The following is a 57671-nucleotide window of genomic DNA, read 5'->3' as shown; positions in this document are numbered from 1 at the left end:
AAAGATTTCCGATGCAGAAGCACTCAATCTATCCACCATTACCCCAAACGGACCATCCCAGGCCACAGCCGGATTGGTCGATTCGTTGACATCAACTTTACCCCTTAAGTCTTTAACCTGCACTACAGGCCCCTTTCCAATGAACAAGCCAGTCAGGTCAATGGCCTCCAGTAAGGAACCACCACCATTTGCTCTCAGGTCCATTACAATCGCATCAACCTTGTCTTTATTTTTTAAAGTATCAATCAGCAACTTCACGTCACGTGTCGTACTCTTATAATTCGGGTCTCCGGCGTTCGCGGCTTTAAAGTCAGCATAAAATGCCGGTACTTTGATAATTCCAATTTTATAAGTCTTACCATTGGATTCAATGGTTTTAACCTGTTTTTTAGCAGACTGGTCTTCCAGAATAATTTTCTCTCTAACCAGTTCAATGATCACAGGTTTAGAAGACAACTCATGTCCGGAAGGAATGATTTTTAGTCTTACCTTGGTCCCTTTAGGTCCCTTTATTTTAGAAACCGAGTTCTCAATTCTCCATCCGATGATGTCTTCAAACTCACCACCCGCCTGAGCCACACCAATGATTTTATCTCCCGCACTGAGCAATTTGCTTTTAAAAGCAGGTCCACCGGGAATAATCTCATCAATTTTAAGCACCTCATTTTCCAGCTTCAGCCGCGCTCCGATACCTTCAAACGAGCGTGCCATTTCTTCATTAAAGGCTTGTGCATTAGAAGGATTAAAATAATTAGTATGTGGATCAATAGTCTCCGTAAAAGCATCCATGATGGTTTGGAACACATCCTGGTTGTTAATTTTTGAGATCTGGGATTTTAAATTCTGATATCTTTTGGTTAGGGTCTCTGCATTTTTTGCCTCAGTTGTACCGGCAATCTGCAAATTCACCAATTCATATTTAACTCTCTTTTTCCAGATATCATTCAGCACGGTTGCAGACGCAGGCCAAGGCATTTTCTCCCGGTCATATACATAAGTATCGTTCTCGTTAAAATCATACTTCCCTTTTACCTGGGCAAGTGAATAGTTGATCCACTCGTTATACCGTTTCAGGTATACATTAAAGATATAAAAAGGAGCACTCAGGTCCCCGTTTCTGAAATCATCATCCAGCGTATTTCTGTACTGCTCAAAGTTTTTAATATCTGAAGCCAGAAAATAGTTCCTCGAGCCATCCAAAGCCTTTATGTATTTATCCAGGATGAGAGATGAAATAGAATCGTTCAGCTTAATTTTTTTGTAGTTATAGTTTTCAATCAGCGCCACCACTTCCTTGCAAACCAGCCCCTGCTGTTCAGCTGGCGTGATGTTAGGCGTTCCATCCACCCGCGGCTGTTGTCTCGGTGCCGCCTGACAGGCCAGCACAGCAGCAGTGAAGGTCACCATTAATATTCTTTTCAACATCTCTTTAAATAATTTAAAATCCATTTTGTAAATCAACAACCAATATGATACCAATTTCTGAAATAAACAAAAAAGAGACAGTAATAATACTGTCTCTTTTTTGTAAACTTAAAAAAACTTATTTAATTCTCCTTATTTCCTTAGAATTAACCTTTTCAGAGATTAAATTCTTGGTGCTTTTAATTTGTGCATTAAACTGGTTAACCTTTACAGAACGTGCAAATAATTCTGCCTTGACTATATCCTTCGATGCGAGTTTATATTCCTTCTTTTTAACCTTTACAAGGGCAATTCCAAGCATTGAATCGATATAAGAAGGATTATTGTTCAGCTGTCTTGCCAGCATCCCCTGCTGGGTATAGAACCATAAAGATTGTGTCAGTTTATTCGCAGCGAAGTAGATTTTTCCAAGCTGATTATAAGAATCCATTTGCCCTTTTCTATTTCCAATCCTACTGTAATTTTTTAGTGCAACATTAAGAACAACCTGTTCTGCTTCCGTATAATGTTCCATGATGAGGTGGATATTACTCAATCTCAGCAAAGCTGATCCATAAGCTACAAATTCCCGGGCATTGTTGTATTCAAAAGCGGCTTTACCAAATAAAGTCATGGCTTCATTAAACTCGCCTTTTTTCTCGTTTTTCTCCGCCTCGGCAAAATAATTATCTCCATCTTCCTCATCTGATTTGGAAACCGCGATATTAATTGCACCTCCGCCCGGAACCTGATCTGGTGCCAGCAGCGTACTGGTTTGTGCTATCGCACCGGAAGCTGTAAGCAAAAAGAATAAGGACAGGACATATCTATACATTTTGCAAAGATATCATTTTTTAGTTAAACACCTGTAAATTAACATCAAAAGACGCCCAAACCATATAAGAATGAGAATCCTGATGATAAACCTCTCCTGTAGAAGTAATACCAATAATTCCAGCAAAACCATCAAACTCTTTCAGTTCTGAAAAAGACTTTTCCGCAGCCGATTGTAAAGAAAATCCATCGGTTACCCGGGTTACAATTTTACACGCTAATGCCGTACTTACTATATCCTCGCCTACTCCGGTACACGAGATTCCGGCATGCGGATTGGCAAAATTGCCCGCAACCGTTGCCGAATCACTAACCCGGCATGGAATTTCAAAACCTTTTCCGCCTGTAGAGGTTGCCGCTGCCAGGTTTCCATGTCGATCCAACGCGACACAGCCAACCGTTCCTTTTCTACCCTGTTCACTTCGCTTTGCTTCATATTCAGCTCTGCGTTGTTCTGTAACCGGATCAAAATAGCCGAACCCATTTTTCCTGGCAAAATCAAGAGCTCCCTCACCACTCAATACCCGATCATCCTCATTCAATAATTTTGCGGAGACCCGAACCGGATGCTCCACGTCTTCTATATTAATCACACCACTAAAACGTTGTGTCCTTCCGTCCATAACAGAAGCGCTCAATCTGACTTTGCCATCACTTTGGATCTGAGACCCAAGACCTGCGTTAAAAAGAGGATCACTTTCCAACAGACTCACCGCAAAGACCACCGTTTCCAGCGCCGTGTGTTCCTGCAAAAAGGTATAAGATTTTGTCACAATTGCAGACAATGCCTCCTGCTTGGCCTTTTTCGTCTCCTGGTTTGTAGCCGATTCACTAAAAAATCCGCCATGTATAATAATCTTCATTACTGAGTTGCAACAGTTTTAGGATGATGGATCGTCAGTGCATGAGTGGTCAGGTCATAAACGTCCCCATCACACATCACATGTACCACCATATTATTAATAGACACAGGTTGTCCCATTTCCACATCTGTCAGATTGGTGTCGGTCATATGTCTTCCATCAACCAGGATCACCATACCCGAACCAATGGCTTCCATGGTATGCCCTTCAGAGATGTAAAGTCCGGTATCTTCGCCGAGACCAATACCAAGAATACCCGGGTTACTGGCTGCAGCATACAACAGCCTGCCAATCCTCCCTCTTTGTACAAAATGCGTATCTACAATGACCCCATCAATAAATCCAAGACCTCCGGTGATCTTCACTTCTCCCTTTAAAAGAGCGTCTTTACTGCTGCCCTGATAAATCATATTCTTTGAACTTGCAGCCGCTCCGGCAGATGTTCCCGAAATGACCACTGCTTCGTTCTGGTATTTATCCAGCAAAATATCATGAAAACTTGTTCCTCCAAAAATAGAAGACAAACGCAACTGATCCCCGCCTGTAAAAATCACTGCGTCAGCAGCCTTAATCCGCGCGCAGTTTCCTGCGTCATTGGCCTGTTCCCGGTTACTGATGTTGAGTACCCCAACATTGTGAACATCCAATTGGGCGAAGGCTTTTATATATTCCTCTCCAACTTTCTCGGGGATCAAAGACGCCGTAGTTATGATTTCAAATCTCGATTCTGTGTTTTTTAAAGACTCTATCGTAATTCGCTTTAATATACCCCGCTCAAAAAAATTCATATTCTGAGGCAGGCCAAATTCTGTTTCTGTAAAACTGCCCGTATTTATTGCGCCACCAATAATTATTAATTTCCCTTTTGGAGCCATTTTTTCCTTTTAAGTCCCTATTGTTCCAAATATATACCCATTCGGGAAATAATTAAGTTTTTTTTATCAAAAAGCTTCCATTATTTCCTTTTCAACAGCTAAAAGAAATTCGAATATTTTATTAATTTTATAGACGATAACGGTTGCTCGTTTTAAAGCCTTATCCATCCCGCACACATAAGATGTAGAACAGATATATCCTTTAATCAAATCTACTGAATAGAAAAATTAAACTTACGTACAGATGAAACCTCATCAGCAAAACATTCAAAACAAGAATTAATTGCTCCTGACAGCCTCATCACAGTTAAACAGAAAATTATAAAATAGATGAAACCGTCAGGGGCAAACACTCAAAAAAACGCAATTACTCCTGACAGCTTCATCACCATTAAACAGAAAACTACAAATAGATGAAACCGTCAGGAGCAAACACTCAAAAAACAAAACGCAATTACTCCTGACAGCTTCATCACCATTAAACAGAAAACTACAAATAGATGAAAATACTAGGCATTCAAGTGCTGAGAGGACCAAATATCTGGTCAATTAACAGAAAGAAACTCATTCAAATGCGCCTGGACCTGGAAGATCTGGAACAAAGGCCAACAAATCTTATCGAGGGATTCGAAGAGCGCATTGTAAAACTCATCCCCAGCATGTTCAGCCATCGCTGCTCTAAAGGACGTGAGGGTGGCTTTTTCGAGCGCGTTAAAGAAGGAACCTGGATGGGCCACGTGATAGAACATATCGCATTAGAAATCCAGACACTCGCCGGGATGGATACCGGTTATGGCAGAACCAGACAAACCAAAATAGAAGGCATTTATAATGTCGTTTTCAGTTACCTGGAAGAAAAAGCAGGTATTTATGCTGCTGAAGCTTCCGTACAGATTGCCGAAGCCCTGATCAACAACCATGAATGCGATCTGGAAGCTCATATCCAAAAATTAAGGGAGCTTAGAGAGCTGGAAAGACTAGGACCCAGTACAGGTTCTATAGTCGATGAAGCCATTTCCAGAGATATCCCCTGGATCAGACTGAATAAAAGCTCTCTGGTACAACTGGGCTATGGAAAGAACCAGGTCCGCTTCCGGGCAACCATGACAGAGAAAACCAATAGTATCGCGGTAGATATTGCCTGTAATAAGGATGAAACCAAAAGACTTTTACAGGATTCTGCCATTCCTGTTGCCAAAGGTGTGACCATTTCTAATCCGGAGGACCTGGAGGATGCCATTAAGAAAGTAGGCTTCCCCCTTGTTTTTAAACCTCTGGATGGTAACCATGGCAAGGGTGCGACCATCAATGTAAAGACAGAAGCCGCTGCAAAAGAGGCCTTCGAATACGCCAAAAACTATTCCCGTAAGGTCATTATTGAGCGCTTTATTACAGGCTATGACTTCAGGATCCTGGTTATTGATCACCAAATGGTTGCCGCAGCCCTCCGTGTACCCGCCCATGTAACCGGTAACGGACAATTAACCGTGCAGCAACTGATCGATAAGGAAAATGAAGATCCAAGAAGAGGTTATGGCCATGAAAATGTGCTCACCGAAATCATTGTAGACCGGGATACCCTGGATCTGCTTGCCAAAAAAGAATATACCCTGGAAACTATCGTTCCGAATGGAGAAATCGTTTACCTGAAATCTACCGCTAACTTAAGTACAGGTGGAACATCCATCGACGTTACCGACCTGGTCCACCCGCAGAATATATTTATCAGTGAACGCATTTCACGGATCATCGGATTAGACATTTGCGGTATAGATGTGATGGCCCAAAACCTCACACAGCCCCTAACAGAAAACGGAGGAGTGATCCTGGAAGTCAATGCTGCACCCGGTTTCAGAATGCACCTTGCTCCAAGCGAAGGTCTTCCAAGAAATGTTGCCGCCCCAGTTATTGACATGCTTTACCCACCTGGTAAATCTGCAAGAATCCCAATTATTGCCGTAACAGGTACGAATGGAAAAACCACCACCACCCGGTTAATTGCCCACATGGTCAAAAGCAATGGCACGAGGGTAGGTTATACAACTTCCGACGGGATCTACGTTCAAAACACCATGTTAATGAAAGGAGATACCACAGGACCTATCAGTTCTGAATTTATTCTTCGCGATCCAACCGTAGAGTTTGCCGTACTGGAAACAGCCAGAGGAGGTATACTCCGTGCAGGACTGGGTTTCAATAAGTGCGACATCGGAGTAGTAACCAATATCCAGGAGGACCATTTAGGCATTTCCGACATCCATAACCTCGATGACCTGACCCGTGTGAAAGCCGTAGTGATCGGTGCCGTGAAAAGAGATGGCTGGGCAGTGTTAAACGCCGATAATAAATATTGTATTAAAATAGCCAACGATGCAGATTGTAAAATCGCTTACTTTAGTATGGACGAAAAAAATCCGGCCATCGTTGAGCATTGCAAAAAAGGCGGAACAGCTGCAATTTATGAAAACGGTTATATCACCATTAAAAAAGGAGACTGGAAAATACGTGTAGACAAGGTAACACACGTTCCCATCACCTTTGGAGGAAGTGTTGATTTCATGATCCAGAATGTTCTGGCCGCTACACTGGCTGCTTTTCTTTGCGGTTATAAAATAGAAGACATCCGAATGTCTCTGGAAACATTCATTCCTTCTGCCGCTCAAACGCCAGGCCGCATGAACATCTTTAAATTCAAAGAGTTCCAGATCCTGGTTGATTTCGCCCACAATCCAGATGGGTTTAACGGCATCAAGGATTATTTAAAAACGATTGAAGCAACGGAACATGTAGGTGTCATTTCAGGTACCGGAGACCGCAGAGATGAAGACATCAAAGAAACGGCCCGAATCGCAGCTCAGATGTTCGACAAAATTATCATCTGCCAGGAAAAATACCTGAGAGGCAGAAATCAACAGGAACTGATCGACTTACTGCTGGCCGGCATACATGAGATCAAACCAGACATGGAAGTAACCATCAACAACAACGGAGAAGATTGTCTCAGATACATTATCGCTACAGCCAAATCCGGATCGTTTATCACCATTCTGAGTGACACGATTGACAATGCCATACATAAGGTAACAGAATACCTGGATAAAGAATTCGGGGTTTAAAACATAAAGGCACAGCGGTAATCGCTGTGCCTTTATAAATTTATAATGATCTTATTTAAGCTTTGATCTTTCCAAGGGGAAAATACCCCAAATGAATCTCATCAGCAGGAAGTTCGGGAGCCTTTGTTATCCGGAGACGATAGACCTCTTTAATGTCTTTCGGCAAAATATCCATAATCTCAAAGATATCATCTACATCTACTCCATACTTGTCATCGATATGGGAGGTCGCACCGGAAAACCCGGTATGGCGATAAAAAGCACTCTCCTTTGCCTGCCGCGTGGCATCAGCCAGATTTGGAGCGACAACAACCATCTTGTAATGAGGCTCGTCAAATTCTCCTTGTTTATACCCGCCTAAATTGATAAAGAACAATTTTTGCAACTGTTCTTCAGCACGACTCTTTTCAACAATTTCTATCCGGTAACCATTCACCTCAGTCACTTCACGCCAGGCATCTATGTGAATCTTTTCTTTTGCCTCAGGCCAGAAATCCAGAATGCCAGGAACGGTCTCCTTAAGGTTTTTGCTTACTGTAAAGAAAATATCATGCTGTTCGGTATGTCTCCCCGCAGGCTTGCAACCCAACATGATCATAAATAATTTATAAGGTTCCATCATTGGAATTTTAAGATTTCGCATAGATATCATTGATGATTTTTGCCAGACGTACCCCGCCTTTCAACAATTGCTCATTAATGGTATCGACATAATCAAAATTATAACGGTAGCTCAATTTATCCTCTGGCTTAATATGATCATAAATCTTATTGCAGATCATATAAGACTCAAAAACGCAATCCTGTAAAGAAGTTGCAGACCAGGTTTTGAACTGCTCTGGTGTTGGATGGTTGATGGCAGCTGCATATTCTGTATAGCTCAATTGCTGATAGTCAACCAATCCTTCGTCCCAAACTTTATGCAGATTAGATTTCTGCCCAAACCAGGTTACACTAATTTTATTGCCACCAAGGTCTTCTTTTCTTGCGGTATGCATAGGCTGATGAAGGTCACCAACCAGGTGGATTAGAATTCTCATGGCCATTCTTTTCTGATCTGCGTTGCTCTGCGGATTTTTTAAAATGGATACCATTTCCGGAATCTTATTAAACACATTGGGCCCTTTCTCCGTATTCAGGAATTGATAGACACCTTGCTGGTCCAGACCACCAGGTAAGTTCACATAGTGCCATGCATTCAGGTAGTTAAAGGTCGTGTCAGATTTTATAAAATCAGGCCAGTTGGCTGCCATAGCCATAGACTCTGAACCCAGCACTTTTTGCACGCCTTTCCGTGCCTTAGCGGTCAGGTAATAATCTGCGACTTGTCCAACTACACGGTGCCCCGTCATTCCCCAGGCAGAAGCCTTTACCGGAAAGTACGCCATGGCTGCAATCATCAAACCCGCTTTTATTTTGTTCTTTATTGAATATATCTTCATCTCTATAATTCTTTTTGCTCGCAAATAATGCGTTCTTTAAGGTTCAGGTCCAGGTCTCTCTGATCACTGATGCTTTCCAGCTGTATACTTTCAGGCTTTGCAGATTTAATCAGAAAACTCTTGGAAAACCTTCCTGTCTGATAACAACCGGAAACCTTTTGTTTATAATTGGCCTTGGTAAAGGTCCCTTCCAGAAACAGACTATCTGCCCGTACTGCATAAACTCCTTTGGCATATTCTTTCCAAACCCCACCATTAAAACAGGAATCTGAATAATAATTCACTTTGGAGTGCGTCACCATATCTACATAGAAAGAATCGCATGTAAATTTAAATTTGTGCTGCGTATAGTTGAGCAGATGGGCCGAATTGGCAATACTGTCCTGGTTCCATACCCCCTGAAGGAAGGCCTCTCCTTTACCCTGTACATTAGGCAATCTTCTACAGGAAACCATCACGCCAGTCAATAAAAGGAAAAAGAAGAGGTTTCTCATCATCAAACTTCCCAATTATTTTAAACTACCCACCATGTCTTCCGGTCTTACCCACTCATCAAACTGTTCACTGGTCAATAAGCCCAGTTCTACAGCCGCCTCACGGAGTGTTTTATTCTCTTTATGCGCTTTTTTGGCAATCTTTGCCGCATTTTCATAGCCAATATGAGGGTTTAATGCCGTAACCAGCATCAGGGAATTTTCAAGGTGTTTCTTAATTTCCGGAAGGTTTGGTAAAATACCAGCAGCACAATGATCATTGAAAGAGACACAAGCGTCACCGATTAAACGGCCCGACTGTAGCACATTAGCTGCAATAACCGGTTTGAATACATTCAGTTCAAAATGACCTGTACTTCCACCCACACTTACAGCCACATCATTTCCGATCACCTGCGCACAAACCATGGTCAAAGCCTCCGGTTGTGTTGGATTCACTTTACCTGGCATAATGGATGATCCTGGCTCATTATCAGGGATAATAATTTCTCCAATACCAGAACGCGGACCAGAACTTAACATCCTTACATCATTGGCTATTTTCATTAAAGAAACTGCCACTCTTTTATAAGCGCCAGAAAGCTCCACCATTGCATCATGTGCAGCAAGTGCCTCAAATTTATTTGGAGCTGTTACAAAAGGTAAGCCGGTCAGTTCAGCAATTTTTTTCGCTACTAAAACATCATACCCTTTTGGTGTATTTAAACCTGTACCTACAGCAGTACCGCCAAGAGCAAGTTCGCTGATCATGACAAGGGCATTTTTAATCGCTCTTATGCCATTCGTAATCTGCTGGGCATAACCAGAAAATTCCTGGCCCAAAGTTAAAGGTGTTGCATCCATAAAATGCGTACGCCCTGTTTTCACAATCGATGCAAATTCAACAGCCTTGGCACTTAAAGTTGCCTGCAGTTTTTCCAAGCCCGGAAGCGTAACTTCTGAGGCTTGTTTATAGGCGGCAATATGCATTGCCGTAGGGTAAGTATCATTAGAAGATTGTGATTTATTCACATCATCATTCGGGTGAAGGACTTTCTTTGCATCGCCCAGTTCACCCCCATTGATCACGTGTCCGCGGTAAGCAATCACCTCATTGGCATTCATATTACTTTGGGTACCTGAACCGGTCTGCCAGATCACCAGGGGAAACTGATCATCCAGTTTACCTGCAATAACTTCATCACAAGCTTTAACAATCAGGTCTTTTTTATCAGCCGCCAGAACACCCAGTTCCTGGTTTGCTAATGCTGCAGCCTTTTTTAAATAACCAAAAGCATGTATTATTTCCTTAGGCATAGATGCTTCCGGACCAATTTTAAAATTATTACGTGACCGTTCAGTTTGCGCTCCCCAATATTTATCGGAAGGCACCTGCACTTCACCCATGGTATCATGTTCCGTTCTAAAATTCATAATTTTATAAGTTTTGCTGCAAATTTAAGGTTTATCTTCATATGGAAATGTAATGAAGATGATAATGTTTAAAACTCTTTTACGTTAAAAGGAGTATTATTTCTTATTTTTCCAGCTTTTAAAAAGAACTTATCAATTCATGACCTACCGTAATATTCTGGCCGTGGCTGTTATGGCCACTTTTCTATTTACAAATTGCTCTTCTTCCAATAAAAAAGCCGCTGCTGATCCTCACGTAAGAACTAAAAATGACGATAAAGCCGACAGTCTTTTACTCGTTTACAATCCTGCAAAGGGGAATAAATTCATAGCAGATTTCGTACAGAATTTACATAAGAAATATGGATTTAACGGCAATATGCTGGTGGCCAAAGACGGCAAGATCATTTATGAAAAGGCAATAGGATGGGCAGACTATCTGCACAGGGACAGCCTGAAAATCAATTCAGAATTTGAACTGGCTTCCGTAACCAAAACTTTTACCAGCGTAGCCATTATGCAGCTCATTGAAAAAGGAAAACTTTCTTTAAAAGATGACGTGAAGAAGTTCTTCCCAAATTTCCCCTATGACGGGATCAATATTAAACTGCTCCTTTCTCACCGCAGCGGAATGATGAATTATGTCTATTTCACAGACGGGATCTGGAAAGATAAGAAAAAGCCGATGAGCAATATGGATGTTATGAACCTGATTGCCGAATATAAGCCTGCACGTTATGCTGCTCCCGATACCCGCTTCCATTACAACAATTCCAATTTCATGGTCCTTGGTGCGATTATAGAAAAAGTAACCGGAAAGAAATATGCCGATTATATGATGGAAAATGTATTTAAACCAGCAGGCATGAAGCATACCCATGTTTACTCTACCACGGTATATCCTAAAATCCCTGTTGATGTTGTTGGCCATGACCGCACCTGGAGATACTCTGTTGTTCAGAATTTCCTGGACGGGCCAGTAGGTGACAAAGGAATTTACAGTACAGTACACGACCTTGTTTTATATGACAATGCCTTACGCACAGGCAGATTGTTGACCAAGCCGAGCCTGGACTCTGCTTATACCGGCCACAATAAAGCCATCAACGGACATTTTAACTACGGCTACGGCTGGAGAATGTTTGACGGCGAAAACGGCAGAAAAGTTGTTTACCACACCGGCTGGTGGCATGGATTCAGACATATTTATGTTCGTGACCTCGACAAGAACATCGTAGTGATCTTCCTGGGCAACCTGACCAACGGAAGTTTACTGCACTTAGATGACCTGTATAAATACCTGAAAATGCCTGTGATCCGCAAAGGTGCTTATTCCGGAAATGGGTCACTGCCTGGCAGTGATGAAGACTAATCAGGAGATCTTATCGAAAGATATCCCCTGGTTCTTTTTCTCCAGGTAAGAACGTAACAGATGATTTTGAGGAAGTGAAAGTGTTGGATCTTCCTCAAACACTTCAATAATTGTATTCCTGGCCTCCTGAAGGATCACCTGATCTTTAGCCAGATCTGCAAGCTTGAGATCCAGTACACCACTTTGCTGGGTACCAGATAAATCTCCCGGCCCTCTCAATTGTAAATCGGTTTCCGAAATCTCAAACCCGTTATTCGTCCGGACCATCGTTTCCAGCCGAAGTTTCCCCTCCTTGGTCAGCTTATTTCCAGACATCAGGATGCAAAAAGATTGTTCAGCCCCTCTTCCAACGCGCCCTCTAAGCTGGTGCAGTTGTGACAAACCAAAACGCTCGGCATGCTCAATCACCATGACCGACGCATTAGGAACATTTACTCCAACTTCAATTACAGTCGTAGCCACCATGATCTGCGTTTTACCTTCTACGAAAAGCTGCATTTCAAACTGCTTATCGGCATTGGACATCTTACCGTGAACAATACTGATTTGAAAATCGGGCAAGGGGAACTGATAGCGCATTTGCTCTATACCTGCTTCCAGATACAACAAATCCAGCTTTTCACTTTCTTTAATCAGCGGATATACCACATAAACCTGGCGCCCCTTTCTGATTTCTTCTTTCATAAAGCCAAACATCCGTAAACGCTGCCCTTCAAAAAGATGCCTGGTCTCTATAGGCTTTCTGCCGGCAGGAAGCTCATCAATAATTGAAACATCCAGATCGCCATATAAAGTCATCGCCAGTGTTCTCGGAATAGGTGTAGCCGTCATCACCAGGATATGTGGAGGCACACTATTCTTTCTCCAGAGTTTAGCCCTCTGTTCTACACCAAAGCGATGCTGTTCATCAATCACCACTAAACCCAGGTTTTTAAATTGAACCTTATCCTCAATCAATGCATGAGTACCTACAAGAATATCTATCTCTCCGTTTTCCAGCTGCTGATGCAGCAGATTGCGCTGCTTCTTGGTGGTGCTCCCGGTTAACACAGCCACCTTTACAAAATCCTCTTTAACCAGAGAAACCAATGATTGGTAATGCTGACGGGCAAGGATCTCTGTAGGCGCCATCATACAGGCCTGATAACCGTTATCGTTGGCCAGCAGCATACTCATTAAAGCCACAATTGTTTTTCCGCTTCCTACATCCCCCTGCACAAGCCTGTTCATTTGTGCCCCTCTTTGTGTGTCCAGGCGAATCTCTTTGATCACCCTTTTTTGGGCATTGGTCAATTCAAAAGGAAGGATTTCTTTGTAAAAAGTATTGATCTTATCGCCCACTTTATCAAAGACTGCACCTTTAAATTTCAGGGTCCGCTGTTGTTTACTGTTCAGCAACTGAAGCTGTATGAAAAAAAGCTCCTCAAACTTAAGCCGTCGTTCCGCATCCTGCAATGACTGGGCATTTGCAGGAAAGTGGATGTTTTGTAAAGCCTCTCTCTTACGAACGAGTTTATACTTATCTGTAATATAGCCCGGCAAAGTCTCCTTAACCTCACGGATGTGCTGCTCAATCAATAAACTTTGAAGTTTCTGAATCCCCTTACTATCCAGAAAATGTTTCTTTAATTTTTCGGTCGAATTATAAATAGGCTGCAGCGTCAGGTTTCCTGTGATGCCTGCAGGCCTGGGATAATTTTCAAGTTCCGGATGTGATATACTGAAAGTCCCGTTAAACATATTCGGTTTGCCGAAAACGATGTATACCTTACCCCGCATCACATTTTCCTCGACCCATTTCAGGCTCTGGAACCAGACCAGCTCCATACTTCCTGTTTCATCTGTAAGCCTGGCAACAATTCTTCTTTTGTGCTTATCGCCAATGATCTGCCGGTCTGTAATCCTTCCTATGATCTGAACCAGCGGCTGATCTGGCTGAAGTTCATTAATCTTATAAAAGCGGGTACGATCTATGTAACGAAACGGGTAATAATTTAACAGCTGGACATAAGAAAAAATGCCCAACTCTTTTTTCAAGAGTTCGGCACGTTTAGGTCCAACACCTTTCAGGTATTCAATAGGCGACTCTAATACTTCTGTCAGCAAAACAACTCCGGTTTCAAAGTGTTAAGCTATGCTTTAAAAGCAACTACAGAGATCTCGACATTGACACCTTTAGGCAAACCCTTTACAGCAACCGTTTCCCTTGCAGGAAAGTCTTTTAGAAAATAAGAGCCGTAGATCTCATTCACTTCATTAAACAGGCTCATGTCTGAAAGGAAGATGGTTGTTTTAAGAATGTGCTCAAATCCAAATCCAGCCTCCAACAGTACTGCGTGAAGGTTGCGCATCACTTGCTGTGTTTCTTCTGCCAGAGAACTCTGGTTCAATTCACCGGTAGCCGGATTAATGGCAATCTGTCCTGAAACATAAAGAAAACCATTGGCTAAAACCGCCTGGCTATAAGGCCCGATTGGAGCCGGTGCATCGTTTGTTTGTATAATCTGTTTCATCTGCTTATTTATATTTTTTATATCAGAAGGAATTTATCGGCGAATAAAAACCATCCCCGTTTCAATTACAACAAAGATTGGATCAATTTCCATATGATACCTGCAAGAAAGATAAGTATAGCCAGTGCATTGATAAAATGCATGATCTTAATATTAATATTAGTTGGCCGGCTATCGTCTTTCTTTCTGAAGAAGTACATACACAAATGTATAAATAAAAAAAGAGGGCTCCGAAATCGAAGCCCTCTTTTTTTTGTATGTTCTTAAGAAAGATTAGTTTCTTGAAGATTCAACACGACGGTTTTGGATACGACCTTCTTCAGTATCGTTAGAAGCAACTGGGTTAGCTTCACCATAACCTTTAGTTACTACAGCGCTAGAATTAACACCAGAGTTTACTAAGTAAGTTTTAACAGAGTTAGCTCTGTCTTTAGATAATTTCAAGTTATATGCAGCAGTACCTTCGCTTGAAGCATAACCTTTTAAAGTTACTTTACCACCGTTTTCACGTAATCCTGAAGATAATTTATCTAAGGTTGGATAAGACTCAGTTTTTAAAACTGAACTGTTGAATTCAAATTGGATTGGCTCGAAACCAGTTACATTGCTAGAAACAGGCGCTACAACTTCTGCTTTTGGAAGTGGACATCCAGATCCGTCAACAGCAGTACCAGCTGGAGTTCCAGGGCATTTGTCAAACTGATCAGCTACACCGTCACCATCTGAATCTTTTTTCAAATCTTCAACTGATTTTTCTACGTTAGAAACACGAGTTTTAAGTGCTTCAACTTCTTGACGCAATGAAGGATCTTTCAATTCATCATACATCAAAGCCAATGGATTCACCCATTCCAAATCTGGTTTAGATTTAGAACCCAGAGAGAACTCAAGACCAGCATATCCGTAAGAGAATTTGTCTTTAGTAGTTCCTTTTGCATAAACTCCGTCTAAGTTATCACCGTCAACAAAGTGCATAGTATAACCTAAGTTGAAAGCAACACGGTCAGAAACTTTAAATTTCACACCAGCACCAACTGGGATGTAAGATTCTTTAACGTAAGTTTTGTCGTGGTTATCACCAGCTTTATCTTTCCAGTCAGTAACTGTTCCGTTTGCAGCAGTAACTTTAGGAGCATAAGCAGCTAAACCGTAACCAAGAGATACGAAGAAGTTAACTGAATTTTCGCGACGTAAAAAGTCAACAGTTGCAACGTTAACAACACCTCTTAAGTCAGCAGCATAAGCCAAATCAGTTTCAAATGATTTTACACCATTTGCAACACCACCTGGCATGTCTTTGTTAGTACCAGAGATTTTTCCGCGGAAAATGTTACCTTCCAGACCAAATGCATGACCTAATTGTTTTTTCAAAGACAATCCGTAACCTAAGTTAACTTCAGCATTTTTGAAATCGTTAGAACCACCGATAGCAACGAACGGAGATAAAACTCCCGCGTTTACACCGATTGACCAGGTTCTGTACTGGCCCCTTCCACCAAATACCTTGGCCGAAGACGGGGAAGCAGCAGGAGCATCCTGTGCGTTAACAAGAGTCGTAGCTCCCATTAAAGCGACAAAAGAAACTGCCAGACCCTTTTTTAAAGTAGAATAATTCATGATTTTCTTTTTTTTAAGGTTAAACAAATTTTAATTGTATAATTTTTTTGTGTAGCAAAATTAAACAAATTTTTAAATTCTCAAACACTTATACAAACACTGTTCCAAACTTGAAAACAAAGACAAAATAGGCTTATAAAAACCATAATTCATTCATAACCAGTGTAACATATACACATACATTAAATAAATAAACTTCACATAGTGACCATAAACTACTACAGAACAACCATTTAGACCACAACTGACATGAGTAAAAAAAAAGCTGAACTGATTTTGTCATAAAAAATTCATTTCCGGCGATTGTTATTCCTGAATAAATTATTGAGGGTGATCCTTGAATTAAACACCCTTATACTATACAAGAGTCCACTTTTTTATACAGACTTATGATCCCACTGGTCTACAAACCTATAAATATTAAACCCCGGCTCTAACATGGCCGTTCGCAGGTCTTTCCTCAATTTTACCCGGTCGATATCAGACATTCTATAATGCTGCAAAATCTTAAAAGCTTTTTCAGCCATCAGATAAGGCTTTCTGTCGTTACCGAATTTTAAGGGTTTCATCAACCAGGAACAAAATTCTGCAACACCTTCATTTTTATCCGCAACCGTCTTAAAAACAGGTACAATGGGCTCCTGCTGACGCAGCATTTTTCTGAGGTTATTCGCAAATGTATCCGCACCTTCCCGATCTGCTTTGTTGACCACAAAGGCCTGCGCAATTTCCATCAATCCCGACTTGATGTTCTGGATCTCATCTCCCGATTCGGGAACCAGCACCACAACTGTACGATCTGCCAGACCAGCAATTTCCAGCTCTGATTGCCCCACACCAACCGTCTCCACTAAAATCAGGTCAAAATCCGCAGCCCTCATCACATCCACCATCTCAATAGTCTTCGCTGAAATCCCCCCCAAAGCGCCCCTTGTAGCCACAGACCGGATATAAACGTTTGGATTATTGAATTGCTGTGCCATCCGTATCCGGTCACCAAGCAAAGAACCGAAATTGAATGGAGAAGTAGGATCAACCGCCAAAATGGCAATTCTTTTGTTTTTCAGTACCAAATGAGAAGTAATCGCATTGACCAGTGTACTCTTTCCTGCTCCCGGGGGGCCGGTAATTCCAATAACCGGCACATTGTCCCTGGCAGGGAGCTGCCGGAGCAACTGTCCGGCAGGAGCAATATCATTCTCCACCAGGGTTAAGGCCCTGGCCAGTGCAATAAAGTTTCCTTGTTTTATTCCCTCCAGGAGGGCATCACTGGTATTCATTTTAAAATCCTCTATGCAAAGAAATGGAATTTCCTGATTATTTGCAGAGTTTATAATGAAGTGGTAGCTTAGCACATTATTTCGACCATGTCCATACCAAAAATCATACATCAAACTTTTAAGTCAGAAAAATTGCCCTTCCTTACCCGATGGCATATTTCAAGATTTAGAAAAAAGAACCCTGACTACGGTTATGAGTTCTACGATGATGCAAGGATAGAGCGGTTTCTTGAACAGGAATATAATGTGGAGACCCTTGAACTCTACCGGAGATTAAACATCGGCGCAGCCAAAGCTGATTTTTTCAGGTATGCTGTCTTATTAAAAAAAGGCGGAGTCTATCTGGATATTGACAGCAGTATAAAAGGAAGCCTTAATAATTTTATAAGACCAGACGATACCGCCATCATTTCCGAAGAAGGAAACCCGGGCCTTTATGTACAATGGGCTTTGGTCTATGCGGCCAACCACCCCTTTCTGCAATACACCATGGAGCTGGTTTGTGACAACATCAAACACAACAGATACCCGCATGACGTCCATAAAATGACAGGCCCGACCGCTTATACCAATGCAATTAATCAATGTCTGGCAGAACATCCCGATACCCCTTACCGTTTATTGGGCGTAGACTACAATGGGCACCTTAAATTTAAGTACCCCCTAAGCAAACTCTCCCTCTATAAAAAAGGAGAGCACTGGAAAAAATTACAGCAAACACAACCTGTTCTTCGCACGAAATAGGTTTCTTATCATCATCGTCCAGGCCAAAAATTATAAAAAGGCAATGAACCAAATAAAAACGCAACTCTTTTTAGAAAAGTTATTCAACAACAGGAAATTCATTTTTTCTGTATGGGTTATATTGGCCATCGTGGCTACCTTAAAGCAATTAAGATCAGGAGCTGAGCACAACAACTACCTTATTTTTACCCATACATTTTACCATGCGCTAGACCGCCTCAACCTGTACCTGAGGTATCCTGCAGAATATGGCGACATGAACCATTACGGCCCATTGTTCGCCTTAATCATTGCCCCTTTTACCCTGCTCCCTAAATTTGTCGGAATGTTCCTCTGGCAAATTGTAAACATCTCTGCCTTATTCTATGCAGTGTCTACGCTTCCCTTAAAAAACCCAAAAGTGACCGCGGTTTACTGGATCATCAGTAATGAATTGCTTTCTTCCTTGTTCTCCTTTCAAATCAATCCCTCTATCACGGCCATCATTATACTTTCGTATACCATGATCAATAAGAAGAACAATTTTTTCGCAGCATTTCTGATCTTCTTAGGAACATATATAAAGCTATATGGCATCGTCGGGCTGGCTTTCTTTTTCTTTGTCAAAGAGAAACCGAAATTTATTGCCTATTGTATTTTTTGGGCTGTGGTTTTCCTGATCCTCCCTATGTTTTTCTTTACTCCGGAATACATTCTTCAGTGTTATAAAGACTGGTCCGTTTCTCTGGCGGCAAAACAACTGGAAAATGCAACCCTTGTTTCCTGGCAGGATGTATCTATCATGGGCATTTTTAGGCGAACGCTGCATGACCCATCTATTCCGAACTGGCCTTTTTTACTTGGAGGGGCAATTTTATTCTGCCTCCCTTATTTAAGAATCAAGCAATATAAATCAGAGTCTTTCCGACTTATGTACCTGGCTTCAACCTTGATTTTCACTGTTGTTTTCAGCAATTCCTCCGAATCCCAGACTTATATCATTGCCTTCACTGGAGTAGCCATCTGGTTTATGATCCAGGACAGACCGGTCAAACCTGAGGTAATTGCCTTGTTTATTTTCTCGATTATCTTCACCACACTGGCACTCACAGACTTTATTCCAAGATATATCCGCGACAACTATATTATGCGCTATTCGCTTAAAGCTCTTCCCTGTGCGCTCATCTGGTTCTATCTCAGTTATCAGCTTCTTTGCAAAAATTTCCTGAACAGCGACGAGCCTGCACAAACGGAAACCCTATCTTTGTAAATTAACAGAAAAACAGCAGCAATGAAAGTTACCGGCTTCACCTTTATCAGAAATGCAATTGTAAATGACTATCCTGTAAGTGAAGCGATCCGTTCTGTGCTGCCCCTATGTGACGAATTTGTTGTTGCCTTGGGCAACTCTTCAGATGAAACCGCAGCACTGGTCAAAAGTATTGCCCCCGATAAAATACGAATTATTGATACCGTCTGGGACGACAGCCTCAGAGAAGGCGGACAAGTATTTGCCTTAGAAACAGACAAAGCAATAGCGGCTATTTCTCCCGACACGGACTGGATGATTTATATCCAGGGAGATGAGTGTATTCACGAAAAATACCTTCCCCTGATCCGCAGAGAGATGGAAGAAAATCTGAACGACAAAAACGTCGAAGCACTGCTTTTAAAATACCGTCATTTCTATGCCTCCTACGACTATCTTGCCGAATCCAGACGCTGGTACCGGCGAGAGGTACGCATACTCAAAAATATACCCGGCATCCATTCCTACAGAGATGCACAGGGATTTCGCATCAATGACAGGAAGCTCCATGTTAAACTGATCGACGCCTATGTTTACCACTATGGCTGGGTTAAAACCCCAAAAGCACTGCAGGGAAAAGTAAGAAATTTCAATCAGTTCTACCAGACAGAGTCCTGGATAGAAGAAAATCTTCCCGTTCAAAACACCTTTGATATGCGCAATGCAGATCGATTGGTTAAATTTAAAGAAACACACCCCGCAGTTATTCAGGACAGGATTAAGGCAACGAACTGGTCCTTCGACCAGGACATTACCAAAATGACCCCTAAAATGAACTTTCGGAGAAGGACCCTCCAGAAAATAGAAGATCTGACAGGCATTCGGTTATTCGAATACCGAAACTATAAAATCGTTAAATAATGAAGAAAAGCCTATCCATCGTTATTCCAAATTATAATGGTAAACATCTAATGGAAGCCTACCTGCCCTCTGTGATTACAGCAGCAAAACAAGCAGATGTGCCTTACGAAATTATTGTTATAGACGATGGATCAAAAGACGACAGCATATCTTTCCTAAAAAACACTTACCCCGGAATTAAACTTCTCATTAACGATCAAAACAGAGGCTTCTCCTATACTTGCAATCAAGGCATAAAAGCCGCAGTCCATGAACTCACCTTCCTGTTAAATTCCGATGTCAGGCTAAGTGCAGATTATTTCGAAAAGCAATGGTCCTATTTTCAGCAAGAGGATACTTTTGGGGTAATGGGCTGTATTATGAAAGCAGATGGCAGCAAGATTGAAGATGCAGCACGTATATTGTTCCGCAAAGGTTGCAGGCTTAAAGCAAACCGCTTTTATTACAGCAAGGATCCGCAAGATCAACAAGTATTTACCGCTTATCTGTCTGGAGCCAATGCCCTTGTAGACACCAGGAAACTCAAAGCATTAAATGGTTTCGATGAAATTTATTCCCCCTTTTCTTCTGAAGACTCAGATCTTTCTTTAAGGGCATGGCTATTGGGCTGGAAATGTTATTATGAACACCGGTCGGTGTGTTTTCACCAGGTGAGCGGCAGCACCAGCACCCAACTCAAGTCCACGTTCATGAAGAAAATCTATTTCCGGAACAGATTTATTTTTCACAGCATCCATCTTGAAGGGTTCAGAGCGCTGATCTGGCCAACTTACTTAGTCCTATTGGAAGTTTTACCAAAACTCATTCTTGGCAAAAGCTGGATGTACGCAAGCTATAAAGAATATCTTCAGCACCTTCCTCAAATACGGGCATCCAAAAAAAGATTGGTTGCTTTAAAAGAACAATACCAATCCTCCCTTGAAGTTCAGGATGTTATTAACTTCATTAACAAATCTGTAGCAGAGAAGTCTGTTCAATACCTCTAAGCAGCATTTGTCTTTATTAAAAATAGAAAACGTAACTTTGCTCCCTAATTTTTTTTGATGAAAACATATTTTCGTTTATTATCCTTTGCAAAACCCATAGAGAAATTTGCGATACCCTACATCATTGCAACCCTGCTCTCGGTTATATTTGGCGTATTAAACCTGACCCTTCTTTCACCGCTTTTCCAGACCCTCATTTCGGTTGATTCAAAAACGGTACATAAAGTTAGCAAAACCTCCACCTCTGCATTCGATATTACAGGCAAGTTCGGAGACTTTGTAAACAATTCCATTAATACGCACGGCCCCATACCCACCCTGACTTATGTCTGCGTCATTATTGTTGTCTCCGTCTTATTGTCTAATATTTTCAGGTATTTTTCCCAGCGGATTATGGAAGATCTCCGGGTCCATACGCTATTGAACCTCCGTAAAACCGTGTTCAATAATGTAATGAACATGCATGTTGGTTTTTTCAACAACGAACGCAAAGGAGACATTATTTCAAAAGTCGCTTCCGATGTTCAAGTGGTGCAATTTACAGTAACCAATACTTTGCAGGTGGTTTTCAAAGAACCACTTACACTTATTTTTTACATTATTGTGCTGTTGTCCATTTCGGTAAAACTTACTTTATTCTCTTTGATGGTTATCCCGATCTCCGGATTTATCATTAGTAAAATTGTCAAAAGGATAAAACAGCAAGCTAAAGCCGCGCACGAATCTTTTGCAAAAATGATCGGGTTCCTGGATGAAGCACTGGGTGGCATAAAAATCATCAAAGCTTTCAATGCAAGCGAAAGGATAAAAGACAAGTTTCATGCAGAAAACGTGTTCTATTCTAATTTGAACAGAAAGATGATCAGAAGGCAGCAGCTAGGCTCTCCAGTCTCTGAGTTTTTAGGCGTGGTTATGGTTTCTTTCATTGTTTGGTATGGAGGTACATTGATCATGAGCCACGAACCGGGAGCACTTTCCACCAACCAGTTTATTGCCTATATCGCCATCTTCTCCCAGGTCATGAGACCCGCTAAAGCACTGACCGATTCATTTGCAGGAATACATTCCGGGATTGCGGCGGGAGAAAGGGTTTTAGAACTTATAGATACAAAACCAGAATTAGTTAATAAACCCAAAGCATCCAAACTGGAAGGTTTTCACCACGCATTAAGCCTGGAACACGTTTCCTTTAACTATGGAACAAAAGAAGTGTTAAAAGACATTAACCTCATCATACCTAAAGGTAATACCGTAGCGCTAATAGGTCCATCTGGTGGAGGAAAGAGTACACTCATGGATCTCATTCCACGCTTTCATGACCCTAAATCGGGCGTGATTAAAATTGACGGAAGAGCCTATGAAGACCTTACCGTAGAAAGTATCCGGGAGCAAATGGGTATTGTGAACCAGGAATCCTTCCTGTTTAACGACACCATCTTCAACAACATCGCATTCGCCAAACCAGAGGCCACAGAGGAAGAAGTTATAGCAGCAGCCAAAATTGCCAATGCCCATGAATTTATTCTGCATACCGAACAGGGCTATCAAACTTTTGTTGGAGACCGTGGAAACCGCTTATCCGGCGGACAAAGACAGCGTGTCTGTATTGCAAGAGCTGTACTGGCCAATCCACCGATCATGCTTTTAGATGAAGCCACCTCAGCTTTGGATACGGAATCAGAAAAACTGGTACAAGATGCTTTAAATAACCTCATGAAAAACCGCACATCCATTGTAATTGCTCACCGACTGAGTACCATACAGCATGCAGACACCATTGTGGTTATTGACAAAGGAGTAATCGTAGAGACCGGAAACCACTCAGAACTCATGGCTGCAAACGGACTTTACAGACGGCTGATAGATATGCAAACATTTACAGACTAGACATGACTTCTCTGCCCTCACTTCCCAAAGTCAGTATTGTAATCGTTGTCAGAAATGCAGTAAATACAATCGAAAAAGCAATTAAAAGTGTCCTGGAACAAGAATACAGTAACTTTGAGTTGATTATTTTGGATGGGCTTTCCACAGATGGCACCACCGGGATCATTGAAAAATATATGCCTGAAATTGCCTTTTTCTCCTCAGAAAAAGACAATGGGATTTACGACGCGATGAATAAATCCATAAAAAACTGTTCCGGTGAGTGGATTTATTTTCTGGGTGCGGATGACGAGCTCATGGATCATCATGTCTTATCGAAGGTTTTTAGCCATAGGCCGAAGGAAAATGAGATCCTGTATGGCGATGCCTATTATCTTCACAAAAAAACCGTCCGGTTTGGTAAAATGAACAGATACAGCTTAAGTAAACATAATTTCAATCATCAAACCGTTTTCTATCCATCCAGCGTATTTGAAAAATATACGTATCAGACCAAATATAAAATATGGGCAGATTATTTTGTAAATATCCAGTTGTACTTTAAAAGTAATTATAATTTCACCTATATCGACCTGGTTGTCTCAAAGTTTAATGACTTAGGCACCTCAGGAGCAAGCCCTGTAGATACAGCCTTCGAAGAAGACCGGGTACAGATTACCAAAGAGATTTTCCCACCAGATGTTTATATATTCTATACGGCAAGAAATATCTTTCGCAGTATACAAAAAATGTTCAGATAAGAATCCTCACCATAACGATCAATCCCATGAAAGCAGCCTTTACGATTTGTACAAACAACTATCTTGCACAAGCCCGGATTCTCTTCTCCTCTATACAGAAATTTGCAAAAGACTATAAATGCTATTTGTTCCTGGTAGATGAACTGCATCCGGAAATCGACTATAAAGATTTTCCTGGCATTGAATTTATTCTGGCCAAAACACTCCCTATAGAATTCTCCGGCCTGATCAAAAAATACGATATTGTTGAGCTGAATACTTGCGTCAAAGCCTCCGCCTTTAAGCACCTGTTTAATGAAAAAGGAGCAGAAATCGTACACTATTTTGATCCGGACATTGAATTGTTTGACGAAATCACCAACCTTGATGTTCATTTTGAACAAGCCTCTATTCTCTTAACTCCTCATATCATAACGCCTATCCCATGGCAGGAAGGCTCACCAAACGAGAATTTATTTTTGAACCACGGTTTGTACAACCTGGGTTATCTTGGACTTACAAATAAAGGTGACTACATGAAGCTTCTGGACTGGTGGGAAAACAGAACCTTGAATATGGGGTACAACAGAACCCGGCACGGGCTCTTTGTTGACCAGTTATGGATCAATTATGTCCCGTTATTTTTCCCCGGATCGACTAAAATCCTGTTTGATCAAGGTTGCAACATGGGCCCGTGGAACTTACATGAACGCTCCTTAAGTCATAAAGACAATAAATTCTTTGTAAACGACAGTGTATCCTTAAAATTCTACCACTTTAGCTCTTATAAATACAACCAACATGAAATTTCCGGAAACTACCGGTATACATTTACAAGCAATCCCGACGTAAAGCCGCTTTACGACTTATACCAGGAAAAAATGATTGCATCCGGAGTGAAGCTGTATTCAGGAACAAAATGGGCCTATGAGCAGAAGAAGCCATTTCTCTCTAAATTTCTAAAGAAGAAAAAATAAAATAACCGGCTTATGAGTTTAAAAAAGATCGGCAGATGGATGGACATGCAAAACAGGAGCACAGGATTTGAGATCGTCCAAAAATATTATTCAAAAAAAGAGGAAGGCCAGTCTGTACATCTATTTTCACCTGATTTGCTTTCGCTCTACCTGAAGCGGTTTTTCTTGATTTTTCTCCGTCTATTCAGATGGAATAAAACAACTTTCAGGAACCTGACCTCTCCTTCCATAAAAGCGCTTTTACTTAGATTATTGGGTTTTGATGCTTTGGGCGATGCCCGTTCTGACTTACAAAAGGAGTATAGGCCTCTGACATTTCCGAATTTTTCAAATCCCCTGGTTTCCATCATTATTTCATCATCCAATGATTTTATATATACCTATAATATTCTTCGTACCATCCTGAAAAACACGACAGGTATTTCCTATGAAATTATCCTTCTTTCTGATGATTCCACCAAGCAAAATGACGACTTTTTTACCTCAACACCTATAGTTCATCTTCAAGACAAGGAGAAAAAAGGATTTACATGTTTAAAAAATCATGCTGCAGGAATGGCAAGGGGAGCGTTTCTGTGTTTTCTTGACAACAACATTTTAGTTGGAGAAAAGTGGCTGGAAAACCTCTTAAATGTATTCAAGTATGATCCAAAAGCTGGTGTAGCAGGTCCAAAACTAGTCTATCCCTATGGTTTACTTAAAGCAGCCGGCAGCTTTATAGACCCGGCAGGTGAACGCATTTACCTTGGCCAATACAAAGATGCCGAAGAGTTTAAATACAATTACCTTAGTGAAACGGGCTACTGTTCTTCTGCCTGCCTGCTTGTTAGAAAAGATGTATTTGAAGAAGCGGGAAAATTCGATACCCTTTTTAGCACCCGGGACTATACAGATGCCAGCTTTTGCTTTTCTGTTAAGACAAAAGCAAATAGAAGTATATACTATCAGCCTCTTAGTAAGATCATCCATTTTGAAGGATTTAGTTCTGGAGCAATCGAACAAAAGCCCTCGGATAACAAATCTGAACAGCAACTATTTACAACAAAATGGAGCAACGAGCTCAAGCAATTTCTTGAATCCACAACCACCACTAAAAGACCGGCCTCAATTCTAGTTATTGATGCGACCTTATTGAAACCAGATCAGGATTCGGGTTCAAAAAGATTGTTCGAAATCCTTAAGATATTCAAGGCTTTACGTCTGGATGTTTACTTCATGGCACATCAGGAAACCAGGGTCGATCCCTATTACAGTACCCTGGTCAATATGGGAATCAAGGTAATCTGTCCGCGGTATCCTAAGGAAAAGTTAACAAAAATACTCCCCGATCTATTAAGTTCAATTGACATGACCTGGATATCTAGACCGGATATTAATAAAATCTATGGTCCAACCATACATGCCCTAAAGCCTATGCCATGGCTTTACGATACTGTAGATCTACACTTTATCCGTTTACAAAGAGCCTTTGAACTTTCCAGGACAGATCCGGTTAAGATCGAAGAAAAAATAAAACCCATCAGAGAACTGGAGCTAAACCTGGCAAAACAAGCCAGCTGTACCATCACCGTTACTGAAGTGGAAAAACAAATCCTGCTTGCCAACGGTATAAAAAATGTAGCGGTTATACCTAACGTACACGAAATACATATAAATCATCCTAATAATCCAGGTTTTAACGAGCGAAAAGACCTGATTTTTATCGGGAGTTATGCACACGAGCCTAATATTGACGCCGCATTATGGCTGGCAAATGAAATTATGCCCCTGGTATGGAATACCAATCCTGATATCAAGCTCATTTTACTTGGCAGTAAACCCAGCCCCGAAGTTCTTGCCTTAAAATGCGACCGGATTGACGTTCCGGGTTTTATCCATGATGTAGAACCCTATTTCACCAATTCCAGGGTATTTGTTGCCCCATTGAGATACGGCGCAGGAATGAAAGGAAAAATAGGTCAAAGTCTTGAATATGGCCTTCCTATTGTTTCAACACATATTGGCATTGAAGGTATGGGGCTCACTGACAGAAAAGATGTGCTGGTTGGAGAAACAACTGCTGAGTTTGCCTCAAAAATCATTGAACTCTACGAATCCCCGGAATTGTGGCATAGCATACAGCAGAATTCCATCCATGCGCTGGAAGAATATACACCAGAAAATGTGACAAAGAAACTGAATACTCTTTTAAATAATCTAGCTTTGAATAAGCAAATTTTAGATTAATTTACCTTAAACAGCCCTTTCATTTATAATGAATAAAAAATTATCAATTATTACTGTTAATTATAATAATCAAACGGGTTTAGAACAAACAATCAATAGTGTTCTAAGCCAAAACAGCCTTAATGACTTTGAATTTATAATTATTGATGGCGGTAGTACAGACGGCAGCAAGGAACTGATAGAAACCCATGGCGATCGGTTGACGTATTGGGTTAGCGAACCTGACAAAGGTATTTACAATGCGATGAATAAGGCTATACGGGTTGCCAAAGGAGATTATTTATATTTTTTAAACAGCGGAGACCTGCTATACGATCAAACCATCATCCAAAAAATAGAACCCTATTTAGATCAAACCTGTGGTATTTATTATGGAGATTTGATCTATCAGGAAAAAGACATCCAAGTTCCCTGGATATTTCCAGAGCAGCTCTCCTTCTCTTTTTTTCTAACAGAAAACATAAATCACCAGGCATGTTTCATAAAGAGGAGCCTCTTTGACGAACTCTTCTTTTACAATGAAGAGTATAAAATTGTTTCTGACTGGGAATTCTTAATTTATGCCATTTGCAAGAGAAACATCCCTTATAAACACATCGATATGCTGATTGCTATATATGATACAACGGGAATTTCTTCCAATGCGAATAACCGGGAAGCAATGAACCAGGATAAAAATAAAACACTTCAAAAATATTTCCCCCTGTTTGTACAAGATTATCGCAATATTGACGCTATAAAACTTAAACGAGTTCAGCAATTCCTTTTTATTAAAAAGTTCAAGCCTGCATGGCTGGCCCTGAAAGGATTTATGAACATTGTTCTTTTATTCTTACCAAAATTTAAGAAAGAGAATGCTTAACATACTATACGATCATCAGATTTTCACTATGCAGCATTATGGCGGTATCTCAAGATACTTCGCCAGTATTCAATCCGGACTGGAAAAACAGCCAGATATTCATTTTAACAATGGTGTTCTTTACAGCAAGAATTACTACATTAAGGACAACACCTACCTTCCGTCCTACCTTTCCAAAGTTTTTTTAAAGAAAGACAGATCCATACAAAAATGGAACAGGAAATATTCGGAATACCTCATCAAAAAGGATAACTATGATGTTTTTCATCCCACATACTATAATCCCTATTTCCTTAAAAGTATAAAAAAACCCTTTGTGATTACCGTTCATGATATGATTCATGAATTATTCCCGGAGATGTTTGAGCCGGGAGATGTTTTTGTAAATTACAAAAGGCGCTGCATAGAAAACGCTGCGCACATTATTGCCATATCGCAGTCGACCAAAAATGATATCATCAACATCCTGGGTGTAGATGAAAATCGTATTTCCGTAGTACATCATGGTTTTAGACCGCAGATGTCTGTCACTTCTGATCTTACAGATTCAGAAAAAAAGCAGGATTATTTATTGTTTGTTGGAGACAGAAAGGGTTATAAGAACTTTCCCAGACTAGCAACAGCCTTAACCCCTTTCCTGAAAAGAAACCCGGAGATCAAGCTTGTTTGCGCAGGGGGTGGTGCGTTTCAAAGCGCAGAGCTTGAATTGTTTATTCGTCTGGGTATCTCAGACCGTGTTCAGCAGATCAGTGCTTCTGATGAAACATTAAGCCGCTTGTATAAAAACGCAATGGCTTTTTTGTTTCCTTCCTTATATGAAGGCTTTGGTTTACCGATCCTGGAAGCTTTTCAAAATGATTGTCCGATCATTGCAAGTCAAACAGATTGCTTTAAAGAAATTGGTGAAGATGCGATTCAATATTTTAATCCTTATGAGGAGAGTTCCATTCTAAATGCACTTGAAGAAGTGGTTGAAAACAAGCAAAAAGCATTAACACTTGTGAACCGCGGAAGGCAGCAGCTTCAAAAATTCCCTATGGAGTCCTGCATAGACAAGACACTCAACATTTACAGAACCTTTGGTCAAAAAAAATAAGCTATGTCTACTTACCAAGTAAAATCGCCGGTACTCTTTCTGGTATTCAACAGACCAGACACAACCCTAAGGGTCTTTAATGAAATCAGTAAGGCTAAACCTCCAAAACTATATATCGCTGCTGATGGCCCAAGATCAGGTCGTATTGATGACGAGCGCCTTTGCAAAGAAACCATAGAAATTATAAGCAAGATCAACTGGGAATGTGAAGTAAAGACCTTATTCAGGAAAGAAAATCTTGGTTGCAAAGAAGCTATATCCTCGGGTATTCAATGGTTTTTCGATCAGGAAGAAGAGGGAATTATTCTAGAAGATGACTGTTTGCCTGCCAATAGTTTCTTTCATTACTGTGACACCCTCCTCGAAAAATATCGCTTCGATACACGCATAAGACATATTGCCGGCAGCAACCTCCAGCTCGGCAAAAAATGGGGCGAGGCTTCCGTTTACTATGCCAACCAAACCCATATTTGGGGTTGGGCAAGCTGGAGAAGAGTCTGGAAAGATTATGATAAAGATCTTAAAAAGTATGAAGAAAACGAGGTTCCCCTGCAATTAGCCAAAATCTTCTCTGATCCGTTTGTGGTAGACAGCTGGACACACATCTTTAAAGACGTTAAAGCAGGTAAAATTGACACCTGGGATTATCAGCTGGCCTTTACCAACTACTTTAACAACAGCCTTTCCGTAAACCCTAATGTAAACATGATCAGCAATATAGGTTTCCGGGAAGATGCAACCCACACGATAAATTCAGATAATCCTTATGCGAATATTCCATTAGAAGAAATTTCAGAAATTACTTATCCGAAGTATGTTCTTCCCGAAAAAATGGCTGATTACGCCATGTTTAATCGCGACTTTAACCTTGAAGAACGCTGGAAAAGACACAATTTACTAAGAAGACAATTTAAACGCTGGTTAAAGAAAAAGTTTAAAACCTCACATTAGGCTAACTTCAATTTTTTGATCAACCAGTTAATTCTTTTTGGAACAGGCCGCTTTAAAGCATCATAAATTCCACAATGGTTGCCCAAATAACTTACAAAATCAAAAGTTTTATAGATATCGCCTTTAAAAAATAGCTTAAAATATTTTTTAAAGGCCCTTCTCTCCAGCTTAGATGCACTTAGAAAGGACCTTTCCAGAACTTCCCTATGTTCAGGGAACACCTCCAGAATACTCTTACTTCCACAAACATAAGCACCATACAGCAGTCTGTTGATGTAATCAACATTCGCTCTTTTTGCTGGAATAATATGTTTAAGTTTCAATTCCGGCGCCACACCCGCAGAGCCGCCTTCTCTAAGACAATACAAAACAATTTGCACATCTTCACCACAGCTTAACAGATTGCCTCTACGCCCCGGCAATGTAAAAAAACCTTCTTCCTGCAGCTTAACATAAGCTTTCAAAAAAGAAGCTTGTACAGCCATCCCGGTTCCAAATGGATAACAGGACTGCCAGGTTCTGATATTGGAATAAGCCATATACGGTTCATGCCGTTCTTGAAATACCGATCGCCCATATTCTTCCAGAGCAGGATCAATTCCGTCAATAAAATCAACCCAGATATTTCCAGGACCCCATGCGGTCACATGACTATATTTTTTACAAAGCTTGTCCAGCTCTATTAAATAATCAACATCCGGCTCATTATCGTCATCAAAAAAAACTATATGTTTACCTTGAGCTTCATTTACCCCTCCAATACGAGCAAAGGTATGGCCCTGCTCTTTAACCAGGATTATTTTCATCCCATCTATCTTATTCAGGTAATCCTGAATATAGGGAACCGTGTTCAAAGGGACAGGACTATTATTATCCACAAGGATCATCTCTACCTTAAGACCAACCGTATTTATATTGTAAATGGCATCAAGGCATCTGCCCAGGAGGCGGGGATCAGAATTATACGCACAAATAACAATAGAATAATCAAAGCTGCTTTCCGACATTACCGTTTATTTAATTCAACAAATATACATTCCCAAAATTGATATCTTGATCAACTCAATGACATAAAGGGGTTCCTTATGCTCCAATCGGTGTAACAAAGGTATATCTATTTTAATTGTTACTTTAAATATGAAGTAACCCAGGTTTGGATAATTAAATTTGGCTTTTTCATTTTCGAACTGACCCAAAGCTTAATGAGTGCCGGAAGCCCCAATAAACCAACAACTAATAATTATAAATTCATTGACTCCATACGTTTTATTTCCATGATGTGTATTGTAATGGAACATAGTTCTCCATTACTAGGGCTTCGCTTCCCAAATTTCAAAGACCAAATGGTTCAAACGCTGGCTTTACAATTTGAGAAGTCAGGAACAATCATATTTTTTATTCTTGCAGGCTTCCTGATTGGCGATAAGTTTATGGTTTACAGCACCAAAACCTATCTTTCCAGAAGATTAAAAACCACATTCAAGCCATGGTTGTTCTGGCTCATCATATTTCTCTCTCTGCTTTGCATTGATCAATTTGTTCGCTTCTTCAAATTCGGCAATCGGGAGATGATCGATCATCCTGTACTATTTTTATTGGAGAAACTTGATTTCATCGTTACTCAGACAAGTTTTTGGTTTATCATAAACTTCATGTTCTGCATCACTTTCCTATTGCTATTCAGAAAGTATCTGTATACCATTACTTACGGTATTATCCTCGCTTTGCTCTCCTTGTTTTATTCTGTAAATCTTTATTTTGAATGGATTCCAACCACGCACACCATAGCCCTTTTTGGATTTATTTTTTATCTGTGGCTCGGTGTAATGCTGCATAAATATTTCCAATCATTTTGCAGTTGGGCAGAAAAACAATCTTTTGGACTTTCAGCTGCGGCGGTTTTAATAACCTTTGCCCTTGCCTGCATGGAAAGCTTACATCTCATCAAATTAGGCTCTATGGATGCCTTCAATACACTCCGATTAACGAATATTATCTTTTCTTTGGCCTGTTTTGTTTTCTTATTCAAATTCTGCAATTTCGACTGGATTGAAGACCTGAACCCCAGGGCAACGACCTTTGGAATTCATCTTATCCATCACATCCTGATTATTGTGGGTATACCCTTAATTTACAAACCGCTTCACATTGGATTTACAGACAAACCAGTATTATATCTGGCTGCATTCCAGTTTATCACTTTTATCATTATTTATCCAACCAGCTATCTAACAGCTTACCTGATCGGAAAGTCAAAAAACTGGAAATGGACAGTAGGACAATAATTGGAGGGTTTGGATTATAAACCGTATTTTTGCTTTAAAGCAGGAATTAAACCCAATATTCATTGAATAACCTTAATCAAAAAATAAATGTACTGGTCATAGGTGATATGATGATTGATCATTATATCTATGGCAATTGCAACAGGATCTCCCCAGAGGCACCCGTGCAAGTTGTCGAAGTACAAAAAGAAGAATACACACTGGGCGGTGCCGGAAATGTACTGAAAAACCTAATTGCTTTCGATTGTAAAGTCTCTGTGATCTCGATAACCGGAACAGATGAGCACGGACAAATGGTACTGGAACAACTGAACAGTTGCGGTGTTTCTACGACTGGAATCCTGCAAGATCCCAGCCGCTGTACCACAGTTAAATCGAGGGTTTTGGCTTCCAATCACCACCTGATCAGACTAGACAGAGAAAACCTGTCAAACATCACCGCTGACCTGGAAAAAGAACTCCTTAAGACCCTTCAGGATGAAATCGACCAATTTGATATTGTTCTGGTTTCTGACTATAACAAAGGTTTATTAACATCCGCTTTTCTAAAAGAAATCTTCCGTATCTGCAGGGAAAAAGGAATAAAGACCCTCGTAGATCCAAAAGGCACAGATTTCAGCAAATACAAAGGTGTCAATGTCATCAAACCGAATAAAAAAGAAGCAGCATTAGCCACCGGAGTTGCCATCAAAGACCAGGAAAGCCTGCAGGAGGCCTGTGCCATTTTAAAAGAATTGACGGGCTGCGATCAGGTCATCATCACCCTTTCGGAAGAAGGCATTGCTTATTATACTGAAAACAAACTCAGTTTAATCCCAACAAAAGCGCTTGGGGTGATCGATGTAACCGGAGCAGGAGATACTGTACTTGCTGCATTAGGGGTCTCCCTGGCTTCAAAGAAGTCCTTGCAGGAAGCCTGTGAATTTGCCAATCATGCCGCTGCTATCGTCGTAAGTAAAGTAGGCAGCGCCGTAGCCAGTTTTGAAGAGATAGATCAAAGGTTTCCCAAAATCTAATTTAGAGTCCATTGTATGAAAGACCATATCAAAGACCTTTTTGCCGAACATATAGAAGTAGCCAATCAATCGGCTGCGGCCAACAGCGCCTCTATTGTGAGGGCCTGCAGCATCATTACAGAATGTCTTGCACAGGGCAATAAAGTCCTGCTTTTTGGCAACGGGGGGAGCGCTTCAGATGCGCAGCACATTGCAGCAGAATTTACAGGCCGGTTTGTTAAAGAGCGCAGGTCACTACCCGCAATTGCCCTGACTACAGATACCTCTGCACTAACCGCCATTGGCAACGATTATGGTTTTGAGCGCATTTTTGAAAGACAAGTAGAAGGACTCTCCAACCCGGGAGATGTACTCATTGGAATCTCCACCAGTGGAAATAGCGCCAATGTAATCAAGGCATTGGAAAGAGGAAACCAAACGGGTTGCAAAACCATTGGCCTGACAGGACGTGACGGAGGAAAAATGAACGATTGCTGTGACCTGAATATTGTTGTTCCTTCTGATGTAACAGCAAGGATCCAGGAAATGCACATCCTGATCGGCCATATTATATGTACCGCAGTTGATGCTGCTCATTAAGTCGATATGATCAACAATCTAGAACAACTCGCCGAAGAAAAAATCTTCAGCCGGCAGAACATCCGGCAGCAAATTGAAAAGTGGAAAGCCGAAGGGCAAAAGATTGTGTTTACAAACGGAGTTTTTGATCTATTACACATTGGCCATATCAGCTACCTTCTAAAGGCCGCATCTTTTGGAAATAAGCTGATCATCGGGTTGAACGCAGATAGCTCTGTAAAACGGCTTAAAGGTGATCAGCGGCCCATCAATACAGAAAACAGCAGAGCGATCCTTCTCGCTTCGATGTTCTTTACAGATGCGATCGTTGTTTTTGACGAAGACACTCCTTTAAACCTGATTAAAGACGTTCTTCCGGATGTATTGGTCAAAGGTGCTGACTATAAGATCGAAGACATCGTGGGAGGCAAAGAAGTCCAGGAGAACGGCGGAGAAGTCATGGTGGTTGACTTTGTGGATGGGCATTCTTCTACCAGCCTGATCAATAAGATCTCGAAAAAGTAAAGATTCTTTTAACTGGTTGTAATGATATTTCGTGAACTGATTCAAATTAAAAAGAGCAGGCGACCTATATTTGGCTCCCTGCTCTTTTAATTTAAAGATTTTTAGTACTTCAATTTCCTTAGTTTGGAGAATTAAAAGCATAAAACTTAATACCATTCTCAACCCACCCATTAGCAAGAGGGTTATAAGTGATATCATAGAACAACCCATGTGAATAATATGAAGGGTTATAAAACTGATGAATAGGGACAGTTCCGGTAAATTGAGTTTTATATGCATAAAAATCTGGCTGACCCGTTGTCGCCCATATATCCAAGTTTACAGTATTATCTGTAGTTAAACAATATATAGCCCTTACACGATCTTGCATAATATATACGGGAACAGATCCTGCAACTTGTGAGCCATAAACATATATTGGATCATTAACTATACGAATCCAACCCGCATGTTCATTTGCATAGTTACTGTTTATAGTATATCTATGACCGAATTGCTTAGAATAAAAGTCATACAGTAATCTTTTAGCTCCCGAACAGTCTCTGGTATAATAATCTCCATTAATTAAAGTATTATAAATCCCATGATTCTTAGCATTACGCAACCTATATGCAATTATTGCTCCCCTAGAATCTGGCGTCAGGTTTCCACTTTTTGTTACATAATCATGAAAAGACTCTAACCCATTAATCGTTTCAGCTGCCAAGGAAGAAGATCCACCAATAGCAGTTCCGCTAATCGTCATTTCATCTGTCACATCTTTCGTTTCCTGGGAAATACCCCCGCCGCCTTTAACTTTCCAGAAATCAAATGTCACCGTCAATGCCTTTCTAACACGTGTAGAGTCGTACGAGCTTTCTATTAAAAGATAGGCACTTCTACCATAGTCAATACTTGATACATAAACCGGAGCAACGTCACTACTGTAGTCTATTGGTTTATTAAATAGGTTTCCATCCTGAGGAATATCTATATCAGCTGTAAAGAACTTTTGATAAATCTTAAGCAAGTAATAATTTTTATTATTGATGTTATTTTCATCATAATTCACTGTTGAACTGAAAAATTTACCTATTCCCATATTTGCACTGGCTATCATGGTAATTTCTTTTCTTGATCGAACTTTACGCACTTCAAATGTAAATGCTGCTGGCTGTTGACCAACTACAGGACCATTTATAATCTCCTGCATTGCATTTCTGTATGAGCTAAGTTCAGGAATTATAGTTTTAGAAATTGGCCCCGATGATCCATCGATGGATACAGAAAATGTAATTGGCTTACGTACATAATCACTTGAAAGTATTAACGGACTATAGGCGCCTGTCTGGATACTGTTGCCATCCAACAAAGATCCGACATACAAAATATCAGATGTTGGATCGATCACATTCAATTTATCAAAATTTTGAGATTGGGTGTGTAATACCGAGACACAGCCGGAATTGTCAGATGCTGCAGCTTTGACAGCAGCTAATTTCTTTGACCCGGATGTAGTAAGCGAAAAATTAGCCGATCCTGGTACCTTAAGATCCTTAAACTGATTACCTTCATTGGTTATCGATAAACCAAGCTCTTTAGCCTGTTGTATGTCTTGCTTCTTACATGAGAAGACAAAAACTCCAAAAATAAAAGAAAACGTTAATAATTTTTTCATAAAATATATTTTTTTTTGCAAAACTACATTTTAAATGAACTAAAAAAGCATGGGATACCAAGTTTCATATAACCCAGAGTTGTATCGAAGACTAATAATTTATTAATAAACACATTAAAATTTCATGAATAATCCTGAAAACAAAATAACAACAAAAGTTATAAAATCAACAAAATGGGCTATTGTACAAGATAATTGAGATGCTAAATACAGAGATTCTTTCAACAGCCTTCACTCACTTTCTTTAATTTATTTTTTATATTTGAAAACACACAAATAAAACAAATTAAGGCTCTATGAAAAAGTATCTGCCCCTACTGGCTGCATTCCTGCTGTGCCAATCCTGTAAAAAATCAAATGAAGATCCTCCTATTGTCAAAACACCGGAAACCATTTCCACGGAACATGAGATTTTAGTGTCGGGTCCAAATCTCCTATCAAATCACACTGGCATTCAAGGTGACGTAAACTATAATCTGCTTGGTTATGGCTATGATGTAACAGGAAAATATGCCGATACCAGCGCTGTGCGAAATTCAGTGATTGATATTGCTACTTTTGCAGTAGATAACCCCCAAAGAATAATGTCTTTTCAAGCCGTTCAATCCAGCTTTGATGTTATTAGTGCAAATAATGCAGTGGAATTGTCGCATCAATTATCTTCAAGTCTGGAAGCCACAAGCGGTTTCAATTTCTTTAAGGCAACCATTACCTCTGCCTTTCCAGATCAGGATGCCCTCTCAAAAAAATATGTATATACGTATTATTCCATAATTGCAAGGCAGAAAATGATAAGAACATTTGAGGGAGCTGATAGGCTAGGTCAGTACTCAACTCCAGCATTTAAACAGGATATTCAAGTACTAAGTGCTTCAGATTTAGTTAAAAAATATGGAACACATATACTCTCTGGGATCTATACCGGTAATAGATTCAATATTCTTTATCAGGGAGAGATGAAAAATGATAACAATCGTACTAAAGCCGCGCAAACAGGCTTTATTTTTACCCTTACAAAGGTATTTCATCTATTTTCCGGTAGCCTGGACCCTATCAATCTATCAAATCTGGAAAATCTCAAAGCGTCCAAAGTTTTCTGTGAAGTCAGGGGTGGTGATCCCAAAAGGATAAAAATAGACAAAACGACCAAAATCCCAACAATTGACATTCAGGACTGGGCTTCAAACTTCACAGAAAAACAAACCATGTTCGTTGAAATCGATCAAAAAAATGGTCTAATTCCTCTATACGAGTTCATTTCCGATCCAAGTAAACAAGCGGAAGTAAAAGATTACATCACATCTTATCTATCCAACAACCAGGTAAAACTGACCAATTAAAAGATAATTAGACAAGCCGTTTGATAGTAGAGTGGTCAAGTTTACACAAATGACCAATACGAACTTTCAGATGAAGCAAGATGGATTTAATTATCTGCTATTTTTGAATCAAGTTAACAGCAATGTGCTTTAAGTAGCACATTGCTCCTCAATAAAAAACTATTAAACTATCTATACCGAATTATATGGATCAGAAATTAACAGATCGTCTTACCATTTTTTTACTTGATTCTTCTTTAAATAGTTTTTGAAATTTGTCTTTTGACATTTCACAATAGTGTTGAGCCAATTCTCCCATTATTTCTTCAGGGATAAGTCCAACACTAGCTATGGCTCTAAGATGTACTTCGTTTTTCGCTATTATCCTTTTTTTTATTTTTTTGAATGTCCGCAGTTTCATGTTTTTAATCTTTAATTTACCGGCAAATATACCAACAAATTAAACCCAGAAAAAGTTAATCATTTCTAATAGTTAGAAAAATAATCTCAATAATTAATTATATTGTATATTATTCCACAATAATGAAATCCCCCGCAAATATTTGAGAATTTCCGGCTTTCAGTTAAACACCATCTTAGTCGTCTTTAGGAAAAGTATTAAACAATCCCTTAAGGGGTAAGATTATAAATGGGATTTTTGACTTGGTTTGCAAATTTGCTATAAAAAAAGCCGCTTAATCTCTTAAGCGGCTTTTCCATATATCAAAAGTCTATTACAACTTCCTTTTCACTTCAACCTGTTCGTAGGCTTCTACAATATCCCCAACCTCAATGTTATTGAAGTTGTGAATATTCAGACCGCACTCGTAACCTCTGCTCACCTCTTTCACATCATCTTTATAACGTTTCAGTGAAGCCAGCTCACCTGTGTAAATCACGACACCATCCCTAACAATACGGATCTTGCTGTTCCTGGTAATTGTACCATCCAACACCATACATCCTGCAATGGTACCCACTTTCGTAATTTTGAAAGTCTCTCTGATCTCCACGTTCGCAGTGATCTTCTCTTCGAATTCCGGAGCAAGCATACCTTCCATCGCCGCTTTGATCTCATTGATCGCATCGTAGATGATAGAATACAAGCGAATATCGATTTGCTCGGCCTCAGCCAACTTACGTGCACCAGATGAAGGACGTACCTGGAAACCGATAATGATCGCATCAGAAGCAGAAGCCAGTAATACATCAGACTCAGAAATCTGACCTACCGCTTTACTAATGATGTTCACCTGGATCTCCTCAGTAGACAGTTTCAATAATGAATCTGACAAGGCCTCTATAGAACCATCCACGTCACCTTTAATGATCAGGTTCAGCTCTTTAAAGTTACCAATTGCCAAACGACGGCCAATCTCATCCAGGGTAATGTGTTTCTGCGTACGCAAGCCCTGCTCACGCATCAATTGTAAACGTTTGTTTGCAATCTCTCTTGCTTCCACTTCACTCTCCAGTGCATTGAACCTGTCACCGGCAGTAGGCGCACCCTGCATACCCAATACCTGTACCGGTACTGAAGGACCTGCATTGTCCACTTTCTGTCCACGCTCGTTAAACAAAGCTTTAACACGTCCGCTATAACTACCCGCTAAAATCGGATCTCCAATTTTTAAAGTACCCGCCTGTACCAGAACTGTTGTTACGATACCACGGCCTTTATCTAAAGTAGCCTCAATTACGCTACCAGTAGCACGTTTATTAGGATTTGCTTTCAGCTCTAATAACTCGGCTTCAAGCAATACTTTTTCCAATAACAGATCAACGTTCAATCCGCTCTTACCAGAAATCTCCTGCGACTGGAATTTACCACCCCAATCCTCTACCAGGATATTCATTATAGACAATTGTTCGCGGATCTTATCCGAGTTTGCACCCGGTTTATCAATCTTTGTAAAGGCAAATACCAATGGAACACCTGCAGCCTGCGCATGATTGATCGCCTCTTTTGTTTGAGGCATCACCGCATCGTCAGCAGCAACTACAATGATCGCAATATCCGCAACCTTCGCACCACGTGCACGCATCGCCGTAAAGGCTTCGTGACCCGGTGTATCCAGGAACGTTACTTTCTTGCCAGTTGGTGTAGTTACCATATAGGCACCAATGTGCTGGGTAATACCCCCTGCCTCACCGGCAACCACATTTGCTTTACGGATATAATCCAGTAAGGAAGTCTTACCATGATCCACGTGACCCATAATGGTCACTACCGGAGCTCTTGGTTCCAAATCTTCTTCTGAATCCTCTTCTTCAATTAAAATATCACCTTCATCATCCGGTTTAACGAATTGTATCTCGTAACCAAATTCATCAGCAACAATCGTCAAAGTTTCTGCATCCAAGCGCTGGTTGATCGATACGAACATTCCAAGGCTCATACAAGTACCGATAATCTTAGTTACCGGCACATCCATCATATTGGCCAGTTCATTTGCCGTAACAAATTCTGTAACCTTTAATACTTTGGATTGCAATTCCTGCTCTAAAGCCGCCTCATCTGCAGACATGGCCACATCATCCCTTTTCTGGCGACGAAGTTTTGCACGCTGCGCAAATTTACCAGACTTACCTGCTCCGCTTAAACGGGCAAGTGTTGCCTTGATCTGATCTTGTATCTCTTTTTCCGTAGGCTCTTCTTTAGATCCGCCAGGATGTGCTCCCGGTTTGTTGTTCCTAAAATTAGGCCTGCTGGCTGCATTATTTGTGTTATTTCTAAAATCGGGTCTGTTGGTAAACGTAGGTGCACCTGCAGGCCTTGGTGGGTTCTGCTGGCCGGCCGGCGGATTGTTTCCCTGGCCTTGCGCCCCCTGGTGTTGTCCCTGGTTCGGATTTTGTCCTTGCCCCTGACCCGGATGTCCTCCCGGAGTTTTTTTACGTTTACGCTTTCTCTTCGCACTCTCACTGTCGTTAGACGACGCAATTGGCTGAGACTTACGATCTGGTGTTGTTGGCAACACAATCTTGCCAATAATATTTGGCCCGGAAAGTTTTACTGACCTGGCTTTAATAACCTCTACCTCTTCAGGCTTTTCAATTTTTGGTTCCACTGCTTCTTTTACCGGTTCCGGTTTAATTGCAGCAGGCTGCTCGGCAGGTTTTGGCTGCTCCTCTGCCTTCACTTGGGCAATGGGCTGAACCGGTTCTGCTTTAACCTCTGCAGGTTTTTCTTCTTTTATAACTTCTGCAACCTTTGGCTCTTCTTTCGGTGCTTCAGGTGCAGGTGTTTCCTTTTTTACCTCAGCAACAGGTGCCGGAGCAGGAGTTACCGGCGCAGGGCTAACAGGAGTTTCCTCTCTCTTAACCGGACGCGTTTTTGAATTCAAATCATCCAGGTTAATTTTCCCGATGATCTTAACCCCAGGCAAAGAGCTCTCTTCTGTCTTCTCAGCAGCTTTTTCTTCTACCGCTTTTACAGGAGTTTCTTCTTTAGCCACCGGGCGTTCTTCTTTCGGTTTCTCAACCGGAGGGGTATACGAATGAAGGTTCTTGATCAGAACACCTTCATTTTCGAATTCAACATTTTTCTGCGGGGCTTCTGCAGCTCTCTCCACAACTTCAGGTTCATCCCGACGAATTTTACCAATAACAATCTGATTGGCTTCTTCTTTTACGATCTTATCTCCCTGAAATTCTTTCAATAATGCATCATACATATCCCTTGAAAGTTTTGTTGTGGGTTTATTCTCGACAGAAAAGCCTTTTTTCTCCAGGAACTCAACGGCCGTAGCTATCCCTACGTTAAGTTCCTTAACTGCCTTAAATAAAATTATTGGTTTGTCGTCTGACATTGATCTCCTCTTTTTTCTTAATTCTTATACAAAAGTAACGTTTATTCTTGTTTTATTTCATGTGTATGTGATTTGTTTTTAATTTCCCACATGAACCTCAGTGCTCCTTAAGCGCACTGCAAGTTACGTTTATTCAAATTCTGATTTTAAAATACTAACAACTTCTTTAATTGTTTCTTCTTCTAAATCAGTACGTTTTACTAATTCATCTATCGAAAGTGACAATACACTCTTCGCCGTGTCACAACCGATGGCTTTTAATTCATCGATGATCCAGCTATCGATCTCATCTGAGAATTCTTCGATATCCACATCTTCATCTTCTTCACCAGCCTCACGGTAAACATCAATTTCATAACCTGTCAGTTTACCTGCAAGTTTAATGTTGTGTCCACCACGTCCGATAGCCAGGGAAACCTGATCTGGTTTCAAGTACACCGAAGCATGTTTGGTCACATCATCCAATTTAATGGAAGTGATTTTTGCCGGGCTTAATGCTCTGGTAATGTATAATGAAATATTATTGGTGAAGTTGATCACGTCAATATTTTCATTTTTCAGTTCTCTCACGATACCGTGAATACGTGAACCTTTCATACCCACACAAGCACCAACCGGATCAATTCTGTCATCATAAGATTCAACCGCTACCTTGGCACGCTCTCCCGGTTCACGAACAATTTTCTTAATGGTGATCAAACCATCAAAGATCTCAGGAACCTCAATTTCAAACAAACGTTGTAAAAATTCAGGAGCGATCCTGGAAATGATGATCTTTGGTGTACTGTTGATCATATCCACTTTAGAGATCACCGCACGAACAGTATCTCCTTTTTTGAAATAATCCGCAGGGATTTGCTCTGTTTTAGGCATCAATAATTCATTGCCTTCATCATCAAGCACCAAAGTTTCCTTTTTCCAAACCTGGTAAACCTCTCCGGTTACGATTTCACCAACGCGGTCTTTATATTTTTTAAATATTTCGTCTTTCTCCAGTTCCAGAACTTTAGAAACCAGGGTTTGACGTGCAGCTAAAATGGCTCTTCTTCCAAAGCTTTCTAAAGTGATCTGCTCAATGTAGTCGTCTCCAACTTCCATATCCGGATCGATTTGTTTAACCTCTGCCAGTTCAATTTCCAGATCGTCGTCCTCAGAAAAGCCATCTTCCATGACCTTTCTGGTGCGCCAGATCTCTAAATCCCCGTTATCAGGGTTAACAATCACATCACAATTCTCATCCGTACCATATTTTTTCCGCAACATACTACGAAACACCTCTTCCAGCACACTAATCACTGTTGGGCGGTCGATGTTCTTGAAGTCTTTAAACTCCTGGAATGAATCGATTAAATTAATATTGCTCATTTTTATTTAAATGAAATTAAAACCTTTACTTCTGTTATATTCTCCAGTCCTATAGTGTTTTCCACCAGTTGAACTTTTTTTCCTTTTTCTTTTACCTTTTCTTCAATCGTAAGACTGTTCTCTCCAACCGAAAGCAATTTACCTTCTTTCTTATCTCCTCCTGCCAGTTTTACACTCAAGTCACGGCCAATATTTTTATGATACTGCCTTGCCAGTTTCAATGCTTCGCCAACGCCGGGAGAAGATACCTCCAGGTTATATGCCTGTTCAATCGCATTTTCTTCTTCCAGATGAAAACCAACATGTCTGCTGATTGCAGCGCAATCCTGGATACTAATGCCTTCATCACCGTCAACATGAATAATAAGCTTATTGTTTGGAAGCATTTTCACCTCCACCAAAAACAATTCCGGCCTGTCCGCAATCTTTTCTTCAACCAGTTCTTTTACTCTCTTTTCAACCTGCATAACCAATTTGCTAAAATAGAAAAGAGGGGACTCCTGCCCCCTCTTACCCTTTATATCAGCGCAAAGATAAGAATATTTTTTTTATCATTATACAATAATTGATCTTATATTGAATTTTTATTGGTATTAATGCCCCCGAAAGCCTGAATTATTTTTTGCCACCACACCGCTCTACTTCCAAATGCCTGTTCATTTACACCTAAACAGTCACACTTCAGCAATCAAGCTTGTACTTTGTTTTGAATGACTGCGCCTTGAGTGCGCAATGAGTGCGCCATGAGTGCGCCTTTTTTCCGTAAAAAGGCGCACTCATGGCGCACGTACAATACAGTCACAGCGTATTTACCGGCAACGAAGACCAATCCATTACCTAGCGGCTCAGCACTTTTTGCACTGGCTTTAACTTATAAGTCATCTGGCCCTTGAGCATGGCTCCAGTATTGGCAAACTGGCTGTTTAAATAAGTAAGCACTAAATAGTCTCTTCCTTTAACAAAAGATCTTTCCGGTTTAAAAACGACTACACTGTCCTGAACAAAAATCAAGCCTTTTACAGGCTGCTCTACAACACTGGTGTCTTGCTCAGAAGGCGTTTGCAAAACAGAAAGCAGGCTATATACAAGAGAATCCTGGGCCGGACTGTTTTTTAATTGCGCTAAGCCTGCGGCACTTATCCCTGAAATCACCACCGCATTACTGTCTGAGGAAAAAGAGATCAAAACTGGCTTATTATTTGCAGTCGAACATCCAATAAACAAACAAAAAAAGCAGACCATTCCTGCTAATTGGATTATACGTATAAACATATTACTAAATTAAACATTATGAGGCTTATTATCGAAATCTTATTGATGGGGCTCGCTGTACTCATCGGGGCTTACATTGTACCGGGAGTCCATGTAGACGGCTTCGGAAGCGCTATTATTGCGGCTGTTCTGATCGCACTGGCCAATGCAACGGTTGGGCTTATTTTAAGGGTGATGACATTCCCCCTGAATTTCCTTACCCTTGGCCTGGTTTCTTTCATCATCAGCGTATTGATGATCATGCTGGTTTCTCACTTTATGAGCAGCTTCCACACCTCAGGCTTTTTTGCATCGGCAATCCTGGCCATCGTACTAGCCATTATCAAAGGAATTTTCGGCAGTTTTTCCGAGGATTAAAACAAAAAAACGCAGCGATTATGGTCGCTGCGTTTTTTGTTTTATTGATAAAGATCTATTTAAGTATATCTCTGGAAATAACTACTTTCTGGATCTCAGAAGTTCCCTCATAGATCTGGGTAATCTTTGCATCTCTCATCAGTCTTTCCACATGGTATTCTTTTACAAAACCATATCCTCCATGAATCTGCACCGCTTCTACGGTCACATCCATCGCCACTTTTGATGCATAGAGTTTAGCCATAGAACCAGCCAGTGTATAAGATTGCCCCTGGTCTTTTAACCAGGCCGCTTTATACACCAATAACCTTGCAGCCTCAATTTGTGTAGCCATATCTGCCAGTTTAAAGGCAATCGCCTGATGATCTGCAATTGGTTTTCCAAAAGCTTTACGTTCTTTTGAATAAGCCAGGGCAAGCTCATAAGCACCCGCGGCTATACCCAGTGCCTGGGCAGCAATACCGATACGGCCGCCTTCCAGGGTTTTCATTGCAAATTTAAACCCAAAGCCATCTTCACCAATCCTGTTTTCCTTAGGTACTTTTACATCATTGAACATCAATGAATGCGTATCGGACCCACGGATACCCAGTTTATTTTCCTTTGGACCAACCGTAAAGCCTTCCATTCCTTTTTCAACAATGAAAGCATTGATCCCTTTATGTTTTAATTCACGATGTGTTTGTGCAATCACCAAATAAGTAGAGGCCGTGCCACCATTGGTGATCCAGTTCTTTGTGCCGTTCAGCAAATAATGATCTCCTTTGTCCTCAGCAGTTGTTTGCTGCGATGTTGCATCAGAACCCGCTTCCGGTTCCGATAAACAGAAAGCACCGATCTCTCTTCCTGATGCCAATGGCTTTAAATATTTTTCCTTCTGATATTCCGAACCATAGGATTCCAGCCCGTAACACACCAAAGAGTTGTTTACAGAAACCACCACCGATGCAGAAGCATCAATTTTGGAAAGTTCCTCCATTACAAGAACATAAGACAAGGCATCCAATCCACTTCCTTCATATTTTTCGGACACCATCATACCCAAAAATCCCAGCTCACCTAGCTTTTTGACCTGTTCTGCCGGAAACTTCTGATGTTCGTCACGCTCAATAACCCCAGGCCTTAATTCAGTCTGCGCAAAGTCGCGCGCGGCCTGCTGGATCATTAATTGTTCTTCACTTAATTGAAATAGCATAATTTTTATATTTAGAAAAACACATTTTGCCAAATTTAGTTATTTCCAAACCAATATACTATGGCAGCATAGCATTTTATTAAATTCACAAAAATCCTGCTGTTTACTTAAGAAGATGGTTGTTGTCGTCAGGGAATACGAGTATAGGATGATATTTTTTCGCCTCTTCTACAGGAAGTGAACCATAGGACATAATGATCAGGATATCGCCAACCTGAACCTTTCTTGCCGTTGCACCGTTCAGGCAAACCGTTCCGGTACCCCGCTCTCCTTTGATCACATAGGTTTCAAAGCGCTCGCCATTGTTGTTGTTCACAATCTGAACTTTCTCATTGGCAATAATTTGTGCCGCATCCATCAGATCTTCATCAATGGTGATGCTGCCAACATAATTCAATTCTGCCTGTGTTACTTTAACACGGTGTATTTTCGATTTTAAGATCTCGATAATCATGGTACAAAGTTAGTTAAACTTAAAGGGAATTCTACAACTTGTTTTGTTAGCTGAGTAACACATTATCAATCAAACGTGTCTCACCAACCTTGGCAGCCACAAGTGCAACCAGGTTTTTTACCTGCTTATCTGACTCAGGAAGAAGGGTTTCGCCATTTGCAATGGTAAAATAGTCCAGCACGACGCCGGGTGTACTGTCGATCATCTTCTTTGCAACAGCCAGCAATTCCGCCACAGGTTCCGCGGCAAAATGTTCCTTAACATAATAAAGTGCTTTGCTTAAAACCAACGCATGCTGCCTGTCTTCTGCCGAAAGATGGATGTTCCTGGAGCTCATGGCCAGTCCGTCCCCTTCCCTGATGATCGGACAAGTGATGATCTGTACCGGAAGCTTAAAATAACGCACCATGTTTTCGATCATCAGCACCTGCTGAAAATCTTTCTGTCCAAAAAAAGCGAGATCAGGGTTTACCGCGTCAAACAACTTCTTTACAATTTGGGTAACCCCCTGGTAATGCCCCTTTCTGAATTCTCCCTCCAGCAGAAATTCTGCATTTCCAAGATCAATATGCCAGTTTTCCTTAACGGGATACATTTCCTTAACGGAGGGCATGAAGACAATATTACATCCTGCATCTTCCAGCATCTTGATGTCATGCTCCAGTGGTCGTGGATATTTTTCCAGATCTTTCGGATCGGTAAACTGTGTCGGGTTTACAAAAATGCTGCAAACCACAATGTCGGCCTGCTGCTTAGCCAGATCAATAAGGGAAACATGCCCCTTATGAAGGGCGCCCATGGTCGGAACCAGGGCTATTCTTTTCTGAGCAGTCTTTAGCGGCTCGAGCAGCGTTTTTAACGCCGCAATGGTATTTATGAGTTTCAAACCTATCTTTAGAGTTTCAGGCGCCAAAGTTGGTTATTTATCTATTCTTAACAAAACATCTTGCGTAACAACTTGATAAATATTATTATTTTGATTACCTTTGCCCCTTGATTATCTTTTCTTTAACATAAATTTCATTCACGAATATGGAGATGGCAAAAACGAAGCTACTGATTGTTACACACGAGATGTCGCCTTTCCTCGAACTCACTAAAATTTCAGAAATCACCCGTCAATTACCTCAGGCAATGCAGGAAAAAGGATTTGAGATCCGGATTCTGATGCCAAGGTTTGGGAACATTAATGAAAGAAGAAACAGATTACATGAGGTGATTCGTTTATCAGGTATGAACATCATTATTGACGATAATGACAATCCACTGATTATTAAGGTTGCCTCTATCCCTGCTGCGCGCATGCAGGTGTATTTCCTTGATAATGAAGATTATTTTCAGCGAAAATATGTTTTCAGGGACAAAGAGAACAAATTCTATGCAGACAATGATGAAAGAACAATCTTCTTTTGCAAAGGCGCACTGGAAACCGTAAAGAAATTAGGCTGGGCACCGGATATTGTACACTGCCACGGCTGGATGACCGCTTTGGTACCGGCATATATTAAAACGACTTACAAAAACGACCCTACATTCAAAAATGCTAAGGTTGTGTATTCCATATATGAGAACTGTTTCAAAGAAACATTAAACGCTGACCTTTACAAAAAGGCCGTAATGAATTCAATGACTGAAGAAGACACTAAAGTTTTTGAAAAGGCAGATTGTAATGCCCTGCACAAAGGCGCTGTTTCTTATTCAGATGCAGTTGTACTGGCCGATGAAAATCTTGAAGCAGATGTGTTAAAATTTGTTAAAGATTCTAATAAACCAACTTTAGCTTATAATTTAACCGAAAATTTCGACAACTTCTATTCACTTTATGAGGAGATTTCGAATGAAGAAATGGTTTCAATAGCATAAACACGGTATTATCAATTTAAATATGAAATTTTCAAAACTAGACTTATTGACCCTGTTGATAAGTCTTTTTATTTTTAGCTCCTGTAATAAGTCCAATACTTTGGGCCTGGACCTTGATCCAAACAACGCAATACAGGGCAACCTTGTAGATACTTTAACCATTTCCACCAGGACCGTTACCGATGATCCGCTAACCACTTATCTGGGTACCAGCGGAAGTAACCCGACCCGTTATCCTCTGGGCTTTCTGAAAGATCCTGATTTTGGAACTTCACAGGCCAGCCTGGCATTGAGTGTAAGTACCCCGGGAAATACCGCCTATACCTTCGGAACAAATCCGGTTATAGATTCGGCAGTTTTGGTATTGCCATATTCTACCCAGTTCTATGGAGATACCACAAGTTCTGTGTATACGGTAAATGTACATCAGCTGAAAAGCAATATGGACAATGAGACTTCATTTGTGAGCAACAGGGAGTGGAAATATGATCCTGCTGTTTACGGAACGTATTCTGCAAAAATAAAACCAACTACGCCGTTTAAAATCACCAGCATTGTAGCTGGAGCTGCTGATACTTTAAAATCTGTTGTACCTCAAATGAGGATCAAACTGAGCAATTCATTTATTCAGCAAAATATAGCCAACCTGAGCACGTCCCAATTGTTAAACAGACCAAGTTTTACGGATGTGTTCAAAGGACTTTATTTAACTGCTTCCACCACTGGAACAGGGGGTATTATGTTCATGAACTTTGCCTCAAATTCAAAACTTGAAGTCTATTACAAAAGACAGAACGCTACAACAACGACAGCAATTGATACAGTATATGCAGAATTTGCTGTAGGTACAACATCCGGACCTGTTGCAACTAAAGTTGACCATACCTGGAGCACAGGCGTGCAGGCACAACTTGATGCGCCAAAGCAGCAATTCGCAACGACTTATCTGCAGCCGCTTGCCGGTTTAAGGACGAAGGTCAGCTTTCCATCGCTTAAAAATCTGTTGAAGACCATTGGCGGAAGGATCGTTATCAATAAAGCAGAATTACTTGTTGATGTAAGTAATGGTACAGACGCCATTTTCCCGGCACTTCAGAATCTGACATTGTACCGGTTAGACATTGCCGGACAGAGAAGCTACCTTCCAGACAATACCGCTGGTTTAAGTACAGGAGCAGACCCAAGGGCTGCTGCTCAGTTCTTCAGCTACGATACCACCAAGAAGCAGTATAAATTTATTCTTACGGCCTATCTGCAGGATATTCTGGACGGGAAAACCATGGATTACGGAACCTATATTGCGCCGACTGCGCCGGAATACAGCATTGGCTCTTCTGTTAGTATTGCCAACAGATCTATTATTGGTTCATTTCAAAACACAACCAACAGGGTGAAGTTGAATATTTACTATACCAAGATCAATTAATGATTTAAGATATCATAAAAAAGGCCCTGCTTGATCAAGCAGGGCCTTTTTTATGATATTCGATTCTTAGAAAGGCAAATCACCGGAAACACCATCCACATCCAGGAAATCATCCTCATGCTTTGGCGCCGAAATATTCTGCACAGGGCTAACAGGAGCCGCTTCAAAATCACTCTTTCTTCCTAATATGGTAAAGTTTTCTGCCACTACTTCAGTTACATACTTCTTAATCTTTTCCCGGTCTTCAAAGGAACGTGTGCGAAGTTTGCCTTCAATATAGACCAGTTTTCCTTTTTGTAAATACTTCGAAGCTACTTCTGCTAATCCTCTCCATAAAACAATATTATGCCATTCAGTCTGCTCAACTCGTTTGCCGTCTTTATTATAGGTTTCTGAGGTAGCCAGCGGAAAGCTTGCAACAGTTACACCTCCTTCTAAATGCCGGACTTCAGGATCTTTACCTAAATGTCCAACTAAAATTACTTTATTGATACCTGACATGTGCTTATATTATTTGGTTAAATGGGCATTTATAAAACTGCTGATTACTTTGGGCTGGGGCAAATCGTCCAATTCCGCTCTTCCCACCCACTTTATATTCGTATTACCTTTAAAGTTAATGATATAATTATCTAAAGCAAAAAATTGAACATATATAATTTGGTGTGTTAAGACGTGCTTCATTTGCATGACTGGATGTATAATTACCTCCTTTCCGTATTCTTCACGAATGTGTTCATAAAGCTCCAGATTAAATATACCCGCTTCTTCTTCTGTCTCGATCAGCGGAAAATCATATAAATGTTGCCATATATCCCCTGGATTTCTTCTTCTGATCAGGATATCTGCTCCATCTTGCAGGATCATATAATTAAAATAGCGGTTGCGTTTCACCAGTTTTTTAAGTTTTACAGGAAGTGACCCCACCTCTTTTTGCCGATAGGCATAACAATCCAGCTGCAATGGGCAAACCGAACAATCGGGGGATTTAGGCTTGCACTGCAAGGCACCAAATTCCATAATGGCCTGGTTGTACACCATAGGATCCTGACCACTCATCATGGACTGAGCAAGTTCAGAAAACTGTTTTTTCCCCTCGGTGCTGTTGATCGGCGTACTGATCCCGAAATACCTGGCCAGTACTCTAAAAACATTGCCATCCAGCACAGCCTTAGCTTCTCCTGAAGAAAAAGAAGAGATGGCCGCAGCAGTATACTCGCCAATCCCCTTTAGACGGATCAGCTCATCGTAACTGACCGGAAAAACACCATGGTACAATTCCTCAATTTGCTGCGCTGTGTGCAACATATTTCTCCCCCGGGAGTAATAACCCAGCCCCTGCCATAATTTAAGCACCTGGGTTTCCGTAGCCCCGGCAAAATGGCTTACTGTTGGGTACTCCTGAAGGAACCTGTTAAAGTAGGGTAATCCTTGTTCTACTCTTGTCTGTTGCAAAATGATCTCAGACAGCCAGATCACATAAGCATCCCTGGTATTTCGCCAGGGAAGGTCCCTTTTATGAATATGATACCAGTCGGTTATTTCTTTCTGAAAGTGCATAAGGGTCAAAAATACATTGTCTCTCCGGTCTTTTTATGAGAATATTCTCGTTTTAGTACTTTTATTTCATCGGTTTAACTCCGATTTGCGTCCCTGCAGATCTTTTTTTATCCTGCCCGAAGGCTGGCAAAACTTTATTCAGGACTGCATTTAAACGATAATCTTCCCGCGTTTTTACAAAACTTGCAATTCTCTGATCAAACAAGAAGCAAATAAATTATCTTTTATTTTCCTATCTCATTAAAAAGCAATACTTTTGCAACCCCAAAACACTTATAATATTTAACACACAATAATTTAATAATAGAAAATATGACTAAGGCAGATATTATTTCAGAGATATCAACAAAGACAGGAATTGAAAAGGTAGATGTGCAAGAAACCGTAGAAGCATTTTTCAAAGTGATCAAAAACAGCATGATTGGCGGAGAGAATGTATATGTAAGAGGTTTTGGAAGTTTTGTTGTAAAAAAGAGAGCACAAAAAACTGCAAGAAACATATCTAAAAATACGGCAATCATCATTCCTGAGCATTTTGTACCTAGCTTTAAACCAGCAAAAGTGTTTGTGGACAAAGTGAAAAACAACTCTAAAAAAATCAGCGTAGAGGCCTAATCGTATGACAAGCAATATCCGCACTAAACAATTATTAATCGTTGGGGCAGTAGCCCTGCTGGTTGCCTTTTTGTTTACGAGGGATATTAAAGGTCTGGTTAAGCCAAAACAGGAGACCTCAGGTACTCCGGCTGCCGGTCAACTGACCGCTAATACAGCTGCTCAAAACATTAATTTACAGGAAGTATCTGCAGCAGGTAAGAATGTAATTAATGCCAGTTTAGCTGCAGAGATCACCACACTGGAGAATACTTACAAGAGTACCTCCGGTGCGGACCAGATCAAAGCAGCACAACTTCTTGCCCAGAAATGGGACGATGTTGAACAAACTGTTCCAAGTGCACTGTACCTGGAGATTGTGGCCAGCAAAGAAAAAAGCCTGAACAACTGGCTCAGTGCAGGCGGAAGACTGATGAAAGCTTTTGACACCACCCAGGACAGCATTATGCAACCTGCGTTGTTACAAAAAGCAAATACAGCTTACACCAATGCAATGGCCATTGATTCTAACAGCGCTGAAGCAAAAACCGGATTAGGAATTACCATTGTTAACGGAATGGGGATGCCTATGAAAGGAATAGCCATGCTGCTGGATGTGGTTAAAAAAGATCCAAAAAATTTAAAAGCGCAAATGAGCTTAGGTACATTTGCCATCAAATCCGGTCAGTTTGACAAAGCTATTGTTCGCTTTACTGATATTATAGCTCAAAAGCCCTCTCCGGATGCTTATTTCTATCTGGCTACGGCCTATGAGAATTTAGGCAAAAACAAAGAAGCTGTTGAGGCTTATTTGAAAAGTAAAAAACTAGCAGCAAATCCAACTTTATCTAAATTCATTGACAAAAGAGTGGCTGAGCTTAGTAAATAAGAATTAATAAACAGATTTATAAAAATATTAAAATTTCAACATTATGCCGAGTGGTAAAAAAAGAAAGAGACATAAAATGGCGACGCACAAACGTAAAAAACGTTTAAGAAAAAACAGACATAAGAAAAAATAGTTTTCTTAATGTAACTGTAAACAAGGAAATATACGTTGAATATTCAACGTATATTTCCTTGTTTATGGTGTTTTTTATTTGAGTCCATGTGTTAATAAGGTACTATTGTGCCTTAAAATCTATAGCTTTTGGTAAAAGAATTAATTATCGATTCATCTCCTACGGGAGTAACCATAGCTTTAATTGAAGACAAACAACTTGTAGAACTTCATAAAGAACACATCAACAACAACTATGCTGTTGGCGACATCTATTTAGGCCGTATAAAGAAAATTATGCCGGGCCTTAATGCTGCGTTCGTTGATGTGGGTTATGAAAAAGATGCGTTCCTGCATTATTTTGATCTGGGTCCGCAAGTACAATCTTTAATAAAGCTTACAAAAATTAAGCGTAATGGCTCTGTTAATGGAACGTTATTAGATAACTTTAAACTGGAGGCCGATATTAATAAGGCTGGAAAGATATCTGAAGTGGTTTCCAAAAACATGGTTGTACCTGTTCAAATAGCTAAAGAGCCTATTTCGACCAAAGGTCCGCGCTTAAGTTCTGACCTCTCTATAGCGGGTCGCTATATCGTATTGGTCCCCTTTTCCAATGTTATTTCCATTTCCAAAAAGATCAAAAGCAATACCGAACGTAATCGTCTGAAGAAGATTATTGAAAGTATTAAGCCGAAAAACTTTGGAGTAATCATCAGAACCGTTTCTGAAGGAAAAGGTGTTGCAGAACTACAAAAAGATCTCCTGGATTCTGTAGCTAAATGGGAGAACTTCATTAAGAAGTTACCTGATGCAGAACCCTCTAAACGTGTTTGGGGAGAAATGGACCGCACGTCTACGCTGATCCGTGATATCCTCAGTACAGACTTCACCAATGTTTATGTAAATGATCATGGTGTGTTTGAGGACATTCGTTCTTACGTTCATGAAATCTCTCCCGAAATGGAGAAGATTGTAAAGCATTATAAGCAGAAGGAACCGATATTTGAACATTTTGGTCTGGACAAACAGATTAAGAATGGTTTTGGTAAAACGGTAAACCTGGCAGGTGGTGCTTACCTGGTGGTAGAACATACAGAAGCACTTCATGTTATTGACGTAAACAGCGGCAACAGAACCGCCAGCAAGGAAAACCAGGAAGAAAATGCGCTTCAGGTAAACAAAGAGGCAGCAAAAGAAATTGCACGCCAGCTCAGGCTGCGTGATATGGGTGGTATCGTGGTAATCGATTTTATCGATATGCACAAGCCTGCCAACCGTAAGATATTGTTCGATTATTTACGCGAACTCATGCAGCTGGACCGTGCCAAGCACACCATTCTGCCTCCAAGTAAATTTGGACTGGTACAGATCACGCGCCAGCGTGTAAGACCGGAAATGAATATTGTAACGAGTGAAAAATGCCCTACCTGTGATGGTACCGGCGAGATCAAAGCAAGTATCGTTCTGATGGACGATATTGAAAACAACCTGACTTACATTTTGCAGGAGCAGAATGAAAAGAATGTTACCCTTTGTGTCCACCCTTACATTGAGGCCTTTATTAAAAAAGGATTCATCTCCCTGCAATGGAAATGGTTCTTCAAATTTGGCCAGCGCATAAAAATTAAGGCTGTACCATCGTACAACCTGACAGAGTTTCATTTTCTGTCCTCAAAAGACGAGGAAATAAAATTGTAATCCTGATTGAAAGCATTGAATAAGCCTGATTTCTTTAAGATCTCAGGCTTATTTATTTAAACCCCTTCCCTTCTGTCAATTTGCATTTTAATAGCCATTGCTAAACAATTAAAGGTAAATTAGTCCTCTAAAATTCATTAAAATTGGCCAAAACAAAATCAGCATATTTTTGCCAGAACTGCGGATATGAATCTGCAAAATGGCTGGGTAAATGCCCTTCCTGCAGTCAATGGAATACCTTTGTAGAGGAAGTGGTGGAAAAAAGTGCCCCCAATGTTCCTGCCTGGAAAACCTCTTCAGGAAGTCAGCGTTCCAATAAGCCCAGCAAGGTAGAACACATAGAATCTTCCACAGAAAAAAGAATCTTAACCGGAGACCAGGAACTGGACCGTGTGCTTGGCGGTGGATTGGTTACCGGATCGGTAACCCTTATTGGGGGTGAGCCAGGCATTGGTAAATCTACCCTCATGCTGCAACTGGCTTTAAACATTCAGAACAAGCGCATTTTATACATCTCGGGCGAAGAAAGTGAACAACAAATCAAAATGCGTGCAGAGCGCATCACTTTAACGCCTAAAGCAGATTGTTATATCCTCACAGAAACCTCTACCCAGAATATTTTCAAACAAATAGAACAACTGGAGCCCCATATTGTGATTGTGGATTCTATACAGACGCTACACTCTGCCCATATTGAATCTACTCCCGGAAGTGTATCACAAGTGAGGGAATGTACCGCAGAGCTTCTTCGTTTTGCCAAAGAAACCGACACCCCGGTTTTCCTGATTGGGCACATTACCAAGGACGGCGCTATTGCTGGGCCAAAGATCCTGGAACATATGGTGGATACGGTTTTACAGTTTGAAGGCGACAGGCATCATATTTACAGGATACTGCGTTCCATCAAGAACAGATTTGGCGCGGCGGCAGAGATGGGCATTTATGCCATGAACAGCAGCGGCCTGAGAGAAGTAACCAATCCTTCCGAAATTTTATTGTCGCAACGCGATGAAGAATTAAGCGGCATTGCTATTTCAGCCACTTTAGAAGGCGCCAGACCGATGCTGATCGAAACGCAGGCCTTGGTGAGCGTGGCGGCCTATGGAACGCCCCAGCGCTCTGCAACAGGCTTTGACACCAGAAGAATGAACATGCTATTGGCTGTGCTGGAAAAAAGATGTGGATTCCGCCTCAGTACACGTGATGTTTTCTTAAATCTTGCAGGTGGGATTAAAGTAGAAGACCCGGCCATAGACCTGGCCATATTGGCGGCTATCATTTCTTCGCATGAGGATATTCCCATTTCTTCCAAAACTTGCTTTGCCGCAGAAGTTGGGCTCTCTGGTGAGATCAGAGCGGTGAACAGAATCGAACAACGCATTTCAGAAGCAGATAAACTGGGCTTTGACCGAATCTTTGTTTCTAAATATAACCTGAAAGGTCTTTCGCAGGAAAAGTATAAAATAGAGATCATGGGCGTAGGTAAAATAGAAGACGTTTTTTCCGCACTGTTTGGATAGCCGGAAAACTGTGGCGCTGAAATTTTACTTTAAAATTCCCCGATTGGGGAATAAGCTACACGGCTAAAAAATACAATCAAAATACCATTTTGATTCAAAAACACCCTCAGGAGCTGTATAAAAGGGAAAATAAGCGATACACGGATTCTGGTACAGCCTTTGTCTTAGATAAAACAGTTCTGATCCAGCAATGGGTTTTAACGTAACAATAGGGATGATTATCCTCGTTATCGTAAGATAGCGAGGATTTTTTGTTTAAGGCCCCGGAAATCCAAGGCATAAAAAAAAGTCCCTTTCGGGACTTTATAGAAGGATTGTTCTTACTTGCTCAGGTACATCGACTTGTCCTTGTACAGCTTTCTGAAATATGGATCTTCAAGATCTTTGATAAAGCGGATAGACTCACCTGTTGATTTCATTTCCGGCCCCAGTTCTTTTGGAACTTCAGGGAATTTATCATAAGAGAATACAGGTTCCTTTATCGCGTAACCTTGCAGTTTACGCTCTATATTAAAGTCTTTAAGTTTATTTACACCCAGCATGATCTTGGCAGCGATGTTAATGTAAGGTACATCATAAGCTTTCGCAATGAAAGGTACAGTACGTGAAGCTCTTGGATTCGCTTCAATCACATACACTTTATCATCCTTAACCGCGAACTGGATATTCAGCAAACCAATTACATTTAAAGCTCTTGCAATCTTTTTGGAATAGGTTTCCATATCCGCGATCACCTGATCAGACAAACTGAAGGGTGGCAGTACCGCACTTGAATCACCGGAGTGAATCCCTGCAGGCTCAATATGTTCCATTAAACCAACGATATGTACATCCTCTCCATCAGAGATAGAATCAGATTCCGTTTCTTCTGCCCTGTCCAGGAAGTGGTCGATCAATACCCTGTTGCCAGGCAGATCACCTAAAAGTTTAACTACTGCTTTCTCCAGGTCTTCATCATTGATCACAATGCTCATCCCCTGGCCACCAAGCACATAACTTGGACGGACTAGAACAGGATAACCTACTTCATTGGCCACCACAATCGCTTCTTCTGCATTTTCCGCTACCCCATATTTAGGATAAGGAATCTCCAGCTCTTTTAAAAGATCAGAGAAACGTCCGCGATCTTCTGCAACGTCCATGTCATTATAAGAAGTTCCGATGATCTTAATACCTTTCTCATGCAGTTTTTCCGCCATTTTAAGGGCCGTCTGACCACCAAGCTGTACAATAACACCTTCTGGTTTTTCCAGTTCAATAATTTCACGTACGTGCTCCCAGAATACAGGTTCAAAGTAAAGCTTATCTGCCATGTTGAAATCTGTAGAAACCGTTTCAGGATTACAGTTTACCATGATGGCTTCAAAGCCGCTTTCTTTAGCCGCCAATAGTCCGTGTACACAAGAGTAATCGAATTCAATACCCTGACCGATACGGTTCGGGCCTGATCCGAGAACAATGATTTTTTTCTTGTCAGAAGAGACCGATTCGTTCTCTTCTTCAAAGGTAGAGTAGTAATATGGCGTCTGTGCAGCAAACTCAGCAGCGCAGGTATCTACCATTTTATAAACCCTTCTTATGCCCAGCGATGTTCTGCGGTCATACACTTCATCTTCCGTTACATTGCCCAGCAAATAAGCAATCTGAATATCAGAGAAACCTTTTTGTTTCAGGGTGAAGAAAAAGTCTTTTGGTATATTATTCAGAGAATATCTTTTCAGTTCTGTTTCCAGATGTACCAGATCCTGGATCTGCGCAAGGAACCATTTATCAATACGGGTTACTTTGCGGATAGATTCCAAAGGCACACCCATACTCATCGCATCCTTAATCAGGAACAACCTGTTCCAGCTCGCATGTTCCAATCCGTACATGATCTCGTCAATACTACGGTTGTGTTTACCATCTGCACCCAGTCCTGCTCTGCCAATCTCTAAACTCTGACAAGCTTTTTGCAAGGCCTCGATAAAACTGCGGCCGATGCCCATTACCTCTCCTACAGATTTCATTTGCAATCCAAGCTCCATATTGGCTCCTTTGAATTTATCAAAGTTCCAGCGTGGGATCTTTACGATCACATAGTCTAAAGTAGGCTCAAAATAAGCCGAAGTGGTTTTAGTAATCTGGTTCTCAATTTCATCCAGGTTATAACCGATGGCCAGTTTAGAGGCTATTTTTGCAATCGGATAACCGGTCGCCTTACTAGCCAGTGCAGATGAACGGGATACCCTTGGGTTGATCTCGATAGCAATGATCTGATCATTATCGGGGTTTACCGAGAACTGAACATTACAGCCTCCGGCAAAATTACCGATGGCGCGCATCATTTTGATGGCCTGATTACGCATATCCTGATAACAACGGTCAGACAAAGTCATAGCCGGCGCAACAGTAAT

General features: G+C 40.8%; 51 protein-coding genes (2 of these 51 cut by a window edge). 25 read left to right on the top strand and 26 right to left on the bottom strand.

Annotation, left to right across the window (positions count from 1 at the left end; all coding sequences use genetic code 11):
• The 4 genes from R2S08_RS23830 to R2S08_RS23815 all read right to left on the bottom strand — a co-directional run.
• Window positions 1–1449, bottom strand: partial view of a carboxy terminal-processing peptidase gene (locus tag R2S08_RS23830; RefSeq protein WP_316837489.1) — the 5' portion only. 696 nt of this gene lie to the left of the window's left edge; only the first 1449 of its 2145 coding nucleotides appear in the window; its start codon is at window positions 1447–1449; its stop codon lies off the left edge, out of view.
• A 94-nt stretch (window positions 1450–1543) separates the two neighbouring features.
• A complete protein-coding gene (locus R2S08_RS23825) occupies window positions 1544–2239 on the bottom strand; it encodes a hypothetical protein (protein WP_316837488.1) in 696 nt (231 codons plus the stop codon).
• A 19-nt stretch (window positions 2240–2258) separates the two neighbouring features.
• A complete protein-coding gene (locus tag R2S08_RS23820; protein ID WP_316837487.1) occupies window positions 2259–3101 on the bottom strand; it encodes an isoaspartyl peptidase/L-asparaginase in 843 nt (280 codons plus the stop codon).
• Window positions 3101–3976: a cyanophycinase gene (locus tag R2S08_RS23815; RefSeq protein WP_316837486.1), complete on the bottom strand. Its 876-nt coding sequence runs from the start codon at window positions 3974–3976 to the stop codon at window positions 3101–3103. The genes R2S08_RS23820 and R2S08_RS23815 overlap by 1 nt, the downstream gene beginning before the upstream one ends.
• Before the next feature lie 500 nt (window positions 3977–4476).
• On the opposite strand from R2S08_RS23815, the gene cphA reads away from it, so the two are divergent.
• On the top strand, window positions 4477–7092 hold the full coding sequence (gene cphA / locus R2S08_RS23810; protein WP_316837485.1) for a cyanophycin synthetase: 2616 nt from the start codon (window positions 4477–4479) through the stop codon (window positions 7090–7092).
• Window positions 7093–7147: 55 nt separating this feature from the next.
• Here cphA and R2S08_RS23805 read toward each other — a convergent pair whose 3' ends face one another.
• From R2S08_RS23805 to fumC, 4 genes are read right to left on the bottom strand one after another with little or no spacing between them, the layout of a single operon-like run.
• Window positions 7148–7735 (bottom strand): DUF1543 domain-containing protein, encoded by a 588-nt coding sequence (locus tag R2S08_RS23805; protein WP_316837484.1) that lies wholly within the window; start codon window positions 7733–7735, stop codon window positions 7148–7150.
• Window positions 7722–8534: a S1/P1 nuclease gene (locus R2S08_RS23800; RefSeq protein ID WP_316837483.1), complete on the bottom strand. Its 813-nt coding sequence runs from the start codon at window positions 8532–8534 to the stop codon at window positions 7722–7724. The genes R2S08_RS23805 and R2S08_RS23800 overlap by 14 nt, the downstream gene beginning before the upstream one ends.
• Window positions 8535–8536: 2 nt before the next feature.
• Window positions 8537–9031, bottom strand: a complete 495-nt coding sequence (locus tag R2S08_RS23795; protein ID WP_316837482.1) for a fumarate hydratase — start codon at window positions 9029–9031, stop codon at window positions 8537–8539.
• A 12-nt stretch (window positions 9032–9043) separates the two neighbouring features.
• Window positions 9044–10441 carry a class II fumarate hydratase gene (fumC, locus tag R2S08_RS23790; protein ID WP_133783755.1) on the bottom strand — a complete coding sequence of 466 codons (1398 nt, stop codon included), beginning with the start codon at window positions 10439–10441 and terminating at the stop codon, window positions 9044–9046.
• Window positions 10442–10580: 139 nt separating this feature from the next.
• Between fumC and R2S08_RS23785 the strand changes: the two genes are divergently transcribed.
• A complete protein-coding gene (locus R2S08_RS23785; RefSeq protein ID WP_316837481.1) occupies window positions 10581–11792 on the top strand; it encodes a serine hydrolase domain-containing protein in 1212 nt (403 codons plus the stop codon).
• Here R2S08_RS23785 and recG read toward each other — a convergent pair whose 3' ends face one another.
• The 5 genes from recG to meaB form a co-directional block, all read right to left on the bottom strand.
• On the bottom strand, window positions 11793–13898 hold the full coding sequence (gene recG / locus R2S08_RS23780) for an ATP-dependent DNA helicase RecG (protein WP_316837480.1): 2106 nt from the start codon (window positions 13896–13898) through the stop codon (window positions 11793–11795). It lies immediately after the preceding gene.
• 26 nt (window positions 13899–13924) lie between these two features.
• Window positions 13925–14305 carry a RidA family protein gene (locus tag R2S08_RS23775; RefSeq protein ID WP_133783762.1) on the bottom strand — a complete coding sequence of 127 codons (381 nt, stop codon included), beginning with the start codon at window positions 14303–14305 and terminating at the stop codon, window positions 13925–13927.
• A gap of 65 nt (window positions 14306–14370) precedes the next feature.
• Window positions 14371–14505 (bottom strand): DUF6728 family protein, encoded by a 135-nt coding sequence (locus R2S08_RS23770; RefSeq protein ID WP_316837479.1) that lies wholly within the window; start codon window positions 14503–14505, stop codon window positions 14371–14373.
• Between the two features lie 73 nt (window positions 14506–14578).
• The gene (locus R2S08_RS23765) at window positions 14579–15922 is read right to left on the bottom strand and encodes an OmpA family protein (RefSeq protein WP_316837478.1); all 1344 of its coding nucleotides are present in this window, start codon (window positions 15920–15922) and stop codon (window positions 14579–14581) included.
• Window positions 15923–16299: 377 nt separating this feature from the next.
• Entirely contained in the window at window positions 16300–17202 is a 903-nt protein-coding gene (gene meaB, locus R2S08_RS23760) for a methylmalonyl Co-A mutase-associated GTPase MeaB (protein WP_316837477.1), read from the bottom strand.
• 87 nt (window positions 17203–17289) lie between these two features.
• Between meaB and R2S08_RS23755 the strand changes: the two genes are divergently transcribed.
• The 11 genes from R2S08_RS23755 to R2S08_RS23705 are packed head-to-tail and all read left to right on the top strand — an operon-like array spanning window position 17290 to window position 29799.
• Window positions 17290–17946, top strand: coding sequence for a glycosyltransferase family 32 protein (locus R2S08_RS23755; RefSeq protein WP_316837476.1), 657 nt, complete (start codon window positions 17290–17292; stop codon window positions 17944–17946).
• 43 nt (window positions 17947–17989) lie between these two features.
• Entirely contained in the window at window positions 17990–19195 is a 1206-nt protein-coding gene (locus R2S08_RS23750; RefSeq protein ID WP_316837475.1) for a glycosyltransferase family 87 protein, read from the top strand.
• 21 nt (window positions 19196–19216) lie between these two features.
• Complete coding sequence (locus R2S08_RS23745; RefSeq protein WP_316837474.1) at window positions 19217–20095, top strand: glycosyltransferase family 2 protein; 879 nt, start codon at window positions 19217–19219, stop codon at window positions 20093–20095.
• On the top strand, window positions 20095–21081 hold the full coding sequence (locus tag R2S08_RS23740; RefSeq protein ID WP_316837473.1) for a glycosyltransferase family 2 protein: 987 nt from the start codon (window positions 20095–20097) through the stop codon (window positions 21079–21081). Before R2S08_RS23745 ends, R2S08_RS23740 begins: the two co-directional genes overlap by 1 nt.
• 57 nt (window positions 21082–21138) lie before the next feature.
• Window positions 21139–22968: an ABC transporter ATP-binding protein gene (locus R2S08_RS23735; RefSeq protein WP_316837472.1), complete on the top strand. Its 1830-nt coding sequence runs from the start codon at window positions 21139–21141 to the stop codon at window positions 22966–22968.
• Between the two features lie 2 nt (window positions 22969–22970).
• Window positions 22971–23708, top strand: a complete 738-nt coding sequence (locus R2S08_RS23730; RefSeq protein WP_316837471.1) for a glycosyltransferase family 2 protein — start codon at window positions 22971–22973, stop codon at window positions 23706–23708.
• Between the two features lie 26 nt (window positions 23709–23734).
• Entirely contained in the window at window positions 23735–24664 is a 930-nt protein-coding gene (locus R2S08_RS23725) for a hypothetical protein (RefSeq protein WP_316837470.1), read from the top strand.
• Between the two features lie 12 nt (window positions 24665–24676).
• Window positions 24677–26890, top strand: a complete 2214-nt coding sequence (locus R2S08_RS23720; protein WP_316837469.1) for a glycosyltransferase — start codon at window positions 24677–24679, stop codon at window positions 26888–26890.
• A 28-nt stretch (window positions 26891–26918) separates the two neighbouring features.
• Window positions 26919–27752 (top strand): glycosyltransferase family 2 protein, encoded by an 834-nt coding sequence (locus R2S08_RS23715; RefSeq protein ID WP_316837468.1) that lies wholly within the window; start codon window positions 26919–26921, stop codon window positions 27750–27752.
• Window positions 27745–28848, top strand: a complete 1104-nt coding sequence (locus tag R2S08_RS23710; protein WP_316837467.1) for a glycosyltransferase family 1 protein — start codon at window positions 27745–27747, stop codon at window positions 28846–28848. The genes R2S08_RS23715 and R2S08_RS23710 overlap by 8 nt, the downstream gene beginning before the upstream one ends.
• 3 nt (window positions 28849–28851) lie before the next feature.
• Complete coding sequence (locus R2S08_RS23705) at window positions 28852–29799, top strand: nucleotide-diphospho-sugar transferase (RefSeq protein ID WP_316837466.1); 948 nt, start codon at window positions 28852–28854, stop codon at window positions 29797–29799.
• On the opposite strand, the gene R2S08_RS23700 is transcribed toward R2S08_RS23705, so the two are convergent.
• Complete coding sequence (locus R2S08_RS23700) at window positions 29796–30806, bottom strand: glycosyltransferase (RefSeq protein ID WP_316837465.1); 1011 nt, start codon at window positions 30804–30806, stop codon at window positions 29796–29798. The genes R2S08_RS23705 and R2S08_RS23700 overlap by 4 nt on opposite strands.
• Window positions 30807–31001: 195 nt before the next feature.
• On the opposite strand from R2S08_RS23700, the gene R2S08_RS23695 reads away from it, so the two are divergent.
• The 4 genes from R2S08_RS23695 to rfaE2 all read left to right on the top strand — a co-directional run bounded on the left by R2S08_RS23695 (window position 31002) and on the right by rfaE2 (window position 34183).
• On the top strand, window positions 31002–32084 hold the full coding sequence (locus R2S08_RS23695) for an acyltransferase family protein (protein ID WP_316837464.1): 1083 nt from the start codon (window positions 31002–31004) through the stop codon (window positions 32082–32084).
• Window positions 32085–32146: 62 nt separating this feature from the next.
• Window positions 32147–33100, top strand: a complete 954-nt coding sequence (gene rfaE1, locus R2S08_RS23690) for a D-glycero-beta-D-manno-heptose-7-phosphate kinase (RefSeq protein WP_316837463.1) — start codon at window positions 32147–32149, stop codon at window positions 33098–33100.
• A gap of 15 nt (window positions 33101–33115) precedes the next feature.
• Window positions 33116–33679 (top strand): D-sedoheptulose 7-phosphate isomerase, encoded by a 564-nt coding sequence (gene gmhA, locus R2S08_RS23685; RefSeq protein ID WP_133783792.1) that lies wholly within the window; start codon window positions 33116–33118, stop codon window positions 33677–33679.
• Window positions 33680–33685: 6 nt separating this feature from the next.
• The gene (gene rfaE2, locus R2S08_RS23680; RefSeq protein WP_316837462.1) at window positions 33686–34183 is read left to right on the top strand and encodes a D-glycero-beta-D-manno-heptose 1-phosphate adenylyltransferase; all 498 of its coding nucleotides are present in this window, start codon (window positions 33686–33688) and stop codon (window positions 34181–34183) included.
• Between the two features lie 118 nt (window positions 34184–34301).
• Here the strand turns inward: rfaE2 and R2S08_RS23675 are convergent, their stop codons facing one another.
• Entirely contained in the window at window positions 34302–35840 is a 1539-nt protein-coding gene (locus R2S08_RS23675; protein ID WP_316837461.1) for a thiol-activated cytolysin family protein, read from the bottom strand.
• A gap of 296 nt (window positions 35841–36136) precedes the next feature.
• Here R2S08_RS23675 and R2S08_RS23670 point away from each other — a divergent pair, with 296 nt between their 5' ends.
• A complete protein-coding gene (locus R2S08_RS23670) occupies window positions 36137–37180 on the top strand; it encodes an MAC/perforin domain-containing protein (RefSeq protein WP_316837460.1) in 1044 nt (347 codons plus the stop codon).
• 190 nt (window positions 37181–37370) lie between these two features.
• Here R2S08_RS23670 and R2S08_RS23665 read toward each other — a convergent pair whose 3' ends face one another.
• From R2S08_RS23665 to R2S08_RS23645, 5 genes are all read right to left on the bottom strand, one after another.
• On the bottom strand, window positions 37371–37580 hold the full coding sequence (locus R2S08_RS23665) for a hypothetical protein (protein WP_316837459.1): 210 nt from the start codon (window positions 37578–37580) through the stop codon (window positions 37371–37373).
• 313 nt (window positions 37581–37893) lie between these two features.
• Entirely contained in the window at window positions 37894–40968 is a 3075-nt protein-coding gene (gene infB, locus R2S08_RS23660; RefSeq protein WP_316837458.1) for a translation initiation factor IF-2, read from the bottom strand.
• A 129-nt stretch (window positions 40969–41097) separates the two neighbouring features.
• Window positions 41098–42333, bottom strand: coding sequence for a transcription termination factor NusA (gene nusA / locus R2S08_RS23655; protein ID WP_108553935.1), 1236 nt, complete (start codon window positions 42331–42333; stop codon window positions 41098–41100).
• Between the two features lie 2 nt (window positions 42334–42335).
• A complete protein-coding gene (rimP, locus tag R2S08_RS23650) occupies window positions 42336–42800 on the bottom strand; it encodes a ribosome assembly cofactor RimP (protein WP_133783806.1) in 465 nt (154 codons plus the stop codon).
• Window positions 42801–43170: 370 nt separating this feature from the next.
• Entirely contained in the window at window positions 43171–43605 is a 435-nt protein-coding gene (locus tag R2S08_RS23645; protein ID WP_316837457.1) for a hypothetical protein, read from the bottom strand.
• 18 nt (window positions 43606–43623) lie between these two features.
• Between R2S08_RS23645 and R2S08_RS23640 the strand changes: the two genes are divergently transcribed.
• Window positions 43624–43962 (top strand): phage holin family protein, encoded by a 339-nt coding sequence (locus R2S08_RS23640; RefSeq protein ID WP_316837456.1) that lies wholly within the window; start codon window positions 43624–43626, stop codon window positions 43960–43962.
• Between the two features lie 55 nt (window positions 43963–44017).
• Here R2S08_RS23640 and R2S08_RS23635 read toward each other — a convergent pair whose 3' ends face one another.
• From R2S08_RS23635 to panC, 3 genes are all read right to left on the bottom strand, one after another.
• Window positions 44018–45157 carry an acyl-CoA dehydrogenase gene (locus R2S08_RS23635; protein WP_316837455.1) on the bottom strand — a complete coding sequence of 380 codons (1140 nt, stop codon included), beginning with the start codon at window positions 45155–45157 and terminating at the stop codon, window positions 44018–44020.
• A gap of 103 nt (window positions 45158–45260) precedes the next feature.
• Complete coding sequence (gene panD, locus R2S08_RS23630; protein ID WP_108553939.1) at window positions 45261–45611, bottom strand: aspartate 1-decarboxylase; 351 nt, start codon at window positions 45609–45611, stop codon at window positions 45261–45263.
• A 46-nt stretch (window positions 45612–45657) separates the two neighbouring features.
• Window positions 45658–46497 (bottom strand): pantoate--beta-alanine ligase, encoded by an 840-nt coding sequence (gene panC / locus R2S08_RS23625; RefSeq protein ID WP_316837454.1) that lies wholly within the window; start codon window positions 46495–46497, stop codon window positions 45658–45660.
• Window positions 46498–46643: 146 nt separating this feature from the next.
• Between panC and R2S08_RS23620 the strand changes: the two genes are divergently transcribed.
• Together R2S08_RS23620 and R2S08_RS23615 are read left to right on the top strand one after the other, a co-directional pair.
• Window positions 46644–47474, top strand: a complete 831-nt coding sequence (locus R2S08_RS23620; RefSeq protein WP_133783815.1) for a glycogen/starch synthase — start codon at window positions 46644–46646, stop codon at window positions 47472–47474.
• A 22-nt stretch (window positions 47475–47496) separates the two neighbouring features.
• On the top strand, window positions 47497–48900 hold the full coding sequence (locus R2S08_RS23615) for a DUF4270 domain-containing protein (protein WP_316837453.1): 1404 nt from the start codon (window positions 47497–47499) through the stop codon (window positions 48898–48900).
• Window positions 48901–48966: 66 nt separating this feature from the next.
• On the opposite strand, the gene R2S08_RS23610 is transcribed toward R2S08_RS23615, so the two are convergent.
• Together R2S08_RS23610 and mutY are read right to left on the bottom strand one after the other, a co-directional pair.
• The gene (locus tag R2S08_RS23610) at window positions 48967–49401 is read right to left on the bottom strand and encodes a single-stranded DNA-binding protein (protein ID WP_133783818.1); all 435 of its coding nucleotides are present in this window, start codon (window positions 49399–49401) and stop codon (window positions 48967–48969) included.
• A 9-nt stretch (window positions 49402–49410) separates the two neighbouring features.
• A complete protein-coding gene (mutY, locus tag R2S08_RS23605; protein ID WP_316837452.1) occupies window positions 49411–50460 on the bottom strand; it encodes an A/G-specific adenine glycosylase in 1050 nt (349 codons plus the stop codon).
• A gap of 312 nt (window positions 50461–50772) precedes the next feature.
• On the opposite strand from mutY, the gene R2S08_RS23600 reads away from it, so the two are divergent.
• The 4 genes from R2S08_RS23600 (at window position 50773) to radA (ending at window position 55275) form a co-directional block, all read left to right on the top strand.
• A complete protein-coding gene (locus R2S08_RS23600; protein ID WP_108552488.1) occupies window positions 50773–51075 on the top strand; it encodes an HU family DNA-binding protein in 303 nt (100 codons plus the stop codon).
• A 4-nt stretch (window positions 51076–51079) separates the two neighbouring features.
• On the top strand, window positions 51080–51943 hold the full coding sequence (locus tag R2S08_RS23595; protein ID WP_316837451.1) for a tetratricopeptide repeat protein: 864 nt from the start codon (window positions 51080–51082) through the stop codon (window positions 51941–51943).
• 261 nt (window positions 51944–52204) lie between these two features.
• Window positions 52205–53755, top strand: coding sequence for a ribonuclease E/G (locus R2S08_RS23590; RefSeq protein WP_108552484.1), 1551 nt, complete (start codon window positions 52205–52207; stop codon window positions 53753–53755).
• A gap of 143 nt (window positions 53756–53898) precedes the next feature.
• Window positions 53899–55275 (top strand): DNA repair protein RadA, encoded by a 1377-nt coding sequence (radA, locus tag R2S08_RS23585; RefSeq protein ID WP_316837450.1) that lies wholly within the window; start codon window positions 53899–53901, stop codon window positions 55273–55275.
• A 320-nt stretch (window positions 55276–55595) separates the two neighbouring features.
• Here the strand turns inward: radA and carB are convergent, their stop codons facing one another.
• Window positions 55596–57671 carry the 3' portion of a carbamoyl-phosphate synthase large subunit gene (carB, locus tag R2S08_RS23580; protein WP_316837449.1) on the bottom strand. 741 nt of this gene lie beyond the right edge of the window, so the window shows 2076 of its 2817 coding nt (coding positions 742–2817); its start codon lies off the right edge, out of view; it ends in the stop codon at window positions 55596–55598.

The organism is Pedobacter nutrimenti, assembly GCF_032678445.1.
GTDB lineage: Bacteria > Bacteroidota > Bacteroidia > Sphingobacteriales > Sphingobacteriaceae > Pedobacter > Pedobacter nutrimenti_A.
This window is presented reverse-complemented; position numbering and strand designations above follow the sequence as displayed.

Bases quoted from the DNA above. Each gene is read 5' to 3' on its own strand.
- R2S08_RS23825 (WP_316837488.1), bottom strand. From the start codon at position 2,239: ATGTATAGATATGTCCTGTCCTTATTCTTTTTGCTTACAGCTTCCGGT.
- R2S08_RS23820 (WP_316837487.1), bottom strand. From the start codon at position 3,101: ATGAAGATTATTATACATGGCGGATTTTTTAGTGAATCGGCTACAAAC.
- R2S08_RS23815 (WP_316837486.1), bottom strand. From the start codon at position 3,976: ATGGCTCCAAAAGGGAAATTAATAATTATTGGTGGCGCAATAAATACG.
- cphA (WP_316837485.1), top strand. From the start codon at position 4,477: ATGAAAATACTAGGCATTCAAGTGCTGAGAGGACCAAATATCTGGTCA.
- R2S08_RS23805 (WP_316837484.1), bottom strand. From the start codon at position 7,735: ATGCGAAATCTTAAAATTCCAATGATGGAACCTTATAAATTATTTATG.
- R2S08_RS23800 (WP_316837483.1), bottom strand. From the start codon at position 8,534: ATGAAGATATATTCAATAAAGAACAAAATAAAAGCGGGTTTGATGATT.
- R2S08_RS23795 (WP_316837482.1), bottom strand. From the start codon at position 9,031: ATGATGAGAAACCTCTTCTTTTTCCTTTTATTGACTGGCGTGATGGTT.
- fumC (WP_133783755.1), bottom strand. From the start codon at position 10,441: ATGAATTTTAGAACGGAACATGATACCATGGGTGAAGTGCAGGTGCCT.
- R2S08_RS23785 (WP_316837481.1), top strand. From the start codon at position 10,581: ATGACCTACCGTAATATTCTGGCCGTGGCTGTTATGGCCACTTTTCTA.
- R2S08_RS23775 (WP_133783762.1), bottom strand. From the start codon at position 14,305: ATGAAACAGATTATACAAACAAACGATGCACCGGCTCCAATCGGGCCT.
- R2S08_RS23770 (WP_316837479.1), bottom strand. From the start codon at position 14,505: ATGTACTTCTTCAGAAAGAAAGACGATAGCCGGCCAACTAATATTAAT.
- R2S08_RS23765 (WP_316837478.1), bottom strand. From the start codon at position 15,922: ATGAATTATTCTACTTTAAAAAAGGGTCTGGCAGTTTCTTTTGTCGCT.
- meaB (WP_316837477.1), bottom strand. From the start codon at position 17,202: ATGAATACCAGTGATGCCCTCCTGGAGGGAATAAAACAAGGAAACTTT.
- R2S08_RS23755 (WP_316837476.1), top strand. From the start codon at position 17,290: ATGTCCATACCAAAAATCATACATCAAACTTTTAAGTCAGAAAAATTG.
- R2S08_RS23750 (WP_316837475.1), top strand. From the start codon at position 17,990: ATGAACCAAATAAAAACGCAACTCTTTTTAGAAAAGTTATTCAACAAC.
- R2S08_RS23745 (WP_316837474.1), top strand. From the start codon at position 19,217: ATGAAAGTTACCGGCTTCACCTTTATCAGAAATGCAATTGTAAATGAC.
- R2S08_RS23740 (WP_316837473.1), top strand. From the start codon at position 20,095: ATGAAGAAAAGCCTATCCATCGTTATTCCAAATTATAATGGTAAACAT.
- R2S08_RS23735 (WP_316837472.1), top strand. From the start codon at position 21,139: ATGAAAACATATTTTCGTTTATTATCCTTTGCAAAACCCATAGAGAAA.
- R2S08_RS23730 (WP_316837471.1), top strand. From the start codon at position 22,971: ATGACTTCTCTGCCCTCACTTCCCAAAGTCAGTATTGTAATCGTTGTC.
- R2S08_RS23725 (WP_316837470.1), top strand. From the start codon at position 23,735: ATGAAAGCAGCCTTTACGATTTGTACAAACAACTATCTTGCACAAGCC.
- R2S08_RS23720 (WP_316837469.1), top strand. From the start codon at position 24,677: ATGAGTTTAAAAAAGATCGGCAGATGGATGGACATGCAAAACAGGAGC.
- R2S08_RS23715 (WP_316837468.1), top strand. From the start codon at position 26,919: ATGAATAAAAAATTATCAATTATTACTGTTAATTATAATAATCAAACG.
- R2S08_RS23710 (WP_316837467.1), top strand. From the start codon at position 27,745: ATGCTTAACATACTATACGATCATCAGATTTTCACTATGCAGCATTAT.
- R2S08_RS23705 (WP_316837466.1), top strand. From the start codon at position 28,852: ATGTCTACTTACCAAGTAAAATCGCCGGTACTCTTTCTGGTATTCAAC.
- R2S08_RS23700 (WP_316837465.1), bottom strand. From the start codon at position 30,806: ATGTCGGAAAGCAGCTTTGATTATTCTATTGTTATTTGTGCGTATAAT.
- R2S08_RS23695 (WP_316837464.1), top strand. From the start codon at position 31,002: ATGAGTGCCGGAAGCCCCAATAAACCAACAACTAATAATTATAAATTC.
- gmhA (WP_133783792.1), top strand. From the start codon at position 33,116: ATGAAAGACCATATCAAAGACCTTTTTGCCGAACATATAGAAGTAGCC.
- rfaE2 (WP_316837462.1), top strand. From the start codon at position 33,686: ATGATCAACAATCTAGAACAACTCGCCGAAGAAAAAATCTTCAGCCGG.
- R2S08_RS23675 (WP_316837461.1), bottom strand. From the start codon at position 35,840: ATGAAAAAATTATTAACGTTTTCTTTTATTTTTGGAGTTTTTGTCTTC.
- R2S08_RS23670 (WP_316837460.1), top strand. From the start codon at position 36,137: ATGAAAAAGTATCTGCCCCTACTGGCTGCATTCCTGCTGTGCCAATCC.
- R2S08_RS23665 (WP_316837459.1), bottom strand. From the start codon at position 37,580: ATGAAACTGCGGACATTCAAAAAAATAAAAAAAAGGATAATAGCGAAA.
- infB (WP_316837458.1), bottom strand. From the start codon at position 40,968: ATGTCAGACGACAAACCAATAATTTTATTTAAGGCAGTTAAGGAACTT.
- nusA (WP_108553935.1), bottom strand. From the start codon at position 42,333: ATGAGCAATATTAATTTAATCGATTCATTCCAGGAGTTTAAAGACTTC.
- rimP (WP_133783806.1), bottom strand. From the start codon at position 42,800: ATGCAGGTTGAAAAGAGAGTAAAAGAACTGGTTGAAGAAAAGATTGCG.
- R2S08_RS23645 (WP_316837457.1), bottom strand. From the start codon at position 43,605: ATGTTTATACGTATAATCCAATTAGCAGGAATGGTCTGCTTTTTTTGT.
- R2S08_RS23640 (WP_316837456.1), top strand. From the start codon at position 43,624: ATGAGGCTTATTATCGAAATCTTATTGATGGGGCTCGCTGTACTCATC.
- R2S08_RS23635 (WP_316837455.1), bottom strand. From the start codon at position 45,157: ATGCTATTTCAATTAAGTGAAGAACAATTAATGATCCAGCAGGCCGCG.
- panD (WP_108553939.1), bottom strand. From the start codon at position 45,611: ATGATTATCGAGATCTTAAAATCGAAAATACACCGTGTTAAAGTAACA.
- R2S08_RS23620 (WP_133783815.1), top strand. From the start codon at position 46,644: ATGGAGATGGCAAAAACGAAGCTACTGATTGTTACACACGAGATGTCG.
- R2S08_RS23615 (WP_316837453.1), top strand. From the start codon at position 47,497: ATGAAATTTTCAAAACTAGACTTATTGACCCTGTTGATAAGTCTTTTT.
- R2S08_RS23610 (WP_133783818.1), bottom strand. From the start codon at position 49,401: ATGTCAGGTATCAATAAAGTAATTTTAGTTGGACATTTAGGTAAAGAT.
- mutY (WP_316837452.1), bottom strand. From the start codon at position 50,460: ATGCACTTTCAGAAAGAAATAACCGACTGGTATCATATTCATAAAAGG.
- R2S08_RS23600 (WP_108552488.1), top strand. From the start codon at position 50,773: ATGACTAAGGCAGATATTATTTCAGAGATATCAACAAAGACAGGAATT.
- R2S08_RS23595 (WP_316837451.1), top strand. From the start codon at position 51,080: ATGACAAGCAATATCCGCACTAAACAATTATTAATCGTTGGGGCAGTA.